The organism is Paenibacillus sp. FSL R5-0486 (assembly GCF_037975155.1).
GTDB lineage: Bacteria > Bacillota > Bacilli > Paenibacillales > Paenibacillaceae > Paenibacillus > Paenibacillus amylolyticus.
Window position 1 is genome coordinate 692,055 of sequence record NZ_CP150237.1, and the last position, 57,671, is coordinate 749,725.

Sequence of the window (57,671 nt, forward strand, 5' to 3'; positions counted from 1 at the left end):
TGTCCTGATAGATAAGCTTTATTGATGACTTTTTCTCACTAATTATGATAAGTGGTGTGCTGTGTCGGTGGTCATATTAAATCGAGTTCAGGAGAGGGTCGATGATCATGCAGCAGTTAAAAGGGTTCTATATACAGTTTTTGAGGGAACCTCTGTGGTTTAAAGCATTGATCGATCCTGACTACACTACTACTTTCAAATTGTATTTAGCAGTTCAGCCTTTTCACAGCAGGGCAACTACCAAAGCATCTCTAAATTAGCTATCACTATTTTCTTCGTCGCATTTGGAGTGAAGCTGTGGGGCAATCCGAAGGTTTCTATAGCCTTTTTTTTCCTAGCGCTGATAAGTATCTATTTATCATGGAATAGCTTTGGCTTTGCGAATATGTTGCATTGAACCTGTATGTTGGTTTCGTTTTTATTGTTTCTTATCTAATGAGAGTAATGAAGGGAGAAAGTGCGCTCCGTTTTGGAGTGGCACCAATTCCCATCTTTAACCGTAGTATCTAAGTATGTCTATTCTATTAAAAATTGGATTGGCAACTATATTCAATAAAGGAGATTACATAATATGAAGAATTGGAAACGCATGCTCTTATCTCTTACCATCTCAGTAGGTTTGCTTGCATCTGCAGTGCCAGCTATGGCTGCTCCACAAGGAACTTCCGTCAAGGTTAATGACCAAGCTGTGAAATATGCTACAGGAGCGCCAATCCTGGAGAAAGGTACAACATTGGTTCCACTGCGGACTACGCTGGATGCTATGGATGTGAAGCTAACAACTGCAACAGATGATACGATCACGGCTGTAGTAAATGGCAAAACGATTACACTCAAAAGCAAGCTTACACGTATCAACGGTGTAACGTATGCGCCAATCCGCATCGTTGGTGATGCAGCAGGTTACGAAGTTCGCTGGGATGTTGCAACGCGCACGGTGCTGTTGGTATCCAAAGGTGGAGCAACCGAAACTGCTCAAACCGGTGGACGCGGATTCATGTGGGAAGTTGAGAGCAATGGCAACACGATCTATCTGGTAGGGTCCATGCATATTGCGGATGAGAGCTTCTATCCACTGCGTCCGGAGTTTGAAGAAGCCTTTGCGGAAGCTGACTATCTCGGGGTAGAGATTGATATTAGCAAAGCCGCTGATGAAGAGCAGCAAAATCTGGTTCTAAGTCTGGGTTCGTATCAAGATGGAACAACACTGAAAGACCACATCTCCAGTGAAACGTATACTAAGCTGGGTGATGTATTGAAGAAAAATGGTCTGGAGTCTAACGCCTTGGATGCATTTAAGCCTTGGGTAGTAGAGAGCACACTTGCAAGTTTGAAGTCCACAACGGCAGGATACGAAGCGTCAGCAGGAGTGGATCTGTATTTCATCCAGAAAGCGATCGAGCGCAAACTTCCAGTTATTGAGTTGGAGAGTTATCAATCTCAACTTGGCATGTTTAACGACTTTTCCAAAGAAACACAAGAGGAAACACTGAAAGCGACAATCGAAAACTTCGACGTGTTGGATAACAGTGTGAAAGAAATGGCTGAGATGTGGAAAACGGGTAATGACGAGCAACTGCTTGAACTGACAAACAGCTTCTCCACTAACGAGGAATATAACAAAGCAATGCTGGTTGATCGTAACATTGGTATGGCGGACAAAATCGATGGTTACTTGAAAAACGGCAAAGGTGAGGAGTATTTCATTGTTGTTGGTGCGGCACACTACTTGGGCGATCATGGCATCGTGAAACTGCTTGAGGATAAAGGATATAAAGTAGAACGGAAATAAATATAGATTACTATAGAAGGTAACCCTTTCGTCTCGAATATGAGAGTTGAGAGGGTTGCCTTCTTACTATATAGAAGAAAGACAGATTTAAATAAAGAAGATTAAGCTGCAGGATAATAAAATTGAACCTGAGAGTTCATGGTAGATTGAAGGTCCTTAATATGGTTAGATCGTGGATTTGATAAGTTTTGAAATTAACTCTTTACAAGTGTGTGTTCTACATGGTATATTCTATTTCCGGCCAAAAAAACACGAGATACACGGTGCGGCAAGCGAATGAAATAAGCTTCGAAAGAAACTTAAAAAAAGAGCTTGCAAAGTTGGTTCGGACATGATATTATATAAGAGTTGCTGAAGAGAACAACATTCGGTAACAAAATAAGTTTGATCTTTGAAAACTGAACAACGAGTGAGTAAACATTCTGCTTGCAGAATGAACGCGAAAGTTTGAGACAAGCCTTGGCTTGGATCGACTGGAGCACAAATGAGATTTTTAATCTCGTCAGATTCAAAATGAGCTTATCGCTCTTTTCAATACTTTATTGGAGAGTTTGATCCTGGCTCAGGACGAACGCTGGCGGCATGCCTAATACATGCAAGTCGAGCGGACTTGAAGAGAAGCTTGCTTCTCTGATGGTTAGCGGCGGACGGGTGAGTAACACGTAGGCAACCTGCCCTCAAGTTTGGGACAACTACCGGAAACGGTAGCTAATACCGAATAATTGTTTTCTTCGCCTGAAGAGAACTGGAAAGACGGAGCAATCTGTCACTTGGGGATGGGCCTGCGGCGCATTAGCTAGTTGGTGAGGTAACGGCTCACCAAGGCGACGATGCGTAGCCGACCTGAGAGGGTGATCGGCCACACTGGGACTGAGACACGGCCCAGACTCCTACGGGAGGCAGCAGTAGGGAATCTTCCGCAATGGGCGAAAGCCTGACGGAGCAATGCCGCGTGAGTGATGAAGGTTTTCGGATCGTAAAGCTCTGTTGCCAGGGAAGAACGCTTGGGAGAGTAACTGCTCTCAAGGTGACGGTACCTGAGAAGAAAGCCCCGGCTAACTACGTGCCAGCAGCCGCGGTAATACGTAGGGGGCAAGCGTTGTCCGGAATTATTGGGCGTAAAGCGCGCGCAGGCGGTCATTTAAGTCTGGTGTTTAATCCCGGGGCTCAACCCCGGATCGCACTGGAAACTGGGTGACTTGAGTGCAGAAGAGGAGAGTGGAATTCCACGTGTAGCGGTGAAATGCGTAGATATGTGGAGGAACACCAGTGGCGAAGGCGACTCTCTGGGCTGTAACTGACGCTGAGGCGCGAAAGCGTGGGGAGCAAACAGGATTAGATACCCTGGTAGTCCACGCCGTAAACGATGAGTGCTAGGTGTTAGGGGTTTCGATACCCTTGGTGCCGAAGTTAACACATTAAGCACTCCGCCTGGGGAGTACGGTCGCAAGACTGAAACTCAAAGGAATTGACGGGGACCCGCACAAGCAGTGGAGTATGTGGTTTAATTCGAAGCAACGCGAAGAACCTTACCAGGTCTTGACATCTGAATGACCGGTGCAGAGATGTACCTTTTCTTCGGAACATTCAAGACAGGTGGTGCATGGTTGTCGTCAGCTCGTGTCGTGAGATGTTGGGTTAAGTCCCGCAACGAGCGCAACCCTTATATTTAGTTGCCAGCACTTCGGGTGGGCACTCTAGATAGACTGCCGGTGACAAACCGGAGGAAGGTGGGGATGACGTCAAATCATCATGCCCCTTATGACCTGGGCTACACACGTACTACAATGGCCGGTACAACGGGCTGCGAAATCGCGAGATGGAGCCAATCCCAACAAAGCCGGTCTCAGTTCGGATTGCAGGCTGCAACTCGCCTGCATGAAGTCGGAATTGCTAGTAATCGCGGATCAGCATGCCGCGGTGAATACGTTCCCGGGTCTTGTACACACCGCCCGTCACACCACGAGAGTTTATAACACCCGAAGTCGGTGGGGTAACCGCAAGGAGCCAGCCGCCGAAGGTGGGATAGATGATTGGGGTGAAGTCGTAACAAGGTAGCCGTATCGGAAGGTGCGGCTGGATCACCTCCTTTCTATGGAGAATCGTTTCCTGCAACGGAAACATTCAAATAAGCAGGTTCTTAGAACCTGCAACAGCGATTCATTTCGGTCCGTCACTTCGGTGTGGATGAAATGAAGAGCACAAACTACTCACTCGTTGTTCGGTTTTGAGAGCTCAAACTCTCAAAACAGCTTGCTTTTGCATGGAGCTTGTTCTTTGAAAACTAGATATCGAAACGAAACAAACGCGAATTAGAACATTCCTTTAAGCTGATCTTGTGTAAACAAGTGAAGTGTTTTTATAAGGTAGATTGCACGTACGATGGTATCGAATGGGAGCGACTTTTGGCTTTGCGCAAGCAAAACAAGGGAAGCGAGCAGTCGAAACCGGAGCACGAGGTTAAGCTACTAAGAGCACACGGAGGATGCCTAGGCGCTAGGAGCCGATGAAGGACGTGGCGAACAACGAAACTGCCTCGGGGAGCTGTAAGCAAGCTTTGATCCGGGGGTGTCCGAATGGGGAAACCCAGCTGGGGTAATTTCCAGTTACTCATAACTGAATACATAGGTTGTGTAGAGGCATACCAGGGGAACTGAAACATCTAAGTACCCTGAGGAAGAGAAAACAATAGTGATTCCGTCAGTAGCGGCGAGCGAACGCGGAGAAGCCCAAACCAGAGAGCTTGCTCTTTGGGGTTGTGGGACGTCTCACATGGAGTTACAAAGGAACCGGTTAAGCGAAGAGGTCTGGAAAGGCCCGCCAAAGAAGGTAAAAGCCCTGTAGTTGAAAGTCTGTTCCCTCCGAGACGGATCCCGAGTAGTGCGGGGCACGTGAAACCCCGTATGAATCCGGCAGGACCATCTGCCAAGGCTAAATACTTCCTAGCGACCGATAGTGAAGCAGTACCGTGAGGGAAAGGTGAAAAGCACCCCGGAAGGGGAGTGAAATAGAACCTGAAACCGTGTGCTTACAAAAAGTCAGAGCCCGTTTTAGGGGTGATGGCGTGCCTTTTGTAGAATGAACCGGCGAGTTACGTTCCCGTGCAAGGTTAAGGTGAAGAGCCGGAGCCGCAGCGAAAGCGAGTCTGAATAGGGCGACTTAGTACGTGGACGTAGACCCGAAACCGGGTGATCTACCCCTGTCCAGGGTGAAGGTGCGGTAACACGCACTGGAGGCCCGAACCCACGCATGTTGAAAAATGCGGGGATGAGGTGGGGGTAGCGGAGAAATTCCAATCGAACTCGGAGATAGCTGGTTCTCCCCGAAATAGCTTTAGGGCTAGCCTCGGAAAACAGAGTCGTGGAGGTAGAGCACTGATTGGGTGCGGGGCCCGCAAGGGTTACCAAGCTCAGTCAAACTCCGAATGCCATAGACTTACTTCCGGGAGTCAGACAGTGAGTGCTAAGATCCATTGTCAAAAGGGAAACAGCCCAGACCATCAGCTAAGGTCCCCAAGTGTGTGTTAAGTGGGAAAGGATGTGGAGTTGCACAGACAACCAGGATGTTGGCTTAGAAGCAGCCATCATTGAAAGAGTGCGTAATAGCTCACTGGTCGAGTGACTCTGCGCCGAAAATGTAACGGGGCTAAACACACCACCGAAGCTATGGCTTGATGCTTTGCATCAGGGGTAGGGGAGCGTTGTATAAGGGTTGAAGGTGTACCGTAAGGAGCGCTGGACATTATACAAGTGAGAATGCCGGTATGAGTAACGAAAAGATCAGTGAGAATCTGATCCGCCGAAAGCCTAAGGGTTCCTGAGGAAGGCTCGTCCGCTCAGGGTAAGTCGGGACCTAAGGCGAGGCCGAAAGGCGTAGTCGAAGGACAACAGGTCGAAATTCCTGTACCACCGTAAGCCGTTATGAGCAATGGGGGGACGCAGTAGGGTAGTGACGCGGACTGATGGATGTCCGTCTAAGCAGTAAGGCTGATGTGTAGGCAAATCCGCACATTGTAAGGCTGAGCTGTGATGGGGAGCGAAAATTATAGTAGCGAAGGTCATGATCTCACACTGCCAAGAAAAGCCTCTAGCCAGGTGATGGTGCCCGTACCGCAAACCGACACAGGTAGGCGAGAAGAGTATTCTAAGGCGCGCGGAAGAACTCTCGTTAAGGAACTCGGCAAAATGACCCCGTAACTTCGGGAGAAGGGGTGCCCCGGTAGTGTGAATAGCACGAGGGGGCCGCAGTGAAAAGGCCCAAGCGACTGTTTAGCAAAAACACAGGTCTGTGCGAAGCCGTAAGGCGAAGTATACGGGCTGACGCCTGCCCGGTGCTGGAAGGTTAAGGGGAGTGGTTAGGGAGCAATCCCGAAGCTGTGAACCGAAGCCCCAGTAAACGGCGGCCGTAACTATAACGGTCCTAAGGTAGCGAAATTCCTTGTCAGGTAAATTCTGACCCGCACGAATGGCGTAACGACTTGGGCGCTGTCTCAACGAGAGATCCGGTGAAATTTTAATACCTGTGAAGATGCAGGTTACCCGCGACAAGACGGAAAGACCCCATGGAGCTTTACTGCAGCTTGATATTGAATTTGGGTACGATCTGTACAGGATAGGTGGGAGCCTTTGAAGTGTGAGCGCCAGCTTGCATGGAGGCAACGTTGGGATACCACCCTGATCGTATCTAGGTTCTAACCTGGTACCGTAATCCGGTGCGGGGACAGTGTCAGGTGGGCAGTTTGACTGGGGCGGTCGCCTCCTAAAGAGTAACGGAGGCGCCCAAAGGTTCCCTCAGAATGGTTGGAAATCATTCGAAGAGTGCAAAGGCATAAGGGAGCTTGACTGCGAGACCTACAAGTCGAGCAGGGACGAAAGTCGGGCTTAGTGATCCGGTGGTACCGCATGGAAGGGCCATCGCTCAACGGATAAAAGCTACCCTGGGGATAACAGGCTTATCTCCCCCAAGAGTCCACATCGACGGGGAGGTTTGGCACCTCGATGTCGGCTCATCGCATCCTGGGGCTGAAGTAGGTCCCAAGGGTTGGGCTGTTCGCCCATTAAAGCGGTACGCGAGCTGGGTTCAGAACGTCGTGAGACAGTTCGGTCCCTATCTGTCGTGGGCGTAGGAAATTTGAGAGGAGCTGTCCTTAGTACGAGAGGACCGGGATGGACGTACCGCTGGTGTACCAGTTGTTCCGCCAGGAGCACCGCTGGGTAGCTATGTACGGACGGGATAAACGCTGAAAGCATCTAAGCGTGAAGCCCCCCTCAAGATGAGATTTCCCAGTATGTAAGACCCCTTGAAGACGACGAGGTAGATAGGCTGGGGGTGGAAGTGCAGCAATGCATGGAGCTGACCAGTACTAATCGGTCGAGGGCTTATCCAATAGCAAGTTGTCATTCGCATGTTTCGTTTCGAATCTAGTTTTCAGAGAACGATCTCTGAATGTAAGCTAAGCTATGCGTTTGGTGGCGATGGCGGAGGGGTTCCACACGTACCCATCCCGAACACGACCGTTAAGCCCTCTAGCGCCGATGGTACTTGGACCGCAGGGTCCTGGGAGAGTAGGACGCCGCCAAGCAATAGGAAGACACACTTGATGATATCGAGTGTGTCTTTTTGTTTTACTATTTTACACTGGCAAACAACTAACTTACAGATGAGACGAAATTAAGATTCTTCACTTATATGAAGACTTCCAATATTATTGATCAGACTATTAATGCTGGTAGGTATATTTCCATCTGTTCGACTTCTTATTCTTAGCTCCTTCAGCAACCTTTCAGTTGAATTTAACGTACGTTTCAGTGGGATAGGGTATAGTGAAGCTAAGTAAAGAGGGGGGAAATCATAATGAATATATCTTCTACAGCCAGCTCCACTACATCATACATATCGACATCTTCGAGTTCGGACAATTCAAGCAGCTTGGAGAAACAAAAGATGAAGCTTGAGGCTCAGCTGGAGAAAGTGCAATCCAGCAAGGACGATGAACAGACTAAGGAGACAAAGACCAAACAGCTTCAACAGCAGATCAAACAGATTGAGAACCAGATTGCACAGCAAAGCTCTCAAGGAGCCGGTACAACTGCTACGAAGGAGGCTCCACCTGCCCAACCACCATCCAATGGAATGGGAGTAGCTACCCCTAAGGAGATTGCAAACGCAACGACAGATAGCAATGGTCGATTTGATATACGCATCTAATGACATCTGATTAGGATAAAACAAAGCCCTGACCGATCTATATTGATCGTGCAGGGCTTTATTAATTTGTTTATTAGATTATTTATGAGGTCTACCTACAGTTTATCTACGTTCCATTGATCTTCTATCTGTTGCTGTTATTATCTGTTAACATTACTCAGGACGCAACGCGTTTATTCGATCCGTAAGGGATCGTTTTCTATAGTACAGGGCTATGGTTGCGAGAACCAGCATTTCGGACAGCGGTACGGCAAGCCAGACACCGGTGACACCAAAGAATGAAGGCAGGACTGCAATTAACGCAATCATGATAATCATTTCACGCGCAGCTGTAATCCAGATGGCCATTTTGGCATTACCCACAGATTGGAAATAGGTGCTCATGACAAAGTTAACACCCATAAACACATAGGCAAATGTAAATATACGTAATCCGTAAACGGCATTATCCGTTACGCCACTACTGAAGTTTCCAAAGATTTGCACGAAATAAGGTGCACCGATCTGAACAACAACCAGTAATAATAGACCGCATGCCAGAGCTGTTTTAGTGGCTAAACGTATCGTTTGTTGTACCCGTATAATCTGATTGGCACCGTGATAATAGCTGATCAGAGGTTGGGCAGCGGATGCCAGACCCAGGAAAGCCAACAATACAACACCATGAATATAGTTCAACACGGTAAAGGATGCTACACCATCCGTGCCCGCAATGCGGTCCATCGAGATGTTATGGGAGACAGAGAAGACCGACATGCCAAGTTCAGCCAGAAAGCTGGGGAAACCAATGAGTAGCAGGGAAGCCAGCAGTTTGTTGTTCCATTTGAACCGGGTGAACGTGAGATTATTTGTTTTTTTGAAAAAGTGAGTGAACAGGACAAGTAGCGCAAGAGACGCCGATACAATTGTACCGAGGGCCACACCGCGTACACCCCATTCGAGTACATACAATGTTATATAATTGATGATGATATTGGCTACAGCAAACGTAATCTGAGCGTACATCGACGTGTTGGGGTTCCCATCGTTTCGTACAAAGATAGAGAGTGCATTCTCAATGGTGAAAACGAACCCGAACAATAACATGATATTCATATAGTCCGAAGCAAACGGGAAGGTTTCGGCGTTAGCACCGAGGGAGTATACCAGCTTGTCTTTGAACGTAAATGCAGTATATCCAATGGCCATCGTAACTAGCATAATCAGCATAATGGATTTGGTGAAAATTTGTTTGGCTGATGTGATATCTTTTCTACCCATAGCGTTGGAGTACAACGTTGCCCCGCCCATACCAATCCACAGTGACATGGCAACAAAGAGCGTGTAGACAGGTGAGGCAATGCCGATCCCGGCCATCGCGGTAGAACCCAGTTTGTGTCCAACCATAATGCCGTCGATAATAAAATTAAAAGCAACTACCAGCATCCCCAATACAGAAGGCACGAGGTAACTTATAAAAGCTTTACCTACAGATTGCCCTTCCAATGGATGCGTCCAATTCGTATTCATAATGACCTCCGTTAGTAAACTGAATGTTCATTCTGTATATAATAATACTGAACGTTCGTTCTGTATGATAACACGCCATGAATTCTCTTGGCAACTTTTGCGTTTAAATATCGTTTATGTGATAGAGTAGGTGGATATTTATAAGGCGGGAGGAATCTCTTGATGAAACAAAATAAATACGATGAAGCTGAGTTTTTCAATAACTACAGTAAGATGGCTCGTTCCGTTCAAGGGCTGGATGCAGCCGGGGAGTGGCATGAACTGCAGACTCTTTTGCCTGATTTGAAGGACAAGCGTGTGCTGGATTTGGGATGTGGTTTTGGTTGGCACTGCCGGTATGCGCGAGAGCAACAAGCGAGTTCAGTGATCGGTGTAGATCTGTCTGAAAATATGCTTCAGCGTGCTCGTGAAATGACGGACGATCCGCAGATCCAGTATAAGCAGCTGGCGATTGAAGATATTGATTTTGCACCGGGACAATTCGATGTTGTGATCAGTTCACTTGCTTTGCATTATATTGAACGGTTAGACACGGTGTACGCTAAGATCAACGATTTTCTCGTAGAAGGGGGCACATTTGTACTATCTTCCGAACATCCCATCTTCACCGCTCGCGCTGCGCAGGATTGGCATTACGGACCCGAAGGTGAAATCCTGCACTGGCCCGTGGATGATTACCATGATGAAGGGAAACGTGTGGCGAACTTTCTGAATCAGGATGTGGTTAAATATCATCGCACACTGGCAACACATCTAAATGAACTCATTAAGGCAGGGTTTGCTATTCAAAAGGTGGCTGAATCCAAACCATCACCGGAGATGATTGAACAGGTTCCTGGCATGCGAGACGAAAATCGGAGACCGATGTTTCTGATGATTGCTGCTGTGAAAGTATAACGATGAAAATGATACGTTAGACCAGAGGGCAGAAAGAAACTGAGGAAGTGGAGCGTTCGCTTAAAAGCTTTCTGATAGAGATTTCTAACTAAGCAAACTTGAAGGAATCAGCGTGTCCAGCGATGTTGAACATGCTGTTTTTTTATTTTGCTACAATAATAAGAAATAATGTCCAAAACAGGGAACCAAATCACATTAGACTCAGTCATATTAAGTGAGGTGAACAACAGTTGGATGATCAATTACTGGCACAGGCTCAGACCATAGACAATTACACACTTAGTAGCATAATGGATGACTACGGAAATGACGTCTGGAATTACGCTTATTTTCTGACCAAAAGTGCCGAACAGGCAGATGAATTGTCACAGGAGGTATTTATTCGGGCGTATTCGGGGATTGCTCATTATCGTGGAGATTGCTCACTGAAAACCTGGCTGTTGACGATTACTAGGAACACGACTTTTACATATCGAAAATCCAGATTTTTTCGTAACAGTCTGTGGGGAGAGACGTTACCCATTGAGACAGAGCATGGGGGTTCGAACCAAAGAGTCATGATTGCAGAGCAGCCTGCACATCCTTCGGCCGAGATGGAAGTGATGCGTAAGGAGCATATCCATGAAATCTGGGATATTGTTCTGGCGTTGCCAAAGAAGTTTCGGGAGATTCTTTTGCTGAATCTGAAGTATGAGCTTACGACGAGTGAGATTGCTGAGATGTTGAAAATCAGCTTAGGCACAGTAAAATCCAGACTATCCCGAGGTAAGGAAAAGGTACGGAAACAATGGGAGGAGCGAAGCAAATGAGACACAAGGATGAGCAATGGGAAAAGGAAATCCGGAAGGGACCGTTTGCTTCGTCTCCTTTTACAGAGGATCACAAGCGAAAGGTGCTTCAACAGGTGGAGTGGATGAAGAAGTCGGAAGAGGAGAGCAAGGGAGATAGGCCAGAGGAGAGTTCCAGGTTATCCAGGCTGTTTAGACTGCAAGTGAACAACGCGTCACACAAGCGTCGCCCTAGAAGAGGGCCTCTTGTTGCCGGCACGGGTGCGTTGGTTATTGCTGCTGGATTGTTCCTATGGATCTGGGATGATGGACAGCTGGTGAGACCCGTGATAGAGCAGGTCTATCCGACAGCAGCGTTACAGTTATCCGATGGTTTGAACACAAATCTGCTAACCGACAAAATGAAAAGAAATGTTGCGACTACGATGCGAGATGATCTGGGTAAACAGCTGAAGATTACGAAAGTGGAAGATTTGCCTGTGTCCGGCAGAATATATGTAGAGGCTGGAAATGAAAGTGAGAAGGAGTATGCACAGATATGGCTCGATGCGACAACAGGAAATCTGCGTGAAGTAGGAATGAGACGTGAGATGCAGCCAAGCGAGCTGGAACACCGTTATCTGCGTCAAGTTCCATCGCTTTTGCAAAGTATAGGCATTACTCCAACGCTTAAACCTGCATCAGTCCAACGTTTTGTGAGTATGAAGCAAGGGGAATTGGAGCCGATATCACATACGACATTAGCGTTAGAGAATGAGACTGGCGATGGTTATGGGGAGATTGTATGGCAGCAGGACAAGGCTGTCTCGATCACAGGCGACCTTAGACCTGATCAAGTATCCCAGGCAGCGCTGACGGATGCCAGAAACGCGATTGAGGCTCTGTCTGGTAAAGCCAATCTTGATCTGGTAAGAGCAAGCCGAAGCAAAGATGATGAACTCGGTAAGGACACAGTCTTTTTTTCCTTTAAAGATAACTACTTTGTACAGATGACCGAAGGAAAAGCGGGCATGGGTTATACGGTTGGGGATGCTAATCACTATGAGCAAGACTTTGCAGACTGGGAAGAAATAGAGGCTTATTATCAGGAACTATATAACATACAGGAGTCTCTTCTTAGAGGAGAAGTAGAACCTATAATTAAAAAAATATTTAAAATGGATCTTCAAGCGTATAAACTTCACCGTAATCCTGACCATCCAGGCATGGTCACATTTGAACTGGAGTCGAGCAAGGATGTTTTTCAGGTTGAATACAGGGAAGATGGACGGATCAAGATGATCACCAGAGGCGAGTTATAGAGCTTGATCTTATATGTTACAATTTACTTCATAGATGGAATGAGTATAAGGAGATAACGATGAAATATTTGGTGAGTTCATGTCTGGCAGGGGTAGCTTGCCGTTACAACGGAACAGCGAGTCTGGAAGAGAAGATTCAGGAGCTGGTGGAGCAGGAGCAGGCTAAGATGGTATGTCCGGAGCTGCTTGGCGGATTCTCCACTCCACGGGAACCGGCTGAAATTATCGGTGGCACGGGCAAGGACGTACTGGCAGGCACTGCAAAAGTGATCGAGAAAAGTGGCAAGGACGTCACAGAGTTGTATATTAAGGGAGCCTATCAGACGCTCGAATGGGCGCGAGAAATGAATGTATCGTGTGTGGTACTGAAGGAGTTTAGTCCGTCCTGTGGTACAAAGATGATCTATGATGGGAATTTTGCCAATCACAAGGTAACTGGTGAAGGTGTCACATCAGCATTGCTGCGACAAGAAGGATATACCGTCATTTCTGAAAATGAGTGGATGGAGCAACTATAGGTCGCACAGATATCGTTTCATATTCACAGAAAAGCCGCTGGATTATATCCTGGCGGCTTTTCTGTTGTCTCCCATTACTTTTCTCAATAAAAGAATAAAGTCGATTTTCCTGAAATGCTAACAAACAATATGGATACATACGATATAGATATAAGATATATAAGGCTATCTACTATTTAAAGTGGGGGAATAATCATGTCAATTCAGTCTAAGCCAAAAAATAAGAAAGGAAATAAACTCAAAAATATGAAATTAACAACAACGATGGTCATCATGACTGTAATTAGTCTAATCGGCTTGTTTACTGTTTTTCTGATTGGGATTTTCGGAATGAACGAAGCAAAAACGGGACAAGGTATCCTCTACAATGACCGCTTCCAGCATCAAACCAATGTTCTTGAATTGAAAAGTAATTTCTATAATATGCGTGCCAATTATACAAAGGTTCTTGATAATGCAGAGTATACCGACAAACAGTACGATCAGGTTCAGAAAGGTAAGAAGAGTATCACGGATGGCTTGAATGAATTTTCAGCAAGAACATTGGATACCAAAGAAAAAGAGATATTTGCAGATTTGGCAACAAAGATGGATACATATTATCAGGATATTGAGCAAATCATGGATACCAAAAAGATGTCGGGCACCTACGATAGTGAAGAGAGAGGAAGAATTAACAAAAGCAGTACAGCGATTGTGGAGACGATCACCCTTTTGAGTGCGCATAACGAAGAAGAGTCAGCCAAGCTCTATGCGGATACACAGGAAGTAATTCAGCAGCGAGCGTTGGTGCTTGGTTCGGTTCTTTTGTTTTCACTTGCAGCACTCATTCTTATTTCATTTGTAGTGATTCGCAGTATACGTCAACGAATGAAAGCTATCACCCGTTATTGTGAAGAAATAACACAAGGCAACTTAACGGCATCCTTAGATCCGTATCTAACACAGGGAAATAATGAGATAAGTGTCATCGCACGAGCTATTCGTACAATGAGCGATTCCACAACCAATGTCATTCGTGGTGTAGTTCAGGAATCTCATCATATCAACCAGGTTAGCGATCTTACCAACCAGAACATGGCTGGTCTGAATGAACGAATTCGTGAAGTATCAGCTACAGTTGAAGAGCTCTCTGCTGCAATGGAAGAGGCTTCAGCCCATACGGAAAATATGAATCATTCGGCTAATGAGATGCAACAGGGAGCTGAATATATATCGGAACAGACATCTAAACAAGCAGAATCCGCCTATGTGACCAGCACGAAGGCTGAAAAGTTGAAGCAGGAAGCCCGCGAATCGAGCCGAGCAGCCATAGACATGTATGATCATACGAGTAAGAAGATGTCAGAAGCGCTGGAACGTGCAACTGCTGTAGATCAGATTGGTATATTATCTCAATCTATTTTGGATGTTACGGCGCAGACTAATCTGCTTGCACTCAATGCATCCATTGAAGCTGCAAGGGCTGGAGAAGCAGGTAGAGGTTTTGCGGTTGTTGCAAGCGAGATTCGAAAGTTGGCTGATGATTCCAGACAGGCTGCCGATCAAATTCAGCAGGTCACGGAGGAAGTTATGCAGTCTGTAACCAATCTGTCCTCGAATGCCAAAGAGTTGCTATCCTTTATGTTCAATCAGGTTGGCAAAGATTATAAATTATTGGAGGATACAGCTGAACAGTATTATGTCGATTCCCTTGATCATGCCAATGCCGTTAAAGATCTCAATGCAACCTCACAACAAGTGACTGCAAATATCAAAATACTAGTGGGCTCCATTCACGAGATTGCATCAGCCAGTGAACAATCAGCCGCATCCAGTCAGGAAATTGCAGGACATATGGTCGCCTCTGCTGCGCAATCTGTGGAAGTAGTTAAACAATCTGATCAAGTGAAGGATAGTGCATTAAATCTGAATAAGCTGGTTCAAGATTTCAAGATTTAAAAGAAAAGAGTTATAGATAATCCACTAGGCATGTAAGTGCCCAGTGGATTATTGCTGTATTTCATCCAATACTTACTTTTATAAACCAAGAAACAATAATGTGCGTACTTTTAATTTATACACATAGGTCCTAAACTAATACTTGAGATGAAACCACTTTAACATTATTGTTCAACATAAAAAAAAATATAAAAGGACGTGGAGCTCCATGGAAGTTACAGCAAAGTCAAAGACAAAGGAAGACATCTTAAAGGCGTATCATTTCCGGCATGCAACAAAGATATTTGATGATACCCGCAAAATCTCGGATGAGGATTTCCAATTTATATTGGAAACAGGCAGATTATCTCCAAGTTCCATTGGTCTTGAACCGTGGAAGTTTCTGATTGTACAAAATCCAAACCTGCGTAAGCGTCTGTCCGAAGTCTCTTCCGGCGCTCAAAAGCAATTGGCTACAGCAAGCCATTTTGTTGTTATTTTGGCCCGATCAGATGCCAGTTATAATTCTCCCTATGCGGAGTACATGTTGAAGGAAACAAAGGGAATGCCTAATAACGTATTTGAGCTAACAAGTGAGGCTTATGGAAAGTTTCAAAATAACCAGAAAATTCTGGATAATCCACGATCATTATTTGACTGGGCATCTAAACAGACTTATATTGCACTTGGCAACATGATGACGGCGGCAGCTCAGATTGAGATTGATTCTTGTCCAATCGAAGGTTTCAGCCGTGAGGGCGTCCACCGTATTATGGAAGAAGAGGGTTTGCTGGAAAATGGCGCATGGGGCGTCTCTATGATGGCAGCCTTCGGTTATCGGGCAGAGGAGCCCCAACGTGAGAAGTCCCGACAATCCGTTGAGAAAATCACGCAATGGATTAACTGAATTCAGCATGAATCCAACATGAATTCAAAAAACGATTAGCTAAGATCTAACATTATAGATCAGGATCAAAGTAGAATCGAAACAGCCCGATATTTTCCACATGTTAGCAGGATGGAAAGGGCTGTTTTTCTTTTTTATAAAAAGAACTTGAAAATACATAGATGTCTATGTATAATGAGGTCATGCCTAAATACAACGCAATTGCACTGATTGCAAGAATCAGAGACCATGTCAACAAACGGATTGTACACGAATTGGAACAGCATGAGGTAACAGGGATTGTTCCTTCTCATGGAGATGTATTGATGTTCTTGTACCGGGAAGAGACGCTGTCGATCAAGATGTTGGCTGAACGTGTTCAACGCACGCAACCAACGGTAACGGTACTGGTCAACAAGCTGGAGAAGCTTGGCTATGTTGAACGCAGCAAGAGTGCCGAAGATAGCCGAGTGACGATGATTCGCCTAACCGAACAGGGGAAGCGACTCGAACCGATCTTCCATCAGGTGTCAGAGCAGATTAATGACATCATCTATAGTGGTTTGTCCGATGAACAGTCGGAGCAATTGGAGAGCTTGCTATCCATTATTGTCCGAAAGTTATAATGAATGAACTCTTCTGTCTGCAACCCTTCCAGATTTGACTGGGGTGGAGGCAGAGGAGCCCAAATATTTTTTACCCATATACATAGATATCTATGTATATGGGGGCGTATCAATGTAACCCCATTTTCGCAACCTAACTCAAACCAAACCTGGAGGGATTCACACTATGAAACATCTTATCGTATATGCTCACCCGCACACAGACAGCTTGAATAACGCAATCCTCAATACTGCTGTAGAAGCTCTCAAAGCTCAAGGCCATGAAGTGGTCGTTCGTGACTTGTACAAACTTGGATTCCAACCCGTACTGACTGAAGCTGACACAGCTTCCATGCGTGCAGGACAGACACCACAGGATATCGCAACAGAGCAACAGTTTGTTACGGATGCAGAAGTTATCACATTCATCTATCCGATCTGGTGGACAGGTCTTCCTGCCATCATGAAAGGATATGTTGACCGTGTATTCGCCTATGGTTTTGCATATGCAGCAGGTGAAGCGGGAATTGAGAAATTGCTGACAGGCAAAAAAGGACTCATCATCAACACACATGGTACACCAAGTGAAATTTATGATCAGATTGGCATGACTGCTGGACTGAAATTAACTTCAGACGTAGGCATCTTCGATTTTGTAGGTATTGAAGCCGTAGATCATCTGCTCTTCGGTAGTATTGGATACCTGGATGCACCCGCATATCAAGCCATGTTGGATCAGGTTAAACAGACGATTACAACCAATTTCTAATATGGATGTTGAATCCAGATACGGATTCCATATGATACCAGACCGACTCGATCATGAGTCGGTTTGTTTGTTCATGTGTTTGCAAAATGGATGAAAGGGGGTATAATCGTACCCATGGAACCTATACTTATATTTAAAGCATTATCGAACGAGACACGTAGACAAATCCTGTTGTGGCTCAAAAACCCGGAGCAACACTTCCCACCGCTGGAACTATCTCAGCATCCGGATGGTGGCAAGAACGGAATCTGTGTTGGCACGATTCAAGTGAAGGCTGGACTGGCTCAGTCGGTTATCTCCAGTTATCTGCTGACTATGCTCAAGGCAGGGTTGTTGCTCTCCGAGCGAAGAGGACAATGGACGTATTATCGGCGCAACGAAGAGACGATCCGTCAGTTTGCCGAGTACGTGCAGAACGAGTTATAAGCCGGATGCCGGAACGGAAGCTAGGATGCATATGCAGGCAGGGATTCCGTCCGGATGTAAACGGCTAGTTTATGAACACATCACCATATCCAGTTGCGTTTCAATTAATCTATATATCTGGATATACAAAAATATAATCATCGAGGAGATTAAACGATAATGACTACAGAAAATACGGCTTCATCCCATAAAGAACATATTAATGACGTTAAGCTTTCCATCCTGGATCTGGCTCCCGTCGTTGTGGGTGCAACACCTGCTGATGCTTTGCGCAACAGTCTCGATCTGGCACAGCATGCAGAGCGCTGGGGATATCACCGTTACTGGGTAGCTGAACATCACAACATGCCGGGTATTGCTTCATCCGCAACTTCGGTTGTTATTGGATATCTGGCTGGTGGAACCAAAACGATTCGTCTGGGTTCAGGAGGCATCATGTTGCCTAACCATGCACCGCTTGTCATCGCTGAGCAGTTCGGCACACTGGAATCCCTGTATCCTGGCAGAATTGATCTGGGACTGGGTCGCGCACCAGGTAGTGACCGCCGTACATCGCTTGCACTACGCAAAGATCTGAACAGTGGGGAAGATTTCCCTGAGCTGTTGGCAGAACTTAGAGCATACTTTGATGCTTCGGCGACATCTTATCATGCACCTGTTCGCGCAGTTCCTGGAGAAGGATTGAATATTCCAATTTACCTCTTGGGGTCCAGTGATTTCAGTGCACGTCTGGCAGGTCAGCTGGGATTGCCGTTTGCTTTTGCCAGCCACTTCTCGCCCGATTACACCCGGATTGCACTGGAAACGTATCGAAACAACTTCCAACCATCTGATAGCTTGAAGGAGCCACATGTAATTGTTGGTGTCAACGCTGTTGTTGCGGATACAGACGAGGAAGCAGCATGGCTGGGTACAACGATGCAACAGCAGTTCCTGAACATTATTCGTGGCACAACGGGATTGGTGCAGCCTCCGGCAGAGATGGAAGGTAAATGGACGGATCGTGAGAAAGCTGGTGTTGAGCAGACGCTGAAGGCAGCTGTTAGTGGTTCACCAGAAACCGTACGTGGACAGTTGGAATCTTTCATTCGGCAGACGCAGGCAGATGAGCTGATTATTACGTCGATGATCTATGATCATAAGGCACGTCTGCATTCCTATGAGTTAATCGCACAATTAGCGGGAAAAGCTTAATCTTCATTTTTCAGCATAAAAGCTGGCTTATTGGTAGGGTATAGCTATAAATTTACGGTTCGTCTCCCAGTGAGGCGGGCCGTTTTTGAATAGGGAGAATTTGCAAATGGTTCGTGTGGGGCAGAAGACTCATTTTGGGGTAAAATGACTTTACCGGTTTAATTTGAAACGGTTAATCAGCACCATACGTATAAATCCAGAGTGTTATACATATGTTGGCTTGTACAAGGTATTTTTTTTCGTGTGTGGGCATTTATTTAGCTTTATAGTTTAGTTTTGATTAAGGGTCATAAGAGAGGACGACACGCCTATGGAGCAACCTGAGCAACCCCGCGTTTGGCCGGAGCGGTTCAAACGATTTTTTCTGAACAACAAATTTGTCCTATTTCTACTGATTCTGCTGTTGGTGGGACTGAACGTGATGGTTCTGACCAAAGTATCCTTTGTTCTTCATCCGCTCGCAGTACTCATCAAAACAATTGTGTTACCTATTATTCTGTCAGGCATACTCTATTATCTGCTGAATCCGATTGTGGATGTGATGGAAAGGTGGAAAATCAAGCGCGGCTGGTCCATTCTGATCCTGTATCTTGCGATTGGAGGCATTCTGACAGTCGTAGTATTGGCGGTCATTCCGGTTGTGCGTAACCAGATTGTGGGGCTGATTGAAAATTTCCCAACCTACAGTGAGACGGTAAAACAGCAGTTTGAGGAGCTTACGGGCAGTAAATTGTTCGGTCAGTTCCAGGAAACGGTGAATCTGAATTCGCAGGACTGGTGGGGAACAATCTCCCAAAAGGCTACTGAAATTCTGAACTCGACCTGGACCAAATTGGGTGGATTCCTCGGAGCTTTCACTGAGACCGTGCTGTCTATCGTAACGGTTCCATTCATTCTGTTCTATCTGCTGAAAGACGGCAAGAAGCTGCCAGCGAAAATTCTGTCTTTCCTGCCGATCAAGAGCCGTACGGGCGCAATGCATGTGCTGGAAGACATCAATCACCAGATCAGTTCATTCATTCGTGGACAGATTATCGTCAGCTTCTGCATCGGTATTCTGCTCTACATCGGTTATATGGTCATTGGTCTGGATTATGCATTGATTCTTGCAATTATCGCATCGTTCACAAGTGTTGTTCCGTATCTGGGACCTGCAATTGCGATTACACCAGCATTGATCGTGGCACTCGTCACTTCTCCGGTGATGCTGCTGAAAATGGTTGCCGTATGGACGATCGTACAGTTAATTGAAGGTAAATTCATCTCACCACAGATCATGGGTAAAACGCTGAAAATCCATCCTATCACGATTATCTTTGTCATTCTGACTTCGGGTAATCTGTTTGGAGTCGTGGGCATTCTGCTCGCTGTTCCAGGATACGCGGTGCTCAAAGTATGTGTATCACATATCTTCAACTGGTTTAAGGACAGATCGGGCCTGTACGACCCGAACAAGAACAATCTTTTATAACCGAAGTGGCAAGCTCCAAGAGATAGTTAATCAGAAGATTAAGTCACTTTGTATCCTGTATAAAATGGTACCCTTACCTAGAAGAACCCCCGTCCATCGGCATACAGCCGAGAGGCGGGGGTTCTTCTACATGAACAAGCTTGGCTACTGCCTAGCTGTGTTTAATATGCTGGAGCGTTTGCAGGAAAATCTGCTCAATATGAGCATCATCCAGAGAGTAGTACACGGTCTTGCCTTCCTTGCGCCGCTTGACGATCCGCATGTTGCGGAGTGAACGCAACTGGTGTGAAATGGCCGACTGTCCCATGTCGAGCAGAACCGTCAGGTCATGAACACATAATTCCTTCTGTAACAGCGCATCAATAATACGTAGACGTGTGGGGTCGCTGAATGCCTTGAACCAATCTGCCATCTCGGAAGACGTCTCCCGATCTATGAGTGAAGTGCGAATCGTCTGCACGTCGGCTTCAGTACCTGAGCAGGCTGCATCACATTCGCTTGGTGCTTTAACCGGTTGTTCCATTTCCTATCACCGCCTATGTTAACAACTATAGCTCTATTATATCCAAAACCCGCCTAAAGCGAAATGATTACTATTAGCATAATCTGTATGAAAAATCAACAACGATTGTTGACACTCATGTTTAGGCGTGCATATAATAGGGGTAACCAAACATATGAATGAGTGCTCATATATTGAATACAATTGAAATATAACATCGTTTTTGTACTGCAAAGGGGAGAATTCACATGGGAACCGGACAGGAACAGGTGAAAAGGGAACTGCTGCTTGATGGATTGGATTGTGCGAACTGCGCATTAAAGATCGAGAATGGCGTCAAAAAAATTAAGGGCATTAACGAATGCTCTGTCAATTTTGTTACCAAAACATTATCGCTGCACACCACTTCCGATATGGATGAACAGGTAGTGGAAGAAGCAAAGCGCAAAGTGCTTCGGCTGGAGCCTCATATTCGCATTTCGGAAAAAGGAAAACACGTGAACGGACATGTGCACACCCATACAGGGAGTGCAGCTGGTGCGCATAACCACAGTCATGACCATACCGGACATGATCATGGACACTCACATTCACATGGCAAACACTCGCATACTCATGATCACTCAGATTCAGAGGGACACACACATGGTCATGTGCATGAGCACGGAGGTCATGCTGGACATGATCACAGCCATACGCATGATGATGCCCATGCAGGCCACTCGCATGAACATGGTGCAGGACAGACAAAAGTGTTGCTTGCTCGTCTTGCTGCAGGTTCTGTGTTGCTCGCAGCCGCAATCTGGTCGCCGCTGGAGGGCTGGGCGCAATTTACTCTATATGCGCTCGCTTATCTGATTGCCGGGGGAGATATCGTACTCCAGGCGTCCAAAAACATCATCCGCGGTCAAGTGTTCGATGAATACTTCCTGATGTCCGTCGCTACCTTGGGTGCTTTTGCCATTGGAGAGTATCCGGAAGGGGTAGCGGTCATGCTATTTTATCAGCTCGGGGAGCTGTTTCAGGGCATGGCGGTTAATCGGTCACGCAAGTCGATTCAAGCGCTCATGGACATTCGCCCGGACTACGCGAATATCCTGACGGGTTCGGGTGACGAGACCCGTCGTGTATCTCCGGAAGACGTACGAATTGGTGATCGTATTGTCGTGAAAGCAGGAGAGCGAGTACCGCTGGATGGTATCGTTAGAGCTGGGCGTTCCATGGTGGACACTTCTGCTCTGACAGGTGAATCCGTACCTCGTGAGTTGGAGCCCGGAAGTGATGTACTGAGTGGATTTGTGAACAAAAATGGTATGTTGACGATTGAAGTAACCAAAACGTTTGGTGAATCAACAGTATCCAAAATTTTGGACCTGGTGCAGAACGCGAGCAGCCGGAAAGCGAAAACAGAACATTTTATTAGTAAATTCGCCCGTTATTACACACCGGTTGTTGTTATCCTTGCAGCCTTGATTGCATTTGTTCCCCCATTGATACTTAGTGGTGCAACATTTGCTGACTGGATCTATCGTGCATTGGTCTTCCTGGTTATCTCATGCCCTTGTGCGCTCGTGGTCTCTATTCCACTTGGTTTCTTTGGTGGTATCGGAGCAGCTTCACGTAACGGGATTCTTGTCAAAGGCAGTAACTACCTTGAAGCGTTGAACGATGTAAAAGTTGTTGTTTTTGATAAAACGGGTACACTAACCAAAGGTGTATTCAAAGTAACAGCCATTCATCCCGAAGGTGGACGCACGGAAGAAGAACTGATGGAGCTTGCAGCCATTGCCGAAGCCAATTCCAATCATCCGATTGCTGAATCCATTCGCGTAGCTTGGGCCAAAGCCATTCCCACGCAAGGTGTTGAAGGTTATGACGAAGTTGCCGGACATGGGATTAAGGTGAGCGTCGATGGTCGGGAAGTGCTGGCAGGCAACGCCAAATTAATGAAGCAGGCGGGTATATCCTATACCACACCAGAGACGGCTGGAACGATAGTCCACGTGGCTGAAGCTGGCACGTATGTTGGTCATCTGATCATTGCCGATGAAGTGAAGGATGACGCAGCCGCGGCCATTCAGGCGCTGAAGAAACTCGGCATCCGCAAAACGGTCATGCTGACAGGTGATGCCAAAGCCGTAGGTGAAGCGGTAGGACGCGAGCTGGGTGTGGATGAGGTCTACGCTGAATTGTTGCCACAGGATAAAGTCGAACGACTGGAGCAACTGGAAGCTGCCAAATCTCCGAAGGAAAAAATGGTGTTTGTCGGTGACGGCATCAACGATACACCTGTGCTGGCACGCGCCGATGTGGGTGTGGCCATGGGTGGACTTGGTTCAGATGCCGCGATTGAAGCGGCAGATGTGGTCATCATGACCGATGAACCGTCGAAACTAGCGAGTGCAATCCGCATTGCGAAGCGTACACGAATGATTGTGTGGCAAAATATCGCGTTTGCTCTGGGAGTTAAAGCGATCTTCCTGTTACTCGGTGTGTTTGGCATAGCTACCATGTGGGAAGCGGTATTCTCGGATGTCGGTGTCACGGTGCTAGCTGTCCTGAACGCCATGCGTGTACTTCGTGTGAAGAATATCTAAGTTTACGAAACGATCCAGGCGGCTCTTCGTATATACGTAGAGCCGTTTTTATATTTTTATGTAGATAAGTCTAACTAAACATTTACACGAGAACGGAGAGGACAGAGATAACCTGAAGAAGTGAAGCTACATCGGCAGGTTATTCTGTCACCGGAGTGTCAGTGTAAGCAGCTCTATGGAAGACAACAGTGAAGGGGAGAACGTTTTGACAGGAGCAGTAGTAGGGATCATCATTGGGGTGTGTTATTTCATTCTGGGGTTCATGGTGTTCAAAAAACCACCGAAAATGATTAACGGAATATATGGTTATCGGACCCCGCGTGCAATGAGTAATCCCGAGTTATGGGACGAAGCGCAAAGTTATAGCGCCAATCTGATGATGCAATTTGGTGTGATTATCACGATATTCGGCATTATCGGTTTCTGGCTTACAGATGTACGAGCTTTGGTTCTGAGTCTGGTTGCTACAGGATTTTATACGTTCAGATTGTTTACCAGAGTTGAAGGCCGGTTGAAGCAAATGCAGCGTGCTCAACAGCAACAGAATGAGCAGAATATTTAAGGTAATTTGAATGAATAGTGTACAGAGGAAGACCTGCGTGTGAAGCGGGTCTTTTTTTGTTGAAATAGAAAACTGTAGAGGATGTTAAACTCGCTAAGACTTCATACACAAAATCTAACGTTGACGTTAACGTTAATATTATATATAATTATGTACATAATATTATAGACATATAAAAAGAAGTAGAGGTGAGGGAAATGAGTTTATATAAAATCGACGACGTAGCCAAGGAATGTGGTTTGACCAAGCGAACCATTCGGTATTATGAAGAGATTGGTGTCATGCCTTCACCTCACCGGACAGATGGCGGGACGCGGTTGTACACTCGGGAGGATATCGATTATCTGAAAAAGGTGGTTCGCGCCAAAGAGGTACTTGGATTCTCCCTTCAGGAGTTACATACCTATGTGGCAACGGCAGATGCCTTGAACGAACAACGTTTTGACTACCAGCAAACGACCGAAGTAAGAGAACGGATCGAGAAGCTTACCGCGATGGAAACAACGCTGGATGGTCAGTTGCAACTGATTGAGCAGAAACTTCAGAGCATACATGCCGTACAGACTGAACTGGAAGAGCTGCGTGAACGCGTTCGGAGCGGTATTCAGAAGTTACAGGCACATGATCCGCAGGGTGATGAAGACGGCTAACCGAAAGCATCTAATATTTAATAAACAAAACTGTATACACATAATCGCTACATGGAGTGAGCAACATAGTACCTGTGGCGATCCTGTACAAACACCGGATGTTTCGGTGTCATTTGTGCCGTTTTGTTACCTCTAATTCTGAAAATGTATAGAATGTTTTCATTATTTTCAGGGTCGTTTTCAAATATAAAGCTTAACCACATAAATTATTCACAGGAGGAATTACGTATGAAAAGAGAGCCATCATTACCGGACGAATTGCCGTCATCACGTGGGGGCCTGTTATCCCAACCACGAGCGGTATGGGCGGTTGCCTTTGCATGTATCATATCCTTTATGGGTCTGGGTCTGGTTGACCCGATTCTGCCCGCCATTGCAGATCAGCTGCATGCTTCGAAAAGCCAGGTGTCACTGCTATTTACCAGTTATAACGCTGTAACCGGGGTAGCGATGCTGATTACAGGTGTTGTATCCAGCCGGATTGGTGTGAAGTGGACGCTGCTCAGCGGTATATTGTTGATTATTATCTTCTCGTTCCTCGGCGGTACCTCAGACACGGTAGGTGCACTGGCTGGTTACCGTGGCGGTTGGGGACTGGGTAATGCCTTGTTCATCGCAACGGCGTTATCTGCCATTGTGGGACTGTCCACGTCGGGGACAGCCAAAGCGATTATTTTGTACGAAGCAGCGCTTGGTCTCGGGATTGCGGTTGGACCGCTGCTTGGTGGTGAGCTAGGTTCCATCTCTTGGCGTGGCCCGTTTTATGGGGTGGCTGTTCTGATGGCGATTGCCTTTATCAGCATTACATTTATGTTGCCCAAGATGGCCAAACCGAAAACACGCAGTTCTTTGTCCGATCCGTTTAAAGCATTAAGTTATCCTTCACTGAAAACATTGGCGATTACCGCCTTCCTGTATAACTTTGGTTTCTTTACCTTGATGGCTTATTCACCATATGTCATGAATCTGGATGAGCACGGCTTGGGTTATGTATTCTTTGGCTGGGGACTGATGCTGGCGATTACGTCGGTATTCGTGGCACCAAGATTACAACGCCGATTCGGATCGGTTCCGTCCATGAGTGTCATGCTTACATTGTTCGCGATTGATCTGGTTGTTATGGCAGTAGGTACGGTGATGGGTTCACCAACTACCGTTATTGTGGCAGTCATTGTAGCGGGGATTTTCCTTGGGATTAACAACACGTTAATTACAACGGCTGTTATGGAAGCTGCACCTGTAGAGCGTTCTGTTGCTTCTGCTGCATACAGCTTCGTTCGTTTCCTGGGTGGTGCACTTGCTCCATGGCTTGCGGGTAAATTGTCCGAGTGGTTCCTGCCGGAAACGCCGTTTTATTTTGGTGCATTAATGGTTCTGGTTGGAGTCGTGGTACTGCTGGTGCGCCGTCATCATCTGCGGGATATCGATTCCGCCATTACATCTCATTAATTCACAGGAGGAATTGCAATGCTGAAACGTATATTGGTTGCTGTTGATGGTTCGGATCATGCTCATAAGGCTTTGGAACAAGCTCTGATCCTGGCTGAAGATATGAAATATCCCGCAAGTCTGTTGATCGTGCACGTGAATCCTGCCATTTCGATCAATGAACCTGCATTGGGTGTTGATCTGGAAGCTCGGATTGCCGAAGAAGGGCAACATATTATAGAACCTGTGACTAATCAGTTGTCAGGGCGTGACGTTGCATATGAAACGCTGTTGATTGCAGGTGATCCCGTTAATGAGATCTGCCGTGTGGCGCGTGAAAGAGATTGTGGAATGATTGTGATGGGTACCGGCGGGAAAGGCATGCTCGCAGAGATGATCGTGGGCAGTGTCAGTCATGGCGTGTTAAAACATGCAGAATGCCCCGTCCTGACGGTTAAATAGGTTGTGAAATCCTTTATAATGCAATAGCTCAAGATCGCCACAATGGCTCATCAGGTACGTTACAAGCTATGATTGCCGAATACCGTAGTGGGTTGATGGCACGGAAATAGTGTATAAATAGATTATATAAATTAAACTGAACTTTTACATGAGACAGCGATTGGTGGGTTGTTCTGTCATCGAAGTGGCAGTGTAATATTCTTTTCTCTAGTTCAATAGGTTCTAAAAGGATGGAGGATGCAGCATATGAAAAAACAACATCTGTTTATCGGTGGCAAACCCACCGAATCCGTAGATTATAAAACACTTCAAGCACCATACTCCGGGGAAACGCTCGCAGAAGTCTCGTCGGCTTCAGCCGAGGAAGCGGAGGCTGCTATTGCAGCTGCCGTTCAGGCTGGGAAGGCAATGCGCCAGATGCCTGCACATCAGCGTGCAGATATTCTGTACAAGTTGTCCTCCATGCTCGAAGAACGCAAGGAAGAAGCAGCGCGAATCATAGCGCTTGAAGCGGCGAAGCCGATTACCGCAGCGCTGGCAGAGGTTGACCGGACGGTGGAAACGTATCGTTTTGCCGCCGAAGAAGCCAAACGACTGACTGGAGAGACGGTTCCGATGGATGCAGCCAAAGGTGGAGAAGGACGTATCGGTTATACGATGCGGCAACCTCTAGGTGTCATCGGTGCGATTACGCCGTTTAATTTTCCAATGAATCTGGTAGCCCACAAAGTAGGCCCAGCGCTGGCAGCGGGTAATACGATCGTACTCAAACCTGCGGAACAGACGCCTCTGTCTTCCTATTACATCGCTAATCTGCTTCAGGAAGCCGGACTGCCGGATGGTGCACTGAACGTGGTGAGCGGTGATGGCAAAACGATTGGTGATGTGCTTGTGGAGCACCCCCGTGTTGCTCATATTACGTTTACAGGCAGTCCAGCGGTAGGCACGAGCATTCGTAGCAAAGCAGGACTAAAACGCGTGACATTGGAGCTTGGGTCGAATGCAGCGGTGATTGTGGATAAGGACGCAGATCTGGACAAAGTGGTTCCTCGATGTGTGACCGGTGCTTTCACGTATCAGGGACAGGTATGTATCTCGCTACAGCGAATCTACGTACATCGTGACATCTCGGAAGAATTCATCCGGCGTTTCGCTGAAGCGGCTAAACAAGTGGTGGTCGGAGACCCGCTGAGCCCGGATACGGTGGTCTCTGCGCTGATTACCTCCAAGGATGTACAGCGTACACTCGACTGGATTGAAGAAGCCAAACAGGCAGGGGCTAAGGTGGTAGCAGGCGGTCAAGCTGAAGGAGGCATTCTTCGTCCAACGGTATTGATTAACGTTCCGCGTGATGCCAAGGTATCCTGTCAGGAAGTGTTTGCACCCATCGTTGTGATCAATACGGTAGATTCCGTTGAAGAGGGTATTGAACATGTTAACGATTCGATATACGGGCTTCAGGCAGGCGTATTTACAAACGATATCCATACCGCCCTCCATGCTGTCGATCAGATTGAAGCAGGCGGAGTTATGATTAATGATATTCCGACGTTCCGAGTGGATCACATGCCCTATGGTGGGGTGAAACAGAGTGGTATCGGACGTGAAGGTGTAAAATATGCTGTAGAGGAAATGACGGAATTGAAATTTGTTATGTTTAACAAAGGGTGATTCTCTTCCATTATTTTACTCAATATACCGTATGCCAATGAAAACATAACCACACACGCCTGTGCCAGAATAATGGCACAGGTTTTTTTTATAGGAGATCATAGAAATTATATAAGTTCAACAAAATATTTACACTGATAAAGGAGAGGACAGAAATAACCAGAAGAAACGAAGTGTTCGCCTTTATCCCCGGATTTTTCCCTTTAAAAAGGGAATCAAAAAAATCTGGGGATAACAGTGATCGGAAGGTTATTCTGTCATCGAGTGGCCAGTGTTAATATTATTTGGTTGAACTTATATATCAAAAAAATACATGCGGATTCTTCGCCGACTGCGGGTTCACATCTGATGAGACGGGTATAACATAGTTAACATACCGCAACATAACTGACCAAACGCCGCTCATATCACCGAAGCATGATGTACCCATCCAGAGCACGAGCGGAATGAAGCGGTATAGCATTGCCGAAAGTCTTATATTCTCTCATTATTCAAATACAATGCAGTATGAATTAAGCCTGAACTCTGGAGTTGCAGGACAGGCAGGAGGTGTATTCAAATGGCATATTCCATGGTTGACGTATCGGGAATGTCAGGCGTAAGTCTGAACGAACTGAGCCAGTATGCGGAGACAGGTCTTCTGAATCCGGCTTTTGGGGATATAGATGAGGACATCTATTATGAAAAGCAGGAATTGCTGAGACTCCAGCAAATCCTTTTCTGTAAGGAAGTAGGTATGAAGGAGAATGAGATTGCCCCGATGCTCCGGGATAATCCTCAGGATGTCATACGCATCATGAAGCAGCATCGCATTGATATTCTGGAGAAGGCACTCCGTCTGCATGGATTGATTCAGACACTGGACAAAACGATCTCTCATTTGCAAGGTGAACAGGAAATTGATGAACATGATCTTTATATCGGTTTTGTAAATAAGGGGCGTCACCAGTTGCTGAATGAATCGGGTTCTGAAGCTGTAGTCACTAATAATATGAACCATGTGCAGACAGACGGTTCTCAGAGGTCCGACATCCAATCTTCCAATTCATCCACATTACCTGAAAATCAGGAGTTGAAGTCAAAAGAAGATTATCTGGATTCCCAGGCGAAAATTGATCAAGTTCATCTGGACTTGCAACAGGCCATTGAGGACGGATTGGAGCCCGGTAGTGCAAAAGTACAACAGATTATTGGCAGGCATCTTGAATGGATCAAAGGTTATTATACACCCACCGCTGAGATCTATCGGGATTTGGCCAATCTGTATGTAGAGCATAAAAATTTCCGTCAGATGTATGATGGTTACCACCCGAGGCTGGCTGAATTCCTGCGGGATGGGATGATGATTAAAGCGGAACATGAATTATCCTAGATGCATAAAGTAACATGGGCGAGCAAGAACATGGGTGTGAATCATAATGGATAACAAAGAGCGCAGACCTCTGAGAGGACTGCGCTCTTTGTTATTACGGGTTCATCATCATCGTATGTGATGAGACTCCGATCACCTTATTCATCATTTCCTAAAGGGGTATGGTTGCCTCCAACTGCTCTGTGAGCAGGCTTACGGCTTTCTCCAGGAAGACGCGGTCTTCGTCGTCAAAACGGTTTTTGATCGGGCTGTCGATATCCAGCACCCCGTAAAGTTCGCCGTTTTTGATAATCGGTACAACGATCTCACTGTTCGATGCTGCATCACAGGCAATGTGGCCTGGGAAGGCATGAACATCATCAACGACCAGGGTACGTTTTTCCGCAGCAGATGTGCCACATACACCACGTCCCAGTGGAATTCGGATACAGGCAGGCAGTCCTTGGAATGGTCCGAGGACCAGTTCTTTTCCATCATACAGATAGAAGCCGACCCAATTGGTGTCGGTCATAAATACATTGAGCAGCGCAGCAGCGTTCGCCAGATTGGCAATCGCACTAGGTTCATCGCGGATCAGAGCACTTAACTGTCCCAGGACGGCGGTGTGCTGCTCACTTCGTGTTCCTTCATAGGAAACAGCTTGAAACATGGTAAATCACCCTCCCGAGCAAAATGGTACTTATTTTCAAGATAGTGCAGAGGATGCGGTTAGTCAAGCGGAGGATTTCGGAAAGGGAAGGGAATCCCTGAAGAATCCTCCTGTTTCTCAGCTTCTTACGTGGGGTAATTACTTAGCAACCACGGAGGGCTATAACCCGGGAAGGAGCTTGGCTTATGCATGCAGAGGTACAGAATCTTTTTGTACGGATTCATCTACTACATTTCGCGCAAAATCAGGATTTGAACGTTAGCGAGGCACTGCCCCTATTGGAAGAACGGGGATATCGCGTTGGAGAGCGGGAGATCAAGCAGGAGCTTGAACACCTGACACAGGAGAACTTCCTGACCGCCCACGGGGACCAATGGAGCCTGACCGGGACTGGCATCGAAGAATTCAAGGAAATTACGGCTGTGTTTGGCCGGGTTAGCGATGAATTACTGGGGAAGGGCAAGAAAACGTCCAAAGCTTAAAATTCATTAGGACAAGCCATGATTCCGTAATTCACTCAAACTTGAATTGTTCCAAACGTACATCAAGACCGGGAGCGAAATTGGCCCGGTTTTTTGACGTGTGTGCATGACTGAACAGTTGCCATTCGGCGCAGGTTATGATTAGATGACTAGTGAATATTATGGTCTGCGGAGATAGATCGGATCGGAGTGTCTTTATATGTATAAATGCAAAGGAAGAATTCCCGAAATGGAGACTGCGCGGCTTCGTCTGCGTAAAATGCGTCGCCGAGATGCGGCCCAAATGTTCGCATGCTGGTCAGATCGCGAGGTGACCCGTTACATGAATCTTGCACCCATGATTGGGACAAGCGAAGCGGCGGACATGATTGGACTGCTCAACCAAATGGCAGGAGAAGAGGATGCGATCCGCTGGGGGATCGAACTCAAAGAAACAGGCAAGCTCATCGGTAGCTGTGGCTTTAACACATGGCAGCTTGAAGGCGCATTCCGGGGTGAGATCGGTTATGAGCTGGGACGTGATTATTGGCGACATGGTTATATGACGGAGGCTTTCTCCGCATTGCTGCCCTTTGGATATGAGACCATGGGTCTTAATCGAATTGAAGCGCTGGTTGATCCGCGTAATCTGGCTTCCGGCGAGTTCCTGACAAACCGCGGCTTCACGCGTGAAGGATTGCTGCGACAGGTGCAACATACGTCCACCGGATATAAAGATATGGTGATGTATTCCATGTTGTATGATGAGTTTCTTCGTAAGAAAGGTAAATAAAAGAGACAATATATAATTGCTTTTAAATTTACACGTAAACGAAGAAACAGAACAAAGCTGGAGAAGCGAAGCGATCGCCTTTAAAGCTTTCTGAAAGAAAGCTACATCGGAAGCATACGCTATCACCGGATTTCTCCTATAGAGAGGAGAAGAAAAAATCTGGGGATAACAGCGATTGGAAGCTTGTTCTGGTTCGTAGTAGAGGTGTAAATTAACGTACCAATTATATAGAGATGAAGAGAGAAGGGTTTGTGTGAATGCAACTGGAGGTTTGAAGCGCAGTTTCATCTTGACGGGGCTGTTGCTCGCGACATTTCTGTCAGCGATTGAAGGCACCGTAATTGGTCCGGCAGGGCCGACCATTGTCAGTGAACTGGGGAGTGTACAGCTGCTGAGCTGGATTTTCACCGCATACCTGTTGACGATGGCTGTGAGTACGCCCATTTTCGGTAAAATCAGTGACTTGTATGGACGAAAGCCTGTATTTCTGATTGGCTGTGCGTTATTTTTACTGGGTTCACTCTTGTGCTGTCTGTCGCAGAACATGGAGCAATTGATTATTTTCCGTGCTATTCAAGGGATTGGTGCGGGTGCGGTAGTTCCTGTTACATTTACGATTATTGGGGACATCTACGCCATTGAAGAACGTGGCAAAATCCAAGGCTGGATTAGCTCCGTGTGGGGCATTTCCTCTCTGGCTGGACCGCTGCTTGGTGGTTATTTTGTAGATAATCTCGGCTGGCAGTGGATCTTTGGTTTTAATGTGCCGTTTGGTCTGCTTGCAATGTGGTTTGTATTTCGTTATCTGAAGGAAGATATCTCGCCGCGTACAGCCAAAATTGACTATGTCGGTGCGCTGACCTTCACGGTGGGCATTACCGCATTGTTATTTGTCCTGTCGGCGGGTGGGCAATATTATGCCTGGAGTTCTCCGTTGATTGTTGTGCTGAGTGTGGTCGCCGCTCTGTTTATTATTTTATTTTTTGTGGTGGAAAAAAGAGCTCAGGCCCCTATGGTTCCACTACATTTGTTCCGAATACGGGACATCCGTGTGGCGAATATCGCCGGACTCCTGACCAGTACTTTGATGATCGGCCTGACCAGTTATTTGCCGCTCTGGGTGCAGGGGGTTCGGGGAGGTAATGCGACGGAATCTGGGCTGCTGCTCGCGCCGATGTCGGTGGGTTGGCTCATTGGTAGTGTGATGGCAGGCCGCCTGTTGATGAAAATTGGATCACGTATGACCGCATTGATTGGGTTAACCGGTATTGCGATTGGATCGGGTGGACTCTTTCTGGTGGGCGGGACATCCCCGCAGGCTGTGCTCTTTATATTGACCTTTATTTATGGTCTCGGCTTCGGATTTGCGTTTACGATCTTCACCATTATTGCGCAGTCGTCTGTAGGGTATAAGGAACGTGGTTCCTCTACGGCACTGCATACGTTCATGCGTACGTTGGGACAGACGATTGGTGCAGCGGCTTTTGGTACTTGGTTGAACTATCGGATCTCCACGTTATCCAGTGAACAGAATCTGGCGGAGGCTGGAATTTCGGAGAATGATCTGAATGAACTGCTCGCTCCACATACGGATGCTGCCCTATCGGATGACAAATGGGCGTTGCTGCGTAACGTTCTGGAAGGAAGCTTGCATTCCCTGTTTGTCATTATGTTTGTCATTGCACTGATCTCGTGGGTAACCACGCTTGCTCTACGCAAACGTTTGATCGTACCCGAAGATGCAGATGCTCCACGGCAGCCACAAGGCTCAAAGTAAAAGTGGATGTATACGAAAAACCGGATTCGCCGATGTCAGGCAAATCCGGTTATTTTTGTTGATGGCACATGTGCAGTGGATTAGAGTATATTTTCAAACTCAGGCAAGTGATACGTTGGGGGATGTTCGGATCTAAAGTATTTTGAATTACAGGCTGGCTGATCCTGGTGAATTGTCCAGACGAATTTCTAAGGAACTGAGGACGTCTTATTTGACCTTCTGCTCCTCTTTTTAAATTGTAAGGAACATGAGACACGTTATTTCCCGAAATAACCTGAAAAACACGTTGTAAACGGCTGTTTATTCAAAGATAGCGTGTGTCAGATTCCTTAAAATGCTGCAAGCGCTTCAAACCCCTGAATAAGACGTCACAGGTTCGTTAGCGTTAGCGCTCCCGCTTTCGACAGGTTTAAAGATACGCTCTAGCTGCTCGCTGATAAACGGTCTGCAGAATGTGCAAGCCTTCCCAAGAGTTCGGACAGCAATTCCTTGTCTTCCTCACTTAGTCCACTTACAGCCCGATCAATCTTCAACGCATAGCCTGGATAGATGTCATCCATGGTGCGCTGTCCTTCTTCGGTCAATTCCACAAAGATGATACGTCTGTCTTGCGGACAATGTTTGCGGTGTAACAATCCTTTTTGCTCCAGCTTATCGATCACATAGGTCACATTACCACTTTGCAGCAGAAGTTGTGCGCCAACCTGTTGAATCGGCTGAGCTCCTTTCATATATAACACTTCGAGCACCCCGTATGCGGTGGGGTTGAAGCCATGCACTTTGCTTCCGGATACAGCGTGTTCATTCACGCTCTTGAATGTCTGGGCCAAGGTGCGGTACAGATGAAGTGAACGTTCGGTTCCGATTTCTTGTAATTCCAGCATGCTGATCCCGCCTTTTCAGATTAGTTTATAAGTTGAAATGATGAAGAGGGGTCCTCTCCGTTATGCTGTTCATGTAAAAGAGTATTTCAACTTATATGAGTTGGTTAGTTATGTTTGACGATTCAGGTTGTCGCCATAGTTTAATTGTAAACTTCTATTTCTACGAAAAACATGCGATATGTCACAAGATTTGCATTTTTAGCATTTAAAATTTGATCATTCATCATGCTGAAAAATCATCCTTCAGATGTCGCTTTTTCTCCGCCTCTGGCAGGAGGTCGAGTCAAGGGCTGCTCTATATAATGGGTTCATACTATGAATTGGAAGATAATGGAGGAGAAGAAGGATGACAAGTGATTTAACGTTTGAAGGACAACGACCGCTGAAGAATAACCGATCTTTTGTAACATTGATGGTGGCACAGGCTATTTCCAATCTGGGTGATTGGCTGCATCTGCTCGCAATTCTGACCCTCGTGGGTATCCGCTGGAATGCAACGCCATGGGAGATTACATTTGTCACACTTTCCGCAGCACTACCCATACTGTTGACAGGGCCATTCGCAGGCACACTTGCAGATCGCCTGAACCGAAAATGGCTGATGATTGTAGCCGATGGTGCACGGATTATCATCGTGGGTGCGTTAATTTTTGCTGACCAGATCTGGCACGTCTACATACTGCTTGTCCTCAAATCCCTGTTTGATGTAATCTTCTCTCCGGCCAAAAACGGAAAGCTGAAGGAAATTGTACCCCGCGAACAACTTGCGCAAGCTGTATCCATCAGCTCGGTGATCGAACAGATGTCCAAAATTATTGGTCCAGCGCTTGGCGGACTTTTGGTAGCCGCCTTTGGAATTACCTGGTGTTTTGTTCTCGATTCAGCGTCTTTTCTGATCTCCGGCATCATTTTATTGTGGATTCCTGGAACTCGGGTGATCCAAACCGCAATTCATAACGTAACAGAAGTAGAGGAAGAGCCAGCTGGGGATGTTCGCAACCGCTCAAAAGGCTCTTTTTGGAAAGAAACACTGGAGGGTATCCGCATGCTTGCATCTCTCCCTCATGTAGGAACGTCTCTGATTTTGCTTGCTTCAGCCATACTTTTTCTGCAATTTGCCGATTCACAGACTGTGGTGTTATTCAGACAACTTCCCGGAATTTCAACTGATCTGCTGGGATGGTGCGTGGCAGCAAGTGGCGCAGGTACATTAATTGCAGCGATGAGTGTACGGAAGTGGAAGCATGCAGGGCATGTTTTGAAAATGGGTCTGGGTACCACACTCATGGGTCTGGTTATCGGCGGAGCCGGAGTTATTGTTGGGATTTGGCCGCACGCCGGGCTAGGTGCCAATCTGTTGTTAGTATCCCTCTTTGCCCTGGCAGGTGTCGGAATTGGGTTTGCAATTGTACCCTTTCAGATCCTGTTGCAGGAACAGACACCTGAGGCGATGACAGGCAGGGTATTTGGAACGGTAGGCAGCGTGATGACAGCCAGTAATATTATGGGCCCGGTGGTAGGTGGATTTATGGTCACTTCATTTGGTGTAGTGCCGGCTTTTGTCTGTTCAGGCATTTTGCTGACCCTGCTTGGTTTGATTTATTTGATGAAACGTAGCGGGGAAAAAGCCGATCTGACTGGCTCCATTGAAGCCAAGACCATGATTGCAGGCGACTGAAAACAGGCCGGATCTGCTCAGGTTAGAACAGTTGAAATGAAGGTTTGAATTTACTTCAAATTTTAAGTTTATGATTAAAAAGCGTTTGAGTAAACGCCTTCACGTTTAATGAGGAACAGGCAGAAATCCCTGTATTCTAATTATTCCTAGGGGAAAACTCATATGCCTTGTCCCACCAACGCATTAGCGGAAAGGGGGTGAAGCAACTTGAATGTAAAGTTACCAAAATCGATTATACGTCTTGGAAGCATACCACTGGCAATACTTGCCGGGACTTTGATGCTGGGGTTTGGATCGTCACATGTATACGCAGACGAGGCTCAGGTATCTTCTGAAAAACCTTCCAGCGGATTGTCGCTCAGTTTGTTTTCACGTGATTCGGATGGCGGGTTGAACCTGACTCCGTCAGTATCGGTATCCACACCACTGCTGGATGTTGAAGTTCCGTCGATCAAAGCGAATGAATCGACAGGTAAGCTGAGTGTATCTGAGCTGAAAGTAGATACACCGCTTGGATCGGCCGGAACATCAGAGATTGGGGTTGATGCGAAGAAGGGAACCGTCGAACTGCCGTCTGTACAGGCGGATACACCGGTGATCAAAGCCGATGTATCAAGCAGTCAGATGAACCTCAACGAAGGTACAGCTTCCTTGCCTGGCGTTACCGCAGAGGTACCCGAGGTGATCAAGGCAGAGACGTCCGCTGTGAAAACAGATCTTCGGCAGGGCAAGGTTGAATTACCTTCCGTGAAGGTGGATGTACCTGAAGTTACTTCGATCAATATCTCTTCATCCCGTGTTGATCTGAGTAAGGGAAATGTCCAGCTGCCATCTGTGGAAGCAGAAGTTCCAGTTGTAGACGTATCCACTGAACTCAATCCTGATCAGGAAAAGGTGGAGATTCCAAGTGTGAAGCTGGAACCGCCTGTAGTCACTCCAGAAAAGCCGACGATCGTCAAAACACCGAATGTTGAAATTTCCAATACGAGTGCACTCGCAGATCCTGTTTCACCACAGAACAACGAGGAAGGACAGGACGCAATACAGGTTACGGGTAAAGTGATGGAGGTCACCCCGGAACCAGTAGTGCGTCCAGAACAACCTGTTGTCCCGCAGGCATTGCCTATGGAAGGAACCGATCTGACGCAGGATTCCGATGTAATTGCAGGATTGCCTGATAACGAGTTATTCCTCGTAGATCAGATAACTGCTAAACCAGCTGTCACTGAACAAGTGCAGAGTAACCAGGAAGCCAATCTGAAACAAGATGATGTCGATGCATCATCTCCATTGCAACCTCGCACAGAACGACCAACCAGTTGGTCTGTTGCAACAACTTCTCCCGGAGCAGCTAATGCTTCCGCAGGGACAAACTCCGGTTCGTCCGGTGTAACTGGAGGTGGAGCAACCGCTCCAGCCGCTGCGCTTCCGGGAGCAACAACAGGTCTGGTTACACCAGATTACGATTTTGCTTTCCGAATGGAACGGCTCGATGGGTTCAGTCAATGGTCACAGGCACCGCCTGGGCGGCCGCCGCAATATACCTCTTTCTCTTAGGCAACAATGGCGTTAATTCAACCAAAATTGAGAAGGAGTGTATATAATCATGAAAAAAGTGAATCGTTGGGTAAAATTGTCGGTATTGTCGGGTACGTTGGTGGCTGGATTGCTGGGAGCTTCGCAGGCAACTTACGCAGATAGCTATAGCAATAACAGCAGTAGTAATCTGGATCTAAATGCAGGTTTGCGTCTGGAGTTAGGATCTCTTCTGTCAGGACACCGTGACACAGGTTACGGAAACAATGGTAGCTACGGAGGTTCATCCAGTGCAACTGGAGTATTGAATCTGGATCTTGGCCTTAACGCCGGCTTATCTTCCGAGAGTATGAACCGTTACAATGATCGTTCTTCCGACCACACAGTTGAGCGTAGCAGTTCTGGCAAGCTGGGCCTTGGCCTGAATGCCAATGTGTCGGGAGAAGGTACAACGATGTGCGACTATTCAAGAGGCGGCGATGATCGGAAAGTAAACAGCAGCTATGCGAGTGAAAGTCGTGGAGCGCTGGATCTCGGTCTGAACGTGAATGCCGAAGGTGAGAGTGCAACATGGACTCAATCTGAACGCAATAACAGCGTGAAAGACAGCGAGCGTAACACGAACAGCAGCTATGCGAGTGAAAGCCGTGGCGCACTGGATCTCGGTCTGAATGCAAAAGTCGAAGGAGAGAGTGCAACGATGACTCAATCTGAACGCACTAACAGCGTGAAAGACGGCGAGCGTAATGTGAACAGTAGCTATGCGAGCGAAAGCCGTGGCGCGCTGGATCTGGGTCTGAACGCGAAAGCTGAAGGTGAGAGTGCTACAGTAGCTCAAACTGAACTCAACAACAGCGTGAAAGACAGAGAGCGTAACACGAACAGCAGCTATGCGAGCGAAAGCCGCGGTGTACTAGATCTGGGTCTGAACGCGAAAGCAGAAGGAGAGAGTGCGACATGGACTCAATCCGAACGCAACAATAGCGTGAATGACCGTGAGCGTAACGTAAACAGTAGCACTGCGAGCGAAAGCCGTGGAGCACTGGATCTAGGTCTTAACGCAAAAGCAGAAGGAGAGAGTGCAACGATGGCTCAATCTGAACGCACTAACAGCGTGAAAGACGGCGAGGGTAACACGAACAGTAGCACTGCGAGCGAAAGCCGTGGCGCACTGGATCTCGGTCTGAACGTGAATGCCGAAGGAGAGAGTGCAACGATGGCTCAATCTGAACGCAACAACAGTGTGAATGACCGTGAGCGTACCGACAGCAGCAGCAGCTATGCGAGCGAAAGCCGCGGAGCACTGGATCTGGGGCTGAACGCCAAAGCCGAAGGAGAGAGTGCGACATGGACTCAATCCGAACGCAACAATAGCGTGAATGACCGTGAGCGTAACGTAAACAGTAGCACTGCGAGCGAAAGCCGTGGAGCACTGGATCTGGGTCTGAACGCGAATGCCGAAGGAGAGAGTGCAACGATGGCTCAATCCGAACGCAACAACAGCGTGAATGACGTTGATCGTAAAGTGAACAGTAGCTATGCAAACGAAAGTCGCGGTGCTCTGGATCTGGATCTGAACGTGGATGCAGATGCAGAGAGTGAAACTACATCTGCGGTGGAGACAAATCGGTAATATGAGATTTTCACTGTAATATGAAGAAGCAGGGGCTCCGGAACCCCTGCTTCTTTTTTATTATAAAATTTGAAATAATATGCAAATAGACAAAAGTTTCAGTGTTATTGTTATAACAGTTGAATGGTACAACTAGTGGGGATTAATGAATGAATAGGGTGAGTGAGATGGAACGAAAAGTAACTAAATTCGGTAATAGTCTTGGATTAAAAATGACGGATGCCTTCAAACAAATTGGTCTTGAGCAAGGCGATATGGTTCAAATCGAAGTAAATCAGTCCAATGGGGAGATTATTATTAAAAAGTCTGCAAAAGTTAATTTGCCTAACGGAATCAGTAGTGATTTTATGGATACATTGGCTGATGTGATGGGTGAATATGATCAAACCTTGAAAGGTCTCAAGGACAGATGATCATGACCCGGTATTTGAGTATTCAAGAGGTTATTGCGATCAACGTCGTTATGATTAAGCGTTACAGTCCTGGAGAGCAGATTGGAGTTAAAGATTCTGATCTGCTTGAATCTGCGGTTGTAAGAGCACAATCACCAGCTTTTGGTAACGAAGCCTACCCATCTATATAGAAATGCTCAAAATGATCAAACATACAGCCCGCAACTCGATTACAATAAAACATAAAGAATGAAATAAACACCTGATCAGAACAGGGAGTGAATGATATGGAAACGGAATATAAAAGCACGGAAGTACAGGAGTCCATATTGGACGTACATATTACAGAGGCAGGATACGAGCCGGGACAATCAACCATACGCAATATTCGAATGAATGTGGCGCGAGGAGAACTGGTGGGTATTATCGGACCAAATGGTGCGGGCAAAAGTACCACAATCAAAACGCTTCTTGGTCTGCTGGAACATGCGAACTATGAAGTGACGATTGGGGGAGATGGTCGTTATGCCTATATCCCGGAGCAACCGGTTTTTTATGAATATATGACGCTATGGGAACATCTTGATCTGGCCGCAGCGGCGTATGAAATGGAGGAAGAAGCTTTTATTGCCAGAGCGGAGGAACTGTTGATTCGTTTCGGTATGGACCATGTTCGGAATGATCTTCCAGCCAGTTTCTCAAAGGGCATGCGGCAGAAAATGATGTTGATGATCGGATTTCTGTCTTCACCGGATATTTATATTGTGGACGAGCCGTTCATCGGACTGGACCCTCGTGCAACCAAGGATTTTCTAAAATTACTAGATGATGAACGTCGCCGCGGTGCGGGTGTGCTCATGTCTACGCATGTACTGGATACCGCTGAACGAATCTGCGACCGGTTTATTCTGATTGCTTCGGGCAGATCTGCTGCCGAGGGAACATTGGATGAGATCCGTGAAGCGGCAGGATTACCGGAAGCCTCTTTGTTTGACTGTTTCGATGTACTGACGTCTTAGATAGAGAGAGGGTGAGAGAGAATGGAAACTTCCCAGCGTTATACCCCACTTCGTTTATACAGACGAAGACGCATAGAGCATTTCAAGGAACAGATGAAAAATCTCAGACTCGTCGTGGATTGGACAGTGTGGGTATACCTGCTTGTTCCGGGTCTGCTCTATCTGATTGGATGGTACACGAGTCTGTGGACCAAACCACTGCCTGCATGGGCGACAGGATTACCGCTCCCCGTACTGACTGGGCTGATCGACGTGGTTATGCTTACCGGTGGTGTGTTGATATTTGTGGAGGAAGCGGATGTATTGTTTTTGAAATCAAGACCGTTGTGGATGCGCACGTTAATGAGGCAAGGGCTCTACCGGTCCTGTCTGCAACATCTGGGCAAAATGATCCTGATTACAGCGCTGACCGCACCCCTGTGGTCCCGTGTCTATGAGATGTCGAATCTCCAGATTGCACTTATGGCTGTCTGGTTTGGTGCGGTAGCTTCATTCCAAGCCATAACACTACATATGACGAAGGTTCGACATACTGGATGGCGACGCTGGATTCAGATGATCCCTCTCGTCATTGGCATAGGTTACATGACCATTAATGCGACATCATGGATGCATGGACAGACGTGGAAAATCAGTTTTGGAATCGTAATTATCATGCTTCTTCTAATTACAGTTGGACAGATGAGGCTATTGATGAAGGGAACGTTTGAAGGGGATGTGCGGGAGGATCTGCGGAGCAGGCTGCAGCTTACAGCTATAATGTTAAGCCGGGCGGTGAGCAAGCCGAAAGCCCCACGAACACGGTCCATCATCTTCCGCAAACCGCGTAAACTGTTACGCAATCGTTCCATCGCGAATCGGACAGCAGAGATTGCATTCAAGGCATTTTTCCGGAACTCGGCCACGATGAAATTGTATCTGCAGCTTGGAGGACTGTCCATTGCAGCAGTTGCCTTACCGCCTTTTCCGGTCAATATCATCGTGTGTGCATTATTGATTATCATGTTAACGGTGATGTTTTATCGTTCCTGGGATGTTTTTGCCACGTCCGACTATGTTCAGCTCATAACGTATGACTCGGAGGCGCTGCATCTTGCAGGTTCAATGATGGTTCGGATGTTGTTCATCCCGATTGGTATTCTTATGGGATTCACGCTGGGATTGGCCTGGATCGGCTGGATCGTCGGTATTTTAACAGCTGCAGGTGCGGTGGCTTTTGGACTCTGCGTCTTATCTATTGCCGGATGGGTTCGGCTGACCCGGGCCTAGGACGTGTCTCAAAAACTCGCTGAAGTTCATCTTTTACCGCCTTTTCGCCCCATGCTGTGTCACTTTCCCTTGACGTGCCCCGGCACGCCTGCGGAAAACTTCCTTGCTTGGAACGAAAATTCGGCAAAATCTGCTTCCTTCGGAGCATATCGTGCGCTAGTTCTGCCCATGCTATAGAAGAAGAATCTCATCTATGGATGATGAGAGATTAGCTGTAGCAAGGAGGAAGAGACGATGATGGATAATAGCGAACTACAGGTGCACTTCTCAGACGATTCAGCGTTGAATGCCGCCAGGGCAACCTTGGAGGAGTTGGGATATAAGCCGTATCAGTCCGGGCCGCTGGAACTGTACATCCCTACAGATCGCCAAGATCCTCAGTCTGCCGTAGAGATTGTACAATCTCATGGAGGAAGTGCCGTATTTGCCTCGCCAACGGAAGAGCTGGATCAGTTTCAGAATATATCGATTCCGGCTCATCTCGTGAATGAAGACTGGAATGAGGGTTATGCGAGCCAAAACCAGGGAAGCCAGACGGAGCAAGGCAGACATAACTATAGCGATGACCCAACATACGATGATTCGGCTGATGGATTCTCAGGCAGTGTGAAAGCATAGGAGCATCACAAGCTAAGAGCAGTTCGAGCTAATTTTTCTAAAATGGAACAATACCCAAAACCCCGATCGTCCACAGATGTGGATATCGGGGTTTTGGGCATCTGAGCTAATTCATCATGCGCTTAAAGTGTGTAATACCTATTATGATGTAACGTGTTTATATTCAGCCGCATGCATGCCAGCCGTATATCCCGTGGAGAAAGCAGCAGTGATATTATACCCTCCGGTGTAGCCGTGAATATCCAAAACTTCACCGCAAAAGAATAGTCCAGGCAGCAGCTTGGATTCCATTGTTTTTGGGTATATCTCCTTTAAGTGGATTCCTCCCCCAGTAACAAAGGCTTCTTTGAGCGATCTTGTTCCGTCTGCACGGAAGGTAAAAGCTTTCATTAGCCCACACAAGTTGCTTAACATACCTTTGGGGAAATGGTGGAACGTGAGGTCATCGCTGATCTCTGCCCGTTTCATCATTAAGGGAATCATACGTTCAGGAACCCATGTTTTTAAAATATTTTTGACAGCTTTGCGGGACTCTTGTTCCAATACTTGTTGCACCTGTGCTTCTAATGCACCTAAGGACAGTTCCGGGAACAGATCAATGCTCATAATGACCTGTGGGTTTCCAGACTTCATCTGAACCTTGCGGATAAATTGGCTGCAGCGCAGTGCAACCGGTCCTGACACGCCAAAATGCGTGAAGATCATATCCCCGCGATGAGAGATGACTGTTTTTCCTTTGGCATCTACTACGGATAGAGCGATATCCCTTAAAGACAAACCTTGCAGTTCTTTAGACTGAATCCAACTCTCTCCAGACACAATGGGCACTTCGGTCGGATATAACTCCGTTATCGTGTGACCCGCAGCCTCAGCCCAAGGATAACCATCTCCGGTAGATCCCGTTTGGGGTACGGACTTGCCGCCGGTAGCGATGATGACAGAGCGCCCAAGAATGGTTTTACCGGATATCAATTTAACACCTTGTATCTGCTGACCATTCTGAATAATTTCCTTGACCGGTTCTTTGGTGCGAATCTCAACGCCGAGGGAGACAATTTTGCCAACCAGCGCATCCACAACTGTTTTCGCTTTATCGGTTACAGGGAACATTCTGCCGTTGTCTTCTTCTTTCAGGGCAATTCCGAGATTCTCGAAGAAACGCATGATTCCCTGGTTGTCCAAATTTTGAAACGAACTATATAAAAAGCGTCCATTACCCGGAATATGTCGGATGAGTTCATCCGTTTCCTTGGCATTGGTTACATTGCATCGACCTCCGCCAGAGATGCCGAGTTTACGACCCAGTTGATCTCCTTTATCCAGCAGAAGCACGGAGGCTCCATGCTCGGCAGCAGCAACGCAAGCCATCAGGCCCGCAGATCCACCACCAATTACAATGACATCATACATATGTTATTACCCTCTTTTTTCATTGATTTTGTCTGTTTTACGAAAAATGTGTCTACTCCTGGCTTTTTCTGAAATATAATGGAGTTATGAGCAGTTCTATTGCGCAGTCTTAAGGGATATATTGTAATATACTGTCGCCTATGTTTTAATCAGAAATACATGAGGGAATGTGCAGGCAGAGGAGGAGATGGCATTGTGGTTGCGTTAAAGGACATGCTTTTACAAGTACTGCTGGCAGGGTCGGCGGTATTTCTGATTCCCTTATTCCGCCTGGTACTCTCCAAGCGGGCTATTGCCAGAATGGAACATGCCGGAACTGTTCATACCAGTTTTGCTGTGACAAGTGCCCTGAGCATGTTATTGTGTCTGCTGTTTGCGCTCTATGCAAGCCCGGTGGCCGTACCCATATCATTAAGCATCGTACCTGTGATACTTGTTATTTTGTATTGTAAGTCCGCTATAGGCGTAACGCTGTCCATTCTACATATTCTCTTCTATTTTCTTTTTGCGCATCCCTATGATCTGTACGGATTTCTCCTTCATACGGGCATTCTTCTCTATCCTATTGTATGGTTGTCTGCCAAACGATTCAAGCATAATACACCTTCACGCAAAATGGCGATCCTCATCATCCTGATTACAATGGAACTGGTTGTAACGAGTCTGTTATGGATCGCATCCCTCCAGAATGAATCCACATACTCTGCGACCTACATGATACTTACAGCACTTGGATATACCGCTGGAGCCATTGTTGCGGGCAGTCTGAGTCTGCTATGGCTGGAACGGATGAAGCACTATCGCGGGCTGGAGCAACATCTCTCGGAAGTCCACCAGCGATACATAGCCGAAACGGAGAAACTTCATCAGATTCTGAACGCAGTGCCTCTCTCCATTGCCACCGTAGATAAACAAGGCACAGTGATGTTTGTCAATGAGATGATGGAGCAAACGGCAAGGGAGCAGCTACCTTGTACTTCCACGCCTGATCTCATTGGACAGCCTGCCAGTCAATTTGTTGAACAAGGTCAGGCGGACAAGATGGATAAAAGCATTCGCAGAGCCGTCGTTCATGGTGAGATTAGTGGGTTGACCGTTCGTTACGGTGCACACGTATTTCAATCCCGAACCGTACCGATTTATGCCTTTTCAACAGAGTCTGCGAGAGAAGTTACAGGAGCCATGCTGATCATCCAGGATATCACGGAGCTTGAGATGTTGCGAAGTGAACTGGATAATGTGGATCGTCTCAGTCTGGTGGGGCAGATGGCTGCAAGCATTACGCATGAGGTGCGTAATCCAATGGCGGTTGTACGTGGCTTTCTTCAACTCATGCAGGAAAAGAGTCCTGATTCCCTCGATCACTATTACCGGATCGTTCTGGAAGAGCTGGACCGGGCCAATAGTATCATTAATGATTTCTTGTCTTTGGCTCAGAATCGTATTGCCGAGAAAGAAGAATCCCAGCTGCACGATATCATCCATGAACTCAGTCCGTTGTTATGGGCGGATGCGAACCTGCGTGGTCAGAGTATAGAACTCATGTTGGCCCATAATGTGCCAAAGCTGCATCTCAATTCTAAGGAAATCAAACAGGTGGTGTTGAACCTGGCCCGTAACGGGATGGAAGCCATGAATGAGAAGGGTGTGCTTACACTGGAGACACGGATAGTGGATGATAAGGTGGAACTGTGTGTACGTGACACAGGACCTGGTCTACCCAGAGTGAAGAAGGAAAAGCTGTTTGAACCTTTCTATACGACAAAAGCCAAGGGAACCGGACTTGGATTGTCCATGTGCCTGAGTATTGTGGAACGACATAACGGAACCATTACTGTGGAATCGGAGGAAGGCCAGGGCACGACCTTCAAAGTGGCATTTGAACGTTAGTCATTCAGCATATATTGCCAGACATTGAGACATAATATTATGGAAGAAGCCTTTCCGCAGGCGGTTTCTGAATCTTGCTTTCATTGCTTATGGATGTATAATAGGAATAGCACATCATTACATCCATAATGTTCGATATGAATGTAACGTTGTTTTGGAGAGTAATTGGCCTTTAATTCTATCGAGATCATAGAACAACCATTTATAAGGAGTGAAACCGAATGTCGATGTCATTTGATCAATACATGAAAGATATGGTTCAACCGATGCGGGATGATTTAACTCGTCTAGGAATCCAGGAGTTGCGTACTCCTGAAGAAGTGGAAGCAAGTCTTCCGGATGCAAAAGGAACAGCGCTGGTTGTCATTAACTCTGTATGCGGATGTGCCGCAGGTCAATGTCGCCCAGGTGTGTCCCAAGCACTGCAGCACGATATTACACCTGATCACCTGTACACTGTATTTGCTGGTCAGGACAAAGAAGCAACTGCAAAAGCACGTGAATTCTTTGCACCGTATCCTCCATCTTCACCGTCCATCGCTCTGATGAAAGACGGAGAACTCGTTCACTTTATCGAGCGTCATCAAGTGGAAGACCGTTCTGCAGAGGATATTGCGGCTGATCTCAAAAGTGCATTTGACCGTTACTGCCGTTAATTCGCTCCAATAGAACGCCCCGCCCTTCGGATCACCGATGCCGGGGCGTTTCATTTTGGATAGATAAGGTTATTGAACCATTCGGACCTTTCAAGCTGGACATCAAATTTCATTCATTTAGAAACGGGGTGTGTGAACGATGAGTTTGCAACAACAGATCATCGCTGAATTGAAGGTTAAACCAAGCATTAATGAGGAAGAGGAAGTACGCAAGCGTGTTGATTTTCTGAAGACGTATGTAAAAAATGCGGGTGCCAAAGGTTTGCTGATTGCAATCAGCGGCGGTATTGACAGCGCAGTGGCTACGGCGCTTTGCAAAAAAGCGACGGACGAGCTTACGCAAGAGAACAACCAAGAGTACAAAACGCTTGGTGTGTTCCAACCTTATGGTGAACAATCCGATATCGATCACAGCTACGCTGTAGCCAAAGCATACGATCTGAAGCATGTCGTGGAAACCAATATCGAAGATGCAGTTAACGAGATTGCGCTGGAGGTGGAGCAAGGTTTCAAATCCTTGGGTAGCCCACGTCATATGACTCACCAAGGCAAAGGTAATGTCAAAGCGAGAACTCGTATGGTTATGCAATATGCGCTTTCGTTTGAAGAGAACTTGCTCGTTGTAGGTACGGATCACGCTTCTGAAGCCATTACAGGCTTCTATACCAAATGGGGCGACGGTGCTGTGGATATCACACCACTGAGCACCCTGAACAAACGTCAGGTACGCCAGTTGGCAGCATATCTGAACGTTCCACAGGCTGTTTTGGACAAAGCACCATCAGCAGGGCTATGGGAAGGTCAGACGGACGAAGATGAGCTGGGAATTTCGTATGAAGCGAACAGCGACTATCTCGAAGGCAAACAGATCGATCCGGCTGCACAAGAGCGCCTTGAAGCGTTCTATACGCGTACACATCACAAACGCAATGCCATTCCTGGTATCTAATACGGATGAATGAGCATGATTGATATAGGCTGTTAACACCAACATTGAAATAACGTCCCTCTTAGGGAATGCAAAAGAGTCACTGCTCACGCAGTGACTCTTTTGTTATGTGGAGCAAGAAACCGCAAAAATCCAGGTGATTACTATATTAAAGATGAGTTAACTATTCCAGTCTTTGATCTGTTGCAGGGTTTGGGTGATGGCTTGCTCCAGTTGCGGAGTGGTTTCTTTAAATGGATGTACCGTATTAAAGGTGTGATTCCCTTCAGGCACCTGGTGCCATGGGATATCAGGGCGGGTTTGAACCAGTGCGGCAGAACCGTCCCGCAGACGCTGGGGATCTTCTGTTCCCTGAATGAGTGCGACTCGCAAAGTTGAAGAAGCCAAGCGGTCAAGGATAACGTAACGTTTGCTATGCTTGTCCAGGTCTTCCAGAATAGCCACGTCCAGTGGCATCTGCTGGCCTGTTCGTCCGTTAACGACATGGCTACGGCCATGCGTACGCATTTCTTCTTTTTGCTCCGCTGTGAAGAGATCCAGATTGGTTACGCCATTCCAGGAGATGACACCTGCCACCTGCTCGGGATGATCCAGTGCATAGACGAGACTTACGCCCGCACCGCGGCTATGACCAACCAGGTATACAGGAAGTCCAGTGAGTTCAGGTTGTGTAGCCACATGTTCCAATACCAGGGCCAGATCGGCAAGCTCCCGGCTGTAGGTATTCACTGCGAACTTTTCAAGTTCAGAGAATTGCTCCAGATATTCGCCGATACCGTTGTGAGAGAAATTAAAGGTCAGCACATGATGCGTCTGGCTTAGCTGTGAAGCTGCATAGGGGAACATGCCCCAGTCTTTGAAGCCTTTGTATCCGTGAGACAGAACGATAACACCTTGAGCGGGTTGTTGTGCAGGGAAAAAGTCCCCGCGAATGATCGCATCTACGTCAGTGGGCAATTCAAAAGTTATGGGCATTATTCAGACCTCCTAAGAATTTTAGACGATTCCTAATTCATATTTTAGCATATATGGTAATGCGGATAGGTACTCGCTTCTGATCGCCCCTCCTGCTACAATAGAATACGTGTTCGGAGAGTTACGGATCATGTGATTGAATGGAGATCTTTTACAATGAAGGTTCAAAAAGAGCGGTTTTCAGTACCGAGAAGATGGGACTTTTTGAATAACCTCTTACAGTATAAAAGATTAAGCGGGTGAAGCATTGATGATATATGGCATAGGCAATGATGTGCTGGAGATTGGACGTATGCGGAAGCTGCTGTCCGGTCGCCATGCGGAAGCTTTCATAAAACGAATTTTAACGCCAGCAGAGCGGGAGATCGCGGTTCGTCGAGGGAAGCGGATGACGGAGTTTGTATCCGGTCGATTTGCAGCGAAAGAAGCGGTGTCTAAGGCATTTGGCTGCGGTATTGGTGGTGTCATGGGCTTCACTGACATTGAGGTGCTGCCTGATGGGACAGGACGTCCCGTGGCCTCGCTGTCCAGTCAAGCCTGGGAACGTCTGCAGCTGCCATATGATAAGCAATATGACATTCATTTGAGTATTACGCATCAGACGGAATTGGCAGCGGCCTTTGCGATCGTGGAGCAGATGGAAAAGTAGTTAGCTTGGCAATAGGAGAGGACGGAAATATGGGTTTACAGGAACAGAAACAACATTTCAGCGTGAATTTGCTGGACTGGTATATGGTCAACCGACGGGATTTGCCGTGGCGTCGCCACAACAATCCTTATTTCACATGGGTATCGGAGATTATGCTTCAGCAGACTCGGGTCGATACGGTAATTCCGTATTTCAATCGTTTTATCGGGAATTTCCCGACCGTGCAGGCGTTGGCGGAGGCACCAGAAGAAGACGTCTTGAAAAATTGGGAGGGACTCGGTTATTACTCCCGTGCACGTAATCTTCAGGCAGCTGCGAGACAAGTCATGGAGCTGCACGGAGGCGAGATGCCGCAGGACAAGCCGGCTGTCTTTGCATTAAAAGGGGTTGGCCCCTACACGGCCGGGGCCATTCTCAGCATTGCCTTCAACCAGCCGCAGCCTGCGGTAGATGGCAATGTCATGCGGGTACTGTCCCGATACTTCCTCATCGATGAGGACATTATGAAGGGCAGCACCCGGGTGTTGATGGAAGAGCTCGCAGGAGAGCTCATTCCGGAAGGGCGGGCGCGTGATTTCAATCAGGCGCTGATGGAGCTTGGTGCGCTGGTATGCACACCCAAAGCGCCGCACTGCCTGACTTGCCCGGTCATGGAGCAATGTTCCGGCCGCATCGCCGGAAGAGAGCTTACACTGCCGGTCAAGACCAAGGCGAAGCCGCCGCGCCCTGAGCAACGGCTGGTCGCGATTGTGGAGGGCCGCGGTGCTCATCGCGGCCAAGTGCTTGTGCGCCAGCGCCCAGACACGGGCCTATTGGCCCGCATGTGGGAGCTGCCGCATGTGCTCGCGGCGCCTGCCGCAGCAAGCAAGAAGGCGGCGCCGCTGGCGGATGAGCCGGCCATGGCATTGCTGGCCGGCAGTCTGTGGGCGGAAGGCTTCGCTGCCCGCCCGGAAGGGCTGGCTACCCATGCGGAGCATGTGTTCAGCCACATTGTCTGGAGCCTACAGGTGTACAAGTGTACCGAGCAGGACCAGAGCAGTGAGCTTCCGCTGATCGCAGCGGAAGCCAGAGCCGCCTACGATGCACAGGCGGCAACAAGGGAGGGCACAGCCTCATCGTCAACTGTGTCACCTGAGTCAGACACGACGCATTCATCGGAGCCAGGCACGCCTAATGCGCAGAACATCTCAACATCGCTTAACGATGGAGAGATGTTGATGTCATCATCTGATGTTAGTGACCTAGCGCTGAGCACTCCGACACTGACAGGTAAAGGCGATGGCTTGACCTACCGCTGGATCGGTCCGGAAGATATGGATAAGATGGCATTCCCGAATATCTTCCTGAAGCTGATCAGCAGTTATTTTGCTGGTGCGTATGATCAAGTGAATGATTAAATGGGGGAGCTAACGAACTCCAGAGGTCTTATCATGTGGATATACCACAATTATAGATTCTAACGAACCTGAGTGACGTTATCATAGACAAATCAACCCAAAAGTGCGTATCAAAGCCCGTATCTGGGGAAATAGCTACTCTGAGATTCGTTAGGTTCGCGATACGATGAAATATCGAGCAATAACGTGTCCTGGGTTCGTTAGAAACAAAACACCCATTAACTATAGTGATAGCAAAAAGAGAGCCTGATCACGGTCATGATGACCGAATCAGGCTCTCTTTTATGTTAACTGTTGCATGCTAACAGTCTTATTTTGCAGAAGCGTAACGTTTGTTCACTTCATCCCAGTTGATTACATTCCAGAAAGCGGCGATGTAGTCAGGACGTTTGTTTTGGTAGTTCAGGTAGTAAGCGTGCTCCCATACATCCAGACCCAGAACCGGAGTCAGACCTTCGAAGAGAGGGCTGTCTTGGTTAGGTGTGCTAGTGATGGACAACTTGCCATCTTTACCAACTACGAGCCAAGCCCAGCCGGAACCGAAGCGAGTTGTAGCTGCTTTAGCGAAATCTTCTTTGAATTTATCAAAGCCACCCAGTTCGCTATCGATAGCTGCTGCGATATCGCCTGTAGGAGCGCCGCCGCCGTTAGGTCCGATGATTTCCCAGAACAGGCTGTGGTTAGCATGTCCACCACCATTGTTGCGAACCGCTGTGCGGATGCCTTCAGGTACGCTGTCAAGGTTAGCAATCAGATCTTCCAAGCTTTTTTCTTGCAGTTCAGGAGCGCTTTCCAGAGCTGCGTTCAAGTTAGTTACATAAGTATTGTGATGGCGATCGTGGTGGATTTCCATCGTTTTTGCATCGATATGTGGTTCCAGTGCGTCGTTAGCGTAAGGAAGTGCTGGTAATTGAAAAGTCATAATGAAATACCTCCTGAGATTTTAGTTTTTTTTGAAAACAGGTACATATGTAATAATACCCTTGCCACTAATATTAAACCGCATTCGAGCTAATTAAGCAACATTTTTGTTTATTAAGTCCCCCGAGGCGTTGATCTAATGATGGGCCAGAGATAACAAACATATTTTACCCTTTATGCAACTATTTATGTGTTTTCAGACGTTTAAATGGATGAAAATTTTAATATTCGTATGTAAACGGTTACAATTAAGCGCTTTCAAAAGAAAATGCGTGTTTTATGGAGAAAAGTATGGTTTAATTGACGAAGAAGCGGTATTTTCTCGTTTTTTGTCATTATATGAACATTGGGTTTTTGGTAAAAAGGGATTCCCTTTTTGTAAAAAACCTCATCTAAGCTAACGAAAAGGGAGATTTAAGACATGCACGTTCGTTCCTTTCAGTTGAGTGATGCAAGCCAGATGACGGAGCTTCTCCAGGTTGCACTATCGGAAGAGTGTTATGAGAACACGATGGGCCCGTTTGCCCGTCAATTGTCATGGGATTCTGATCTGATCATGGTTGCGGAAGAAGAGGGAGACCTCGTCGGCGCTTTGATCGGTACGATTGATCACAACCAGGGTTGTATCTACCGTATTGCGGTACATCCAGACTATCGTCGCCGTGGAGTCGGCAAAACACTTGTCGAGGCTATGGAACAGCGGTTCCAGCAGCGTAAAGTCAGCCAAGTATGGGTGGCGGGTGATGAGCACAACAAAGTAGCCATGCCTCTATATGAAGCAATGGGTTACGGTGCCAATCAGATTATGAGCGCTTTCCAGACTCTTAGTATTTTGTCCAAAGCTTAGTTTGCATGTTTAAAAAGAAATAAAAAAAGATTTTCATTTCATATTAGGCATATCTCTTTAACGTGTAAGAACGTGAGGGATGTGCCTTTCTATTTATATGAGTGTTCTTCACGTCATATTCCTCTGGTTTCCTCATTTTCTGAACATGCTTCGGAGTCCCTGAATTCTATTTAAATCACCCTGACTATCCCGGCTGTATTCACGATAACCAAGGTATTGGTGCTCATAACCAATTGTTTCACTCTCCCAAATGGAGTAGACTGAAAGGGAGTATGGTTACCATGTTACAAGTTTAATTCAACTATTTAATAAATGAGGTGTCCCTTTGAATTCCAATAATCATTCAATGGAACATGTGACTTCCGAGCAACGAAATGAACCGTCAAAGCCTGAACAACCGGGGAAATCATGGGCTGTCGAGCTGTGGGACTGGGTCAAAACGATTGTTGTTGCTTTTGTAATCATGATGCTGCTGAACCTGTTTGTGTTTAATCTGTCAATGGTCAAGGGACAGTCCATGCAGCCGACACTGGTTGAGCGAGATCGCCTTTTCGTCAACAAAATCGTATACCATCTGGGTAATCCTTCCCGATCAGATGTCATCGTACTTCGTGATCCAAGCGAAGGTGTGGAGAAGAAGGATTTTCTGGTGAAACGGATCGTTGGACTTCCGGGAGATACAATTGAAGTTAGGGATCACCATCTATATGTGAACGGCGAGCAACAAGCGGAAACGTACACCGACATTGAGGTGCAGGACCCAGATTTTGGCCCAATCACCTTGGAGCCGGATCATTTCTTCGTGATGGGGGATAATCGTCATGAAGGCAAAAGTAAGGATAGCCGAGTGTTTGGCAGTATTACATCCGACCAGATTGTAGGCAAGGCTGAATTTATTTTCTGGCCGTTTTCTGAATTGAAGAAATTGTAAAATGCTTACAGGACAACAACTTCAGACTGCATTTTGCGTTAAACCATATAGAGTTGGTTCCGTTTGAATTCAAGTATGCAAGGCATATATAGAAATTAACGCCTGTCCTCTTACCGTGAGGCGGGCGTTCACTATTTACGGAATAAGTGTTGGAAGAAGAGAGGGAAGAGAAATGACGAGCGTACAGACCGGGGCAGCACAGGATGCCTCCGTATGGGAAAAGTTAAAACAGGAGATCAAGGCAGCTGGCCCCGGACTGGGCATTGATGATATCGGTTTTGCTTCGGCTGATCCCTTTGTTTCCCTGAAGTCGCTGCTGGAGCAGTCGCGGGATAAAGGGTATGCTTCAGGTTTTGAAGAGCCGGATATTGAAAAAAGGGTGCACCCCGCCTTAAAAGATGGCGAGCCCGCTTCACTTATTGCAATAGCCGTGGCATACCCATCCAAAATGGTGAATCCGCCGAAATCGGAGCCTGGTGCGTATCGAGGCATTTTTGCCCGTTCGGCTTGGGGTCAGGATTATCATCAGGTCCTGCGTGCAGCGATGGACAAGTTGGTCAATTTTATAAAGGAACGCGTACCTGAAGCCATGATCGAAAGCATGGTAGACACCGGAGCATTGGTGGATCGTGCGGTGTCCCAGCGTGCGGGGATTGGTTTTAGTGCCAAAAACTGTGCCATTATCTCACCAAAATTCGGATCATGGATTTTTCTCGGAGAACTGGTAACGAATATTCCTTTTCAACCAGACACACCTGTGACCGAAGACTGCGGTGAATGTACAAAATGTATCGATGCCTGTCCTACAGGAGCATTAGTGGGGCCGGGGCAGTTGAATGCACAGCGCTGTATTTCTTTTGTAACCCAGACGAAAGGGTTCGTGGATGAAGAATTTATGCTGAAAATAGGCAACCGTCTGTACGGTTGTGACACGTGTCAGATTGTCTGTCCGAAGAACCGGGGCAAGAACTGGGATCACCATCCCGAGTTTCACCCCGATCCGGAGATTGTGAAGCCACTCCTACTGCCGCTGCTGGACATCGGTAACCGGGAATTCAAGGAACGTTTCGGTCAGAGTTCCGCCGCTTGGCGGGGCAAAAAGCCGATTCAACGCAACGCCGTTATTGCCCTGGGCAATTTCAAAGACAAAAGTGCTGTACCCAAACTTACAGAAGTATTAAAACGTGATCCGCGCCCCGAGTTGCGGGGAACCGCAGCCTGGGCGTTAAGCAGAATTGGAGGAGAAGACGCCATGAGAGCAATTGGGGAAGCTGCCGCTAACGAACAAGATGGGAACGTACTAAGCATGCTGCAGAAGGCCGAGGAGCGACTGAGTTCGTCCGAGACCTTACCCAAACAGCCACAGGCTGGACAAGTGAGTGAGAAGCAGCCAGAGGAACAGAACAACGAGAATAATTCCTTACGTGCGTTACAACAGGATTTGAAAATGGAAGCCGGGATTGAACCGGGTAGTGAGCAGTCTGCACAGCCTGCCAAACCGGAAGCCGCAGCGTGGAAACCTTCAGCTGTTACGGGTCTTCATGGCAAGCCCGTATACTACGATGAGGTACTGACACCGATTGGTACTCTTACGTTATGCGCGACGGATGAAGGGCTGTGTCACATAGATTTTGGCGCCTTTCACGTACGCGAAGCTCATCTGCAACAATGGGCCCGCATCTGGATTGGCGAGTATCGATATGAGAAGAATGAAGAGAAGCTCAGCGAAGCTGCAAAACAGTTAAAGGAGTATTTTGCAGGGGAGAGAAAAACGTTCGACTTGCAGCTTGATCGGCTTGGAACACCATTCCAGCTACAAGTATGGCAAGTTCTGTCCGATATATCTTATGGAGAGGCCTCATCACACCAACAGGTTGCGGAAATCATCGGCAGACCCAAGGCTGTTCGTGCAGTTCTGGACGCCATTAGCAAGAATCCGATTCCGATTATTATTCCCTGTCACCGTATCAGTGGTAAAGACGGTACCCTGGTGGGTTATGTAGGCGGTCTGCAAACCAAGGAGCAATTGCTCGCATTGGAGCAGCTATCGTAAGAGCGGGGGACGTTCATGAAGTATGTAAACGTGGAGAGCGTGGAAGCGGGAGAGCTTCTGGGCAAGACGGTATATTCCAGTAACGGCACGGTACTGCTGTCTGCCGGAGTCCAGCTCACCGTATACATGGTCAATACGCTGAAGCGTATTGGCGTGACCATGTTATACATCCAGGATGAAGCGTATAAAGATGTGGATGCAGAAGACATTCTGGATGAAACCACGAAACGGGCAATAATTAATGAAATGAGTGTCACACTCGAATCCATTCGATCCGGGAAAGACTGGAGTCCGAGGAAAGTTGCCCTCAGTATAGAGAAGTTGCTGAATGATGTACTGAACGGACGTGAAATGCTTGTGCAGCTCACCGATATTCGTACCAAAGACAATGCACAGTATGTTCATGCGATGAATGTATGTTTGTTGTCTTCGGTCATCGGACTGAATATGGGACTCAATTATAATCAACTGAAGGACCTTGCTGTGGGGGCATTATTGCATGATATTGGCAAAGTGGGGGAACCTCCTGGTAGTGGCTCTGCTGCAAATTCTTCGCTGCATCATACATGGCGTGGATTCGAAGTGATTAAGAACAAACGGGAGTTCAGTCTGTTGGTCGCCCATACAGCCCTGCAACATCATGAGCATGTAGATGGTACAGGCATGCCGAGAGGGATCAAGGGAAGTGACATACATCTGTTTGCGAGAATCGTTAGTGTGGCTAATATCTATGATAATCTCATTAATGGTTTATCCAAGGACAGTTTGATGCCACATGAGGCCTGTGAAGAGATGATGGCGTTGTCTGGTACAAAGCTGGATCGGGACATTCTGATTGAGTTCAACAAGAGTGTATCCGTGTATCCCAATGGTACAGCGGTACGACTGTCCACCAAAGAGACTGGAGTCATTGTGCGTCAACATCGGGGATTGCCCGGCAGACCTGTAATCAGGGTGGCACGCGGAAGTACGCGTTATTCTCTGGATGTGGTTGAAATCGATCTGGCTCAGCATACAACCGTTTTCATTGAAGCTGTCATGACGTAGCTTGTGTGCGGTTCAACTGGAAAATCCGTTTGCTCAAGGCGTGCGGAAATGCTATGATACTTTCAGGAAATCCGCTCTGTGTCAGGTTTGCAACATGTGTGTCAAACATCATGAAGTGACACGGATTATCAGGCTTTTTAGAATGCATACAGAGGTGTCTAAGAGATGGATATTGTTATACCGATTATTACATTGATTGTTGGTCTGGTCGGGGGATTTTTCATCGGGGTGTTCTACTTGCGTAAACAACTTGAGAAAATGCAAAGCAATCCGGACATGCTTCAGAAAATGGCGAAGCAAATGGGCTACAACCTGAATGGCAAGCAAATGCAGCGTGCCCAGCAGATGATGAAGAATCAGCAGCCAGGAGCGAAAATGCCTCAGCCGCAACAGCATCCTGCGCGTAAAAGTTCGGGCCGCCGAAAATAATAGCAGTGAAGTGAATAACTGCTTACCTTATTGTGGTTCGAAAGGAGGCGTTTGGCAGTGGCTGGCGTTAAAGATTATTTGAATTCAAAAGTATCCGACAATCGGGAGAAGATCGAGTATCATGTAGAGCAGATCCTGAAATTGATCGGAGAAGATAGTACACGTGAAGGGCTACTTGAAACGCCTGCACGTGTGACCCGAATGTATGAAGAAATTTTTGGCGGATATGAAGTAGACCCGCGCGATGTGCTCGGTGTCACGTTTGACGAGAATCATGAAGAACTGGTTATCGTCAAGGATATTGTCTACTACAGTCAGTGTGAGCACCACATGGCGCCGTTCTTCGGCAAGGTGCACATTGGGTATGTACCAAGCGGCAAGATCGTTGGTCTGAGCAAAATGGCTCGTCTGGTCGAAGCAGTAACACGTCGCCTTCAAGTTCAGGAACGTATTACTTCACAGATCGCTGACATTCTGACAGAGGCCGTTGAGCCTCATGGAGTTATGGTCGTTGTGGAAGGCGAGCACTTGTGCATGTGTTCCCGCGGCGTGAAGAAACCGGGAAGCAAGACGGTGACGTCTGCTGTACGTGGTTCTTTCCGTGAGAATCCGGCACAACGTGCGGAGTTCTTGTCTTTGGTGAAAGATTAAGATCAGGTATGTCCACTCGCTGGACAAGCCGGATGTGTAAGTTCCTTTGGTTTTGGATGCAGCAGTTTCTAAGCCATAGGATGTGATATAAATAAGCCGTGTTCCCTGGGAACCGGCTTATTTATATATGCGTTGTCCTTCCTATATACTGGATACATATGAATTTGTTAAGCCGGAGGTAATGGAACGATGAGTGTATCTTCCCATTCAGATCATCCGGTTCAGCCGGAAAAGGGACTACAGGCAGATCAACAGGCTACATTGCGCCTGCAAATCTGGGAGACACCACTCATGCGACAAGGTAGTAGTGTACTCGAAGCTTTTGCTTGGGAAGAAGTTATGTGCAGGCGGGTTGGGGCAGGGCATCTACCTGTTGCACATATATGGAGACACCCAGATGCCTTTGTAGCGGGTCTGCGTGACCGCAGGTTGCCACAGGCTGTACAAGCGATGGAACAGATTAGAAGCCAAGGGACAGCGGTCTGTGTTCGGCCTTCGGGTGGAGCGGCAGTACCCTTAACCCCAGGGGTAGTTAATGTGTCGCTGATTCTGCCTAATCCCGGACATGCCATCAATATTCATGATGATTTCCGTGAGATGGCTTCGATTATTGCCGAGTCGCTAACGCCG

The 57,671-nt window shown here is 47.1% G+C and carries 50 protein-coding genes and 3 rRNA genes (1 of these 53 only partly in view); 46 read left to right on the forward strand and 7 right to left on the reverse strand.

Going from position 1 to position 57,671, the window contains the following annotated elements; all coding sequences use genetic code 11:
* The first annotated feature begins 571 nt into the window (after positions 1–571).
* From MKY01_RS03220 to MKY01_RS03240, 5 genes are all read left to right on the forward strand, one after another.
* The gene (locus MKY01_RS03220) at positions 572–1,792 is read left to right on the forward strand and encodes a TraB/GumN family protein (protein ID WP_127551099.1); all 1,221 of its coding nucleotides are present in this window, start codon (positions 572–574) and stop codon (positions 1,790–1,792) included.
* A gap of 539 nt (positions 1,793–2,331) precedes the next feature.
* Positions 2,332–3,884 (forward strand): 16S ribosomal RNA (locus tag MKY01_RS03225).
* Between the two features lie 366 nt (positions 3,885–4,250).
* A 23S ribosomal RNA gene (locus MKY01_RS03230) occupies positions 4,251–7,178 on the forward strand.
* Between the two features lie 78 nt (positions 7,179–7,256).
* A 5S ribosomal RNA gene (gene rrf, locus MKY01_RS03235) occupies positions 7,257–7,373 on the forward strand.
* The 16S, 23S and 5S rRNA genes sit together here, the layout of an rRNA operon.
* A 272-nt stretch (positions 7,374–7,645) precedes the next feature.
* The gene (locus MKY01_RS03240) at positions 7,646–7,999 is read left to right on the forward strand and encodes a FlxA-like family protein (RefSeq protein WP_339285325.1); all 354 of its coding nucleotides are present in this window, start codon (positions 7,646–7,648) and stop codon (positions 7,997–7,999) included.
* 153 nt (positions 8,000–8,152) lie between these two features.
* On the opposite strand, the gene MKY01_RS03245 is transcribed toward MKY01_RS03240, so the two are convergent.
* Positions 8,153–9,508 (reverse strand): MATE family efflux transporter, encoded by a 1,356-nt coding sequence (locus MKY01_RS03245; protein WP_339285327.1) that lies wholly within the window; start codon positions 9,506–9,508, stop codon positions 8,153–8,155.
* A gap of 162 nt (positions 9,509–9,670) precedes the next feature.
* Between MKY01_RS03245 and MKY01_RS03250 the strand changes: the two genes are divergently transcribed.
* The 11 genes from MKY01_RS03250 to MKY01_RS03300 all read left to right on the forward strand — a co-directional run bounded on the left by MKY01_RS03250 (position 9,671) and on the right by MKY01_RS03300 (position 20,283).
* The gene (locus MKY01_RS03250; protein WP_339285329.1) at positions 9,671–10,405 is read left to right on the forward strand and encodes a class I SAM-dependent methyltransferase; all 735 of its coding nucleotides are present in this window, start codon (positions 9,671–9,673) and stop codon (positions 10,403–10,405) included.
* Between the two features lie 230 nt (positions 10,406–10,635).
* The gene (locus tag MKY01_RS03255) at positions 10,636–11,214 is read left to right on the forward strand and encodes an RNA polymerase sigma factor (protein WP_339285331.1); all 579 of its coding nucleotides are present in this window, start codon (positions 10,636–10,638) and stop codon (positions 11,212–11,214) included.
* On the forward strand, positions 11,211–12,494 hold the full coding sequence (locus MKY01_RS03260) for a hypothetical protein (RefSeq protein WP_339285333.1): 1,284 nt from the start codon (positions 11,211–11,213) through the stop codon (positions 12,492–12,494). The genes MKY01_RS03255 and MKY01_RS03260 overlap by 4 nt, the downstream gene beginning before the upstream one ends.
* Before the next feature lie 59 nt (positions 12,495–12,553).
* Entirely contained in the window at positions 12,554–13,012 is a 459-nt protein-coding gene (locus MKY01_RS03265; RefSeq protein ID WP_339285335.1) for a DUF523 domain-containing protein, read from the forward strand.
* 195 nt (positions 13,013–13,207) lie between these two features.
* Positions 13,208–14,953 carry a methyl-accepting chemotaxis protein gene (locus MKY01_RS03270; protein WP_339285337.1) on the forward strand — a complete coding sequence of 582 codons (1,746 nt, stop codon included), beginning with the start codon at positions 13,208–13,210 and terminating at the stop codon, positions 14,951–14,953.
* 208 nt (positions 14,954–15,161) lie between these two features.
* Entirely contained in the window at positions 15,162–15,839 is a 678-nt protein-coding gene (locus MKY01_RS03275) for an NAD(P)H-dependent oxidoreductase (protein WP_036614223.1), read from the forward strand.
* A 182-nt stretch (positions 15,840–16,021) separates the two neighbouring features.
* The gene (locus MKY01_RS03280; RefSeq protein ID WP_091018819.1) at positions 16,022–16,444 is read left to right on the forward strand and encodes a MarR family transcriptional regulator; all 423 of its coding nucleotides are present in this window, start codon (positions 16,022–16,024) and stop codon (positions 16,442–16,444) included.
* 166 nt (positions 16,445–16,610) lie between these two features.
* Positions 16,611–17,192 carry an NAD(P)H-dependent oxidoreductase gene (locus MKY01_RS03285; protein WP_339285339.1) on the forward strand — a complete coding sequence of 194 codons (582 nt, stop codon included), beginning with the start codon at positions 16,611–16,613 and terminating at the stop codon, positions 17,190–17,192.
* 114 nt (positions 17,193–17,306) lie between these two features.
* Entirely contained in the window at positions 17,307–17,618 is a 312-nt protein-coding gene (locus tag MKY01_RS03290) for a metalloregulator ArsR/SmtB family transcription factor (RefSeq protein WP_036668255.1), read from the forward strand.
* Between the two features lie 159 nt (positions 17,619–17,777).
* Complete coding sequence (locus tag MKY01_RS03295) at positions 17,778–18,812, forward strand: LLM class flavin-dependent oxidoreductase (RefSeq protein ID WP_339285340.1); 1,035 nt, start codon at positions 17,778–17,780, stop codon at positions 18,810–18,812.
* Between the two features lie 310 nt (positions 18,813–19,122).
* The gene (locus tag MKY01_RS03300; protein WP_036614215.1) at positions 19,123–20,283 is read left to right on the forward strand and encodes an AI-2E family transporter; all 1,161 of its coding nucleotides are present in this window, start codon (positions 19,123–19,125) and stop codon (positions 20,281–20,283) included.
* A gap of 151 nt (positions 20,284–20,434) precedes the next feature.
* Here MKY01_RS03300 and MKY01_RS03305 read toward each other — a convergent pair whose 3' ends face one another.
* Entirely contained in the window at positions 20,435–20,806 is a 372-nt protein-coding gene (locus MKY01_RS03305; RefSeq protein WP_036614212.1) for a metalloregulator ArsR/SmtB family transcription factor, read from the reverse strand.
* A 227-nt stretch (positions 20,807–21,033) separates the two neighbouring features.
* Between MKY01_RS03305 and MKY01_RS03310 the strand changes: the two genes are divergently transcribed.
* The 7 genes from MKY01_RS03310 (at position 21,034) to MKY01_RS03340 (ending at position 29,527) form a co-directional block, all read left to right on the forward strand.
* Positions 21,034–23,382 carry a heavy metal translocating P-type ATPase gene (locus MKY01_RS03310; protein WP_339285342.1) on the forward strand — a complete coding sequence of 783 codons (2,349 nt, stop codon included), beginning with the start codon at positions 21,034–21,036 and terminating at the stop codon, positions 23,380–23,382.
* Positions 23,383–23,587: 205 nt separating this feature from the next.
* Positions 23,588–23,944 (forward strand): SdpI family protein, encoded by a 357-nt coding sequence (locus MKY01_RS03315; protein ID WP_339285344.1) that lies wholly within the window; start codon positions 23,588–23,590, stop codon positions 23,942–23,944.
* Positions 23,945–24,141: 197 nt separating this feature from the next.
* Positions 24,142–24,594, forward strand: a complete 453-nt coding sequence (locus MKY01_RS03320; RefSeq protein ID WP_339285345.1) for a MerR family transcriptional regulator — start codon at positions 24,142–24,144, stop codon at positions 24,592–24,594.
* Positions 24,595–24,822: 228 nt separating this feature from the next.
* Positions 24,823–26,043: an MFS transporter gene (locus MKY01_RS03325; protein WP_339285346.1), complete on the forward strand. Its 1,221-nt coding sequence runs from the start codon at positions 24,823–24,825 to the stop codon at positions 26,041–26,043.
* 18 nt (positions 26,044–26,061) lie between these two features.
* On the forward strand, positions 26,062–26,484 hold the full coding sequence (locus tag MKY01_RS03330; RefSeq protein ID WP_339285348.1) for a universal stress protein: 423 nt from the start codon (positions 26,062–26,064) through the stop codon (positions 26,482–26,484).
* A gap of 246 nt (positions 26,485–26,730) precedes the next feature.
* On the forward strand, positions 26,731–28,155 hold the full coding sequence (locus MKY01_RS03335) for an aldehyde dehydrogenase family protein (RefSeq protein WP_339285350.1): 1,425 nt from the start codon (positions 26,731–26,733) through the stop codon (positions 28,153–28,155).
* Between the two features lie 559 nt (positions 28,156–28,714).
* The gene (locus MKY01_RS03340; RefSeq protein WP_127550840.1) at positions 28,715–29,527 is read left to right on the forward strand and encodes a TipAS antibiotic-recognition domain-containing protein; all 813 of its coding nucleotides are present in this window, start codon (positions 28,715–28,717) and stop codon (positions 29,525–29,527) included.
* A gap of 151 nt (positions 29,528–29,678) precedes the next feature.
* On the opposite strand, the gene MKY01_RS03345 is transcribed toward MKY01_RS03340, so the two are convergent.
* Positions 29,679–30,176, reverse strand: a complete 498-nt coding sequence (locus MKY01_RS03345) for a GAF domain-containing protein (RefSeq protein WP_036614172.1) — start codon at positions 30,174–30,176, stop codon at positions 29,679–29,681.
* 185 nt (positions 30,177–30,361) lie between these two features.
* On the opposite strand from MKY01_RS03345, the gene MKY01_RS03350 reads away from it, so the two are divergent.
* The 3 genes from MKY01_RS03350 to MKY01_RS03360 all read left to right on the forward strand — a co-directional run bounded on the left by MKY01_RS03350 (position 30,362) and on the right by MKY01_RS03360 (position 33,207).
* On the forward strand, positions 30,362–30,658 hold the full coding sequence (locus MKY01_RS03350; protein ID WP_076254765.1) for a hypothetical protein: 297 nt from the start codon (positions 30,362–30,364) through the stop codon (positions 30,656–30,658).
* A 199-nt stretch (positions 30,659–30,857) separates the two neighbouring features.
* On the forward strand, positions 30,858–31,430 hold the full coding sequence (locus tag MKY01_RS03355; protein ID WP_076254763.1) for a GNAT family protein: 573 nt from the start codon (positions 30,858–30,860) through the stop codon (positions 31,428–31,430).
* Between the two features lie 271 nt (positions 31,431–31,701).
* A complete protein-coding gene (locus MKY01_RS03360) occupies positions 31,702–33,207 on the forward strand; it encodes an MDR family MFS transporter (RefSeq protein WP_339287076.1) in 1,506 nt (501 codons plus the stop codon).
* Between the two features lie 422 nt (positions 33,208–33,629).
* Here MKY01_RS03360 and MKY01_RS03365 read toward each other — a convergent pair whose 3' ends face one another.
* Complete coding sequence (locus tag MKY01_RS03365; protein ID WP_017690799.1) at positions 33,630–34,091, reverse strand: MarR family transcriptional regulator; 462 nt, start codon at positions 34,089–34,091, stop codon at positions 33,630–33,632.
* Positions 34,092–34,437: 346 nt separating this feature from the next.
* On the opposite strand from MKY01_RS03365, the gene MKY01_RS03370 reads away from it, so the two are divergent.
* The 8 genes from MKY01_RS03370 to MKY01_RS03405 all read left to right on the forward strand — a co-directional run bounded on the left by MKY01_RS03370 (position 34,438) and on the right by MKY01_RS03405 (position 42,236).
* Entirely contained in the window at positions 34,438–35,769 is a 1,332-nt protein-coding gene (locus MKY01_RS03370; RefSeq protein ID WP_339285353.1) for an MFS transporter, read from the forward strand.
* Between the two features lie 207 nt (positions 35,770–35,976).
* Positions 35,977–37,326, forward strand: coding sequence for a hypothetical protein (locus MKY01_RS03375; RefSeq protein WP_339285354.1), 1,350 nt, complete (start codon positions 35,977–35,979; stop codon positions 37,324–37,326).
* A gap of 49 nt (positions 37,327–37,375) precedes the next feature.
* Positions 37,376–38,938, forward strand: coding sequence for a hypothetical protein (locus MKY01_RS03380; protein WP_339285356.1), 1,563 nt, complete (start codon positions 37,376–37,378; stop codon positions 38,936–38,938).
* A 149-nt stretch (positions 38,939–39,087) separates the two neighbouring features.
* Positions 39,088–39,351 (forward strand): AbrB family transcriptional regulator, encoded by a 264-nt coding sequence (locus MKY01_RS03385; RefSeq protein WP_315373177.1) that lies wholly within the window; start codon positions 39,088–39,090, stop codon positions 39,349–39,351.
* A gap of 2 nt (positions 39,352–39,353) precedes the next feature.
* On the forward strand, positions 39,354–39,521 hold the full coding sequence (locus MKY01_RS03390; protein ID WP_339285358.1) for a hypothetical protein: 168 nt from the start codon (positions 39,354–39,356) through the stop codon (positions 39,519–39,521).
* A gap of 96 nt (positions 39,522–39,617) precedes the next feature.
* The gene (locus MKY01_RS03395; RefSeq protein ID WP_339285360.1) at positions 39,618–40,349 is read left to right on the forward strand and encodes an ABC transporter ATP-binding protein; all 732 of its coding nucleotides are present in this window, start codon (positions 39,618–39,620) and stop codon (positions 40,347–40,349) included.
* Positions 40,350–40,370: 21 nt separating this feature from the next.
* On the forward strand, positions 40,371–41,618 hold the full coding sequence (locus MKY01_RS03400; RefSeq protein WP_339285362.1) for an ABC transporter permease: 1,248 nt from the start codon (positions 40,371–40,373) through the stop codon (positions 41,616–41,618).
* Positions 41,619–41,852: 234 nt separating this feature from the next.
* Positions 41,853–42,236, forward strand: coding sequence for a hypothetical protein (locus tag MKY01_RS03405; protein ID WP_339285364.1), 384 nt, complete (start codon positions 41,853–41,855; stop codon positions 42,234–42,236).
* A gap of 141 nt (positions 42,237–42,377) precedes the next feature.
* Here MKY01_RS03405 and MKY01_RS03410 read toward each other — a convergent pair whose 3' ends face one another.
* Positions 42,378–43,646, reverse strand: a complete 1,269-nt coding sequence (locus MKY01_RS03410; protein WP_036668236.1) for an NAD(P)/FAD-dependent oxidoreductase — start codon at positions 43,644–43,646, stop codon at positions 42,378–42,380.
* A 195-nt stretch (positions 43,647–43,841) separates the two neighbouring features.
* Between MKY01_RS03410 and MKY01_RS03415 the strand changes: the two genes are divergently transcribed.
* The 3 genes from MKY01_RS03415 to nadE all read left to right on the forward strand — a co-directional run bounded on the left by MKY01_RS03415 (position 43,842) and on the right by nadE (position 47,141).
* Complete coding sequence (locus MKY01_RS03415; protein WP_339285366.1) at positions 43,842–45,536, forward strand: ATP-binding protein; 1,695 nt, start codon at positions 43,842–43,844, stop codon at positions 45,534–45,536.
* A gap of 221 nt (positions 45,537–45,757) precedes the next feature.
* Positions 45,758–46,192, forward strand: a complete 435-nt coding sequence (locus MKY01_RS03420; protein WP_017690788.1) for a BrxA/BrxB family bacilliredoxin — start codon at positions 45,758–45,760, stop codon at positions 46,190–46,192.
* Positions 46,193–46,331: 139 nt separating this feature from the next.
* Positions 46,332–47,141, forward strand: a complete 810-nt coding sequence (nadE, locus tag MKY01_RS03425; RefSeq protein ID WP_017690787.1) for an ammonia-dependent NAD(+) synthetase — start codon at positions 46,332–46,334, stop codon at positions 47,139–47,141.
* Positions 47,142–47,300: 159 nt separating this feature from the next.
* Here nadE and MKY01_RS03430 read toward each other — a convergent pair whose 3' ends face one another.
* A complete protein-coding gene (locus MKY01_RS03430; RefSeq protein ID WP_339285368.1) occupies positions 47,301–48,116 on the reverse strand; it encodes an alpha/beta fold hydrolase in 816 nt (271 codons plus the stop codon).
* 250 nt (positions 48,117–48,366) lie between these two features.
* Here MKY01_RS03430 and acpS point away from each other — a divergent pair, with 250 nt between their 5' ends.
* Positions 48,367–48,765, forward strand: a complete 399-nt coding sequence (gene acpS, locus MKY01_RS03435) for a holo-ACP synthase (RefSeq protein ID WP_036614140.1) — start codon at positions 48,367–48,369, stop codon at positions 48,763–48,765.
* Between the two features lie 29 nt (positions 48,766–48,794).
* The gene (gene mutY, locus MKY01_RS03440; RefSeq protein WP_339285370.1) at positions 48,795–50,162 is read left to right on the forward strand and encodes an A/G-specific adenine glycosylase; all 1,368 of its coding nucleotides are present in this window, start codon (positions 48,795–48,797) and stop codon (positions 50,160–50,162) included.
* Between the two features lie 310 nt (positions 50,163–50,472).
* Here mutY and MKY01_RS03445 read toward each other — a convergent pair whose 3' ends face one another.
* Entirely contained in the window at positions 50,473–51,084 is a 612-nt protein-coding gene (locus tag MKY01_RS03445; RefSeq protein WP_036614138.1) for a superoxide dismutase, read from the reverse strand.
* Between the two features lie 420 nt (positions 51,085–51,504).
* On the opposite strand from MKY01_RS03445, the gene MKY01_RS03450 reads away from it, so the two are divergent.
* The 7 genes from MKY01_RS03450 to MKY01_RS03480 all read left to right on the forward strand — a co-directional run.
* Positions 51,505–51,930 carry a GNAT family N-acetyltransferase gene (locus MKY01_RS03450; RefSeq protein ID WP_017690782.1) on the forward strand — a complete coding sequence of 142 codons (426 nt, stop codon included), beginning with the start codon at positions 51,505–51,507 and terminating at the stop codon, positions 51,928–51,930.
* Positions 51,931–52,276: 346 nt separating this feature from the next.
* A complete protein-coding gene (gene lepB / locus MKY01_RS03455; protein WP_315371266.1) occupies positions 52,277–52,861 on the forward strand; it encodes a signal peptidase I in 585 nt (194 codons plus the stop codon).
* Positions 52,862–53,033: 172 nt separating this feature from the next.
* Positions 53,034–54,914, forward strand: coding sequence for a tRNA epoxyqueuosine(34) reductase QueG (gene queG / locus MKY01_RS03460; RefSeq protein ID WP_315371265.1), 1,881 nt, complete (start codon positions 53,034–53,036; stop codon positions 54,912–54,914).
* A gap of 15 nt (positions 54,915–54,929) precedes the next feature.
* Entirely contained in the window at positions 54,930–55,961 is a 1,032-nt protein-coding gene (locus tag MKY01_RS03465; RefSeq protein WP_017690779.1) for an HD domain-containing phosphohydrolase, read from the forward strand.
* 165 nt (positions 55,962–56,126) lie between these two features.
* The gene (locus tag MKY01_RS03470) at positions 56,127–56,390 is read left to right on the forward strand and encodes a YneF family protein (protein ID WP_017690778.1); all 264 of its coding nucleotides are present in this window, start codon (positions 56,127–56,129) and stop codon (positions 56,388–56,390) included.
* 57 nt (positions 56,391–56,447) lie between these two features.
* Positions 56,448–57,041 (forward strand): GTP cyclohydrolase I FolE, encoded by a 594-nt coding sequence (gene folE / locus MKY01_RS03475; protein ID WP_036668229.1) that lies wholly within the window; start codon positions 56,448–56,450, stop codon positions 57,039–57,041.
* 189 nt (positions 57,042–57,230) lie between these two features.
* Positions 57,231–57,671: the 5' portion of a lipoate--protein ligase family protein gene (locus MKY01_RS03480; RefSeq protein WP_339285372.1), read on the forward strand. The gene runs 414 nt beyond the window's last position; 441 of the gene's 855 nt are visible here — the first part of the coding sequence; its start codon is at positions 57,231–57,233; the stop codon falls past the right edge of the window.

What these genes read in the sequence shown, in the direction of transcription:
- MKY01_RS03220 (WP_127551099.1), top strand. Translation starts at nt 572, where the DNA reads ATGAAGAATTGGAAACGCATGCTCTTATCTCTTACCATCTCAGTAGGT.
- MKY01_RS03240 (WP_339285325.1), top strand. Translation starts at nt 7,646, where the DNA reads ATGAATATATCTTCTACAGCCAGCTCCACTACATCATACATATCGACA.
- MKY01_RS03245 (WP_339285327.1), bottom strand. Translation starts at nt 9,508, where the DNA reads ATGAATACGAATTGGACGCATCCATTGGAAGGGCAATCTGTAGGTAAA.
- MKY01_RS03250 (WP_339285329.1), top strand. Translation starts at nt 9,671, where the DNA reads ATGAAACAAAATAAATACGATGAAGCTGAGTTTTTCAATAACTACAGT.
- MKY01_RS03260 (WP_339285333.1), top strand. Translation starts at nt 11,211, where the DNA reads ATGAGACACAAGGATGAGCAATGGGAAAAGGAAATCCGGAAGGGACCG.
- MKY01_RS03265 (WP_339285335.1), top strand. Translation starts at nt 12,554, where the DNA reads ATGAAATATTTGGTGAGTTCATGTCTGGCAGGGGTAGCTTGCCGTTAC.
- MKY01_RS03270 (WP_339285337.1), top strand. Translation starts at nt 13,208, where the DNA reads ATGTCAATTCAGTCTAAGCCAAAAAATAAGAAAGGAAATAAACTCAAA.
- MKY01_RS03275 (WP_036614223.1), top strand. Translation starts at nt 15,162, where the DNA reads ATGGAAGTTACAGCAAAGTCAAAGACAAAGGAAGACATCTTAAAGGCG.
- MKY01_RS03280 (WP_091018819.1), top strand. Translation starts at nt 16,022, where the DNA reads ATGCCTAAATACAACGCAATTGCACTGATTGCAAGAATCAGAGACCAT.
- MKY01_RS03285 (WP_339285339.1), top strand. Translation starts at nt 16,611, where the DNA reads ATGAAACATCTTATCGTATATGCTCACCCGCACACAGACAGCTTGAAT.
- MKY01_RS03290 (WP_036668255.1), top strand. Translation starts at nt 17,307, where the DNA reads ATGGAACCTATACTTATATTTAAAGCATTATCGAACGAGACACGTAGA.
- MKY01_RS03295 (WP_339285340.1), top strand. Translation starts at nt 17,778, where the DNA reads ATGACTACAGAAAATACGGCTTCATCCCATAAAGAACATATTAATGAC.
- MKY01_RS03300 (WP_036614215.1), top strand. Translation starts at nt 19,123, where the DNA reads ATGGAGCAACCTGAGCAACCCCGCGTTTGGCCGGAGCGGTTCAAACGA.
- MKY01_RS03305 (WP_036614212.1), bottom strand. Translation starts at nt 20,806, where the DNA reads ATGGAACAACCGGTTAAAGCACCAAGCGAATGTGATGCAGCCTGCTCA.
- MKY01_RS03310 (WP_339285342.1), top strand. Translation starts at nt 21,034, where the DNA reads ATGGGAACCGGACAGGAACAGGTGAAAAGGGAACTGCTGCTTGATGGA.
- MKY01_RS03320 (WP_339285345.1), top strand. Translation starts at nt 24,142, where the DNA reads ATGAGTTTATATAAAATCGACGACGTAGCCAAGGAATGTGGTTTGACC.
- MKY01_RS03325 (WP_339285346.1), top strand. Translation starts at nt 24,823, where the DNA reads ATGAAAAGAGAGCCATCATTACCGGACGAATTGCCGTCATCACGTGGG.
- MKY01_RS03330 (WP_339285348.1), top strand. Translation starts at nt 26,062, where the DNA reads ATGCTGAAACGTATATTGGTTGCTGTTGATGGTTCGGATCATGCTCAT.
- MKY01_RS03335 (WP_339285350.1), top strand. Translation starts at nt 26,731, where the DNA reads ATGAAAAAACAACATCTGTTTATCGGTGGCAAACCCACCGAATCCGTA.
- MKY01_RS03340 (WP_127550840.1), top strand. Translation starts at nt 28,715, where the DNA reads ATGGCATATTCCATGGTTGACGTATCGGGAATGTCAGGCGTAAGTCTG.
- MKY01_RS03345 (WP_036614172.1), bottom strand. Translation starts at nt 30,176, where the DNA reads ATGTTTCAAGCTGTTTCCTATGAAGGAACACGAAGTGAGCAGCACACC.
- MKY01_RS03350 (WP_076254765.1), top strand. Translation starts at nt 30,362, where the DNA reads ATGCATGCAGAGGTACAGAATCTTTTTGTACGGATTCATCTACTACAT.
- MKY01_RS03355 (WP_076254763.1), top strand. Translation starts at nt 30,858, where the DNA reads ATGTATAAATGCAAAGGAAGAATTCCCGAAATGGAGACTGCGCGGCTT.
- MKY01_RS03365 (WP_017690799.1), bottom strand. Translation starts at nt 34,091, where the DNA reads ATGCTGGAATTACAAGAAATCGGAACCGAACGTTCACTTCATCTGTAC.
- MKY01_RS03370 (WP_339285353.1), top strand. Translation starts at nt 34,438, where the DNA reads ATGACAAGTGATTTAACGTTTGAAGGACAACGACCGCTGAAGAATAAC.
- MKY01_RS03380 (WP_339285356.1), top strand. Translation starts at nt 37,376, where the DNA reads ATGAAAAAAGTGAATCGTTGGGTAAAATTGTCGGTATTGTCGGGTACG.
- MKY01_RS03385 (WP_315373177.1), top strand. Translation starts at nt 39,088, where the DNA reads ATGAATAGGGTGAGTGAGATGGAACGAAAAGTAACTAAATTCGGTAAT.
- MKY01_RS03390 (WP_339285358.1), top strand. Translation starts at nt 39,354, where the DNA reads ATGACCCGGTATTTGAGTATTCAAGAGGTTATTGCGATCAACGTCGTT.
- MKY01_RS03395 (WP_339285360.1), top strand. Translation starts at nt 39,618, where the DNA reads ATGGAAACGGAATATAAAAGCACGGAAGTACAGGAGTCCATATTGGAC.
- MKY01_RS03400 (WP_339285362.1), top strand. Translation starts at nt 40,371, where the DNA reads ATGGAAACTTCCCAGCGTTATACCCCACTTCGTTTATACAGACGAAGA.
- MKY01_RS03405 (WP_339285364.1), top strand. Translation starts at nt 41,853, where the DNA reads ATGATGGATAATAGCGAACTACAGGTGCACTTCTCAGACGATTCAGCG.
- MKY01_RS03410 (WP_036668236.1), bottom strand. Translation starts at nt 43,646, where the DNA reads ATGTATGATGTCATTGTAATTGGTGGTGGATCTGCGGGCCTGATGGCT.
- MKY01_RS03420 (WP_017690788.1), top strand. Translation starts at nt 45,758, where the DNA reads ATGTCGATGTCATTTGATCAATACATGAAAGATATGGTTCAACCGATG.
- nadE (WP_017690787.1), top strand. Translation starts at nt 46,332, where the DNA reads ATGAGTTTGCAACAACAGATCATCGCTGAATTGAAGGTTAAACCAAGC.
- MKY01_RS03430 (WP_339285368.1), bottom strand. Translation starts at nt 48,116, where the DNA reads ATGCCCATAACTTTTGAATTGCCCACTGACGTAGATGCGATCATTCGC.
- acpS (WP_036614140.1), top strand. Translation starts at nt 48,367, where the DNA reads ATGATATATGGCATAGGCAATGATGTGCTGGAGATTGGACGTATGCGG.
- mutY (WP_339285370.1), top strand. Translation starts at nt 48,795, where the DNA reads ATGGGTTTACAGGAACAGAAACAACATTTCAGCGTGAATTTGCTGGAC.
- MKY01_RS03445 (WP_036614138.1), bottom strand. Translation starts at nt 51,084, where the DNA reads ATGACTTTTCAATTACCAGCACTTCCTTACGCTAACGACGCACTGGAA.
- MKY01_RS03450 (WP_017690782.1), top strand. Translation starts at nt 51,505, where the DNA reads ATGCACGTTCGTTCCTTTCAGTTGAGTGATGCAAGCCAGATGACGGAG.
- lepB (WP_315371266.1), top strand. Translation starts at nt 52,277, where the DNA reads ATGGAACATGTGACTTCCGAGCAACGAAATGAACCGTCAAAGCCTGAA.
- queG (WP_315371265.1), top strand. Translation starts at nt 53,034, where the DNA reads ATGACGAGCGTACAGACCGGGGCAGCACAGGATGCCTCCGTATGGGAA.
- MKY01_RS03465 (WP_017690779.1), top strand. Translation starts at nt 54,930, where the DNA reads ATGAAGTATGTAAACGTGGAGAGCGTGGAAGCGGGAGAGCTTCTGGGC.
- MKY01_RS03470 (WP_017690778.1), top strand. Translation starts at nt 56,127, where the DNA reads ATGGATATTGTTATACCGATTATTACATTGATTGTTGGTCTGGTCGGG.